The sequence below is a fragment of the Litorilinea aerophila genome (assembly GCF_006569185.2).
GTDB lineage: Bacteria > Chloroflexota > Anaerolineae > Caldilineales > Caldilineaceae > Litorilinea > Litorilinea aerophila.
In genome coordinates, this window is record NZ_VIGC02000007.1 from 57,672 (window position 1) to 115,342 (window position 57,671).

The 57,671-nt window shown below is 62.3% G+C and carries 44 protein-coding genes, 1 tRNA gene and 2 pseudogenes (2 of these 47 cut by a window edge); 33 read left to right on the forward strand and 14 right to left on the reverse strand.

Annotated elements, in window-relative coordinates; translation table 11 throughout:
* Positions 1 to 141 carry the 5' end (the start) of an HpcH/HpaI aldolase family protein gene (locus tag FKZ61_RS06660; protein ID WP_141609302.1) on the reverse strand. 648 nt of this gene lie to the left of the window's left edge, so only the first 141 of its 789 coding nucleotides appear in the window; it begins with the start codon at positions 139 to 141; its stop codon lies off the left edge, out of view.
* 435 nt (positions 142 to 576) lie between these two features.
* On the opposite strand from FKZ61_RS06660, the gene FKZ61_RS24420 reads away from it, so the two are divergent.
* Positions 577 to 891 carry a thioesterase family protein gene (locus FKZ61_RS24420; RefSeq protein WP_407659867.1) on the forward strand — a complete coding sequence of 105 codons (315 nt, stop codon included), beginning with the start codon at positions 577 to 579 and terminating at the stop codon, positions 889 to 891.
* Positions 892 to 914: 23 nt separating this feature from the next.
* Positions 915 to 2,117 carry a response regulator gene (locus tag FKZ61_RS06670; RefSeq protein ID WP_141609304.1) on the forward strand — a complete coding sequence of 401 codons (1,203 nt, stop codon included), beginning with the start codon at positions 915 to 917 and terminating at the stop codon, positions 2,115 to 2,117.
* On the opposite strand, the gene FKZ61_RS06675 is transcribed toward FKZ61_RS06670, so the two are convergent.
* On the reverse strand, positions 2,053 to 4,287 hold the full coding sequence (locus tag FKZ61_RS06675; protein WP_170199370.1) for an ATP-binding protein: 2,235 nt from the start codon (positions 4,285 to 4,287) through the stop codon (positions 2,053 to 2,055). The two genes, FKZ61_RS06670 and FKZ61_RS06675, sit on opposite strands and share 65 nt — an antisense overlap.
* Before the next feature lie 393 nt (positions 4,288 to 4,680).
* Here FKZ61_RS06675 and FKZ61_RS06680 point away from each other — a divergent pair, with 393 nt between their 5' ends.
* The 7 genes from FKZ61_RS06680 to FKZ61_RS06710 all read left to right on the forward strand — a co-directional run bounded on the left by FKZ61_RS06680 (position 4,681) and on the right by FKZ61_RS06710 (position 13,606).
* Complete coding sequence (locus tag FKZ61_RS06680; RefSeq protein WP_141609306.1) at positions 4,681 to 6,054, forward strand: ABC transporter substrate-binding protein; 1,374 nt, start codon at positions 4,681 to 4,683, stop codon at positions 6,052 to 6,054.
* A gap of 232 nt (positions 6,055 to 6,286) precedes the next feature.
* A complete protein-coding gene (locus tag FKZ61_RS06685; RefSeq protein WP_141609307.1) occupies positions 6,287 to 7,249 on the forward strand; it encodes a carbohydrate ABC transporter permease in 963 nt (320 codons plus the stop codon).
* Complete coding sequence (locus FKZ61_RS06690) at positions 7,246 to 8,139, forward strand: carbohydrate ABC transporter permease (RefSeq protein WP_141609308.1); 894 nt, start codon at positions 7,246 to 7,248, stop codon at positions 8,137 to 8,139. The genes FKZ61_RS06685 and FKZ61_RS06690 overlap by 4 nt, the downstream gene beginning before the upstream one ends.
* A gap of 642 nt (positions 8,140 to 8,781) precedes the next feature.
* Entirely contained in the window at positions 8,782 to 10,164 is a 1,383-nt protein-coding gene (locus FKZ61_RS06695) for an ABC transporter substrate-binding protein (protein ID WP_141609309.1), read from the forward strand.
* Positions 10,165 to 10,389: 225 nt separating this feature from the next.
* Positions 10,390 to 11,325 carry a carbohydrate ABC transporter permease gene (locus FKZ61_RS06700; RefSeq protein WP_170199372.1) on the forward strand — a complete coding sequence of 312 codons (936 nt, stop codon included), beginning with the start codon at positions 10,390 to 10,392 and terminating at the stop codon, positions 11,323 to 11,325.
* Positions 11,326 to 11,441: 116 nt separating this feature from the next.
* Positions 11,442 to 12,323 carry a carbohydrate ABC transporter permease gene (locus FKZ61_RS06705; RefSeq protein WP_141609311.1) on the forward strand — a complete coding sequence of 294 codons (882 nt, stop codon included), beginning with the start codon at positions 11,442 to 11,444 and terminating at the stop codon, positions 12,321 to 12,323.
* Positions 12,324 to 12,430: 107 nt separating this feature from the next.
* Positions 12,431 to 13,606, forward strand: coding sequence for a Gfo/Idh/MocA family protein (locus FKZ61_RS06710; RefSeq protein WP_141609312.1), 1,176 nt, complete (start codon positions 12,431 to 12,433; stop codon positions 13,604 to 13,606).
* Positions 13,607 to 13,643: 37 nt separating this feature from the next.
* Here FKZ61_RS06710 and FKZ61_RS06715 read toward each other — a convergent pair whose 3' ends face one another.
* Positions 13,644 to 14,831: a sensor histidine kinase gene (locus FKZ61_RS06715; protein ID WP_141609313.1), complete on the reverse strand. Its 1,188-nt coding sequence runs from the start codon at positions 14,829 to 14,831 to the stop codon at positions 13,644 to 13,646.
* Positions 14,832 to 15,320: 489 nt separating this feature from the next.
* Here FKZ61_RS06715 and FKZ61_RS06720 point away from each other — a divergent pair, with 489 nt between their 5' ends.
* From FKZ61_RS06720 to FKZ61_RS06760, 9 genes are all read left to right on the forward strand, one after another.
* Positions 15,321 to 16,367 (forward strand): Gfo/Idh/MocA family protein, encoded by a 1,047-nt coding sequence (locus tag FKZ61_RS06720; protein WP_141609314.1) that lies wholly within the window; start codon positions 15,321 to 15,323, stop codon positions 16,365 to 16,367.
* Positions 16,368 to 16,416: 49 nt separating this feature from the next.
* The gene (locus tag FKZ61_RS06725; RefSeq protein WP_141609315.1) at positions 16,417 to 18,795 is read left to right on the forward strand and encodes a GAF domain-containing sensor histidine kinase; all 2,379 of its coding nucleotides are present in this window, start codon (positions 16,417 to 16,419) and stop codon (positions 18,793 to 18,795) included.
* Between the two features lie 151 nt (positions 18,796 to 18,946).
* Complete coding sequence (locus FKZ61_RS06730; protein ID WP_141609316.1) at positions 18,947 to 19,705, forward strand: glycerophosphodiester phosphodiesterase; 759 nt, start codon at positions 18,947 to 18,949, stop codon at positions 19,703 to 19,705.
* A gap of 31 nt (positions 19,706 to 19,736) precedes the next feature.
* On the forward strand, positions 19,737 to 20,459 hold the full coding sequence (locus FKZ61_RS06735) for a class I SAM-dependent methyltransferase (RefSeq protein ID WP_141609317.1): 723 nt from the start codon (positions 19,737 to 19,739) through the stop codon (positions 20,457 to 20,459).
* Between the two features lie 23 nt (positions 20,460 to 20,482).
* Positions 20,483 to 21,283 (forward strand): class I SAM-dependent methyltransferase, encoded by an 801-nt coding sequence (locus FKZ61_RS06740; RefSeq protein WP_141609318.1) that lies wholly within the window; start codon positions 20,483 to 20,485, stop codon positions 21,281 to 21,283.
* Positions 21,284 to 21,352: 69 nt separating this feature from the next.
* The gene (locus tag FKZ61_RS06745) at positions 21,353 to 24,436 is read left to right on the forward strand and encodes a penicillin-binding protein (RefSeq protein ID WP_141609319.1); all 3,084 of its coding nucleotides are present in this window, start codon (positions 21,353 to 21,355) and stop codon (positions 24,434 to 24,436) included.
* Between the two features lie 92 nt (positions 24,437 to 24,528).
* A complete protein-coding gene (gene surE, locus FKZ61_RS06750; protein ID WP_141609320.1) occupies positions 24,529 to 25,365 on the forward strand; it encodes a 5'/3'-nucleotidase SurE in 837 nt (278 codons plus the stop codon).
* Between the two features lie 95 nt (positions 25,366 to 25,460).
* The gene (locus FKZ61_RS06755; RefSeq protein ID WP_141609321.1) at positions 25,461 to 26,369 is read left to right on the forward strand and encodes a DUF1648 domain-containing protein; all 909 of its coding nucleotides are present in this window, start codon (positions 25,461 to 25,463) and stop codon (positions 26,367 to 26,369) included.
* 83 nt (positions 26,370 to 26,452) lie between these two features.
* Complete coding sequence (locus FKZ61_RS06760; protein WP_229964169.1) at positions 26,453 to 27,250, forward strand: dolichyl-phosphate beta-glucosyltransferase; 798 nt, start codon at positions 26,453 to 26,455, stop codon at positions 27,248 to 27,250.
* A 58-nt stretch (positions 27,251 to 27,308) separates the two neighbouring features.
* Here FKZ61_RS06760 and FKZ61_RS06765 read toward each other — a convergent pair whose 3' ends face one another.
* Positions 27,309 to 28,001, reverse strand: a complete 693-nt coding sequence (locus FKZ61_RS06765; protein ID WP_141609322.1) for a CPBP family intramembrane glutamic endopeptidase — start codon at positions 27,999 to 28,001, stop codon at positions 27,309 to 27,311.
* A gap of 120 nt (positions 28,002 to 28,121) precedes the next feature.
* On the opposite strand from FKZ61_RS06765, the gene FKZ61_RS06770 reads away from it, so the two are divergent.
* The gene (locus FKZ61_RS06770; RefSeq protein ID WP_170199376.1) at positions 28,122 to 29,123 is read left to right on the forward strand and encodes a DinB family protein; all 1,002 of its coding nucleotides are present in this window, start codon (positions 28,122 to 28,124) and stop codon (positions 29,121 to 29,123) included.
* A 340-nt stretch (positions 29,124 to 29,463) separates the two neighbouring features.
* Here the strand turns inward: FKZ61_RS06770 and FKZ61_RS24425 are convergent.
* The 4 genes and pseudogenes from FKZ61_RS24425 to rpsF form a co-directional block, all read right to left on the reverse strand.
* Positions 29,464 to 30,325 (reverse strand): annotated as a pseudogene (locus FKZ61_RS24425) (peptidylprolyl isomerase); the annotation flags it as partial.
* 15 nt (positions 30,326 to 30,340) lie between these two features.
* Positions 30,341 to 30,820: pseudogene (locus FKZ61_RS24430) on the reverse strand (SurA N-terminal domain-containing protein); the annotation flags it as partial.
* Between the two features lie 3 nt (positions 30,821 to 30,823).
* Positions 30,824 to 31,075: a 30S ribosomal protein S18 gene (gene rpsR / locus FKZ61_RS24435; RefSeq protein ID WP_141609419.1), complete on the reverse strand. Its 252-nt coding sequence runs from the start codon at positions 31,073 to 31,075 to the stop codon at positions 30,824 to 30,826.
* 435 nt (positions 31,076 to 31,510) lie between these two features.
* Positions 31,511 to 31,813, reverse strand: coding sequence for a 30S ribosomal protein S6 (gene rpsF, locus FKZ61_RS06785; RefSeq protein WP_141609325.1), 303 nt, complete (start codon positions 31,811 to 31,813; stop codon positions 31,511 to 31,513).
* Positions 31,814 to 32,080: 267 nt separating this feature from the next.
* Here rpsF and FKZ61_RS06790 point away from each other — a divergent pair, with 267 nt between their 5' ends.
* Complete coding sequence (locus FKZ61_RS06790; protein ID WP_141609326.1) at positions 32,081 to 33,310, forward strand: tRNA-queuosine alpha-mannosyltransferase domain-containing protein; 1,230 nt, start codon at positions 32,081 to 32,083, stop codon at positions 33,308 to 33,310.
* On the opposite strand, the gene FKZ61_RS06795 is transcribed toward FKZ61_RS06790, so the two are convergent.
* Complete coding sequence (locus FKZ61_RS06795) at positions 33,289 to 33,657, reverse strand: cold-shock protein (protein WP_141609327.1); 369 nt, start codon at positions 33,655 to 33,657, stop codon at positions 33,289 to 33,291. The two genes, FKZ61_RS06790 and FKZ61_RS06795, sit on opposite strands and share 22 nt — an antisense overlap.
* Positions 33,658 to 33,747: 90 nt before the next feature.
* Here FKZ61_RS06795 and FKZ61_RS06800 point away from each other — a divergent pair.
* From FKZ61_RS06800 to FKZ61_RS06825, 6 genes are all read left to right on the forward strand, one after another.
* Positions 33,748 to 33,818: transfer RNA gene (locus tag FKZ61_RS06800), tRNA-Cys, on the forward strand.
* 329 nt (positions 33,819 to 34,147) lie between these two features.
* Positions 34,148 to 37,102, forward strand: a complete 2,955-nt coding sequence (locus tag FKZ61_RS06805; protein WP_141609328.1) for a transglycosylase domain-containing protein — start codon at positions 34,148 to 34,150, stop codon at positions 37,100 to 37,102.
* Positions 37,103 to 37,150: 48 nt separating this feature from the next.
* Positions 37,151 to 38,338 carry a hypothetical protein gene (locus FKZ61_RS06810; RefSeq protein ID WP_141609329.1) on the forward strand — a complete coding sequence of 396 codons (1,188 nt, stop codon included), beginning with the start codon at positions 37,151 to 37,153 and terminating at the stop codon, positions 38,336 to 38,338.
* 644 nt (positions 38,339 to 38,982) lie between these two features.
* On the forward strand, positions 38,983 to 40,962 hold the full coding sequence (locus FKZ61_RS06815) for a fasciclin domain-containing protein (RefSeq protein WP_141609330.1): 1,980 nt from the start codon (positions 38,983 to 38,985) through the stop codon (positions 40,960 to 40,962).
* 233 nt (positions 40,963 to 41,195) lie between these two features.
* Complete coding sequence (locus FKZ61_RS06820) at positions 41,196 to 43,730, forward strand: ATP-dependent DNA helicase (protein WP_141609331.1); 2,535 nt, start codon at positions 41,196 to 41,198, stop codon at positions 43,728 to 43,730.
* Positions 43,727 to 44,344, forward strand: a complete 618-nt coding sequence (locus FKZ61_RS06825) for an NUDIX hydrolase (RefSeq protein WP_141609332.1) — start codon at positions 43,727 to 43,729, stop codon at positions 44,342 to 44,344. The genes FKZ61_RS06820 and FKZ61_RS06825 overlap by 4 nt, the downstream gene beginning before the upstream one ends.
* A gap of 96 nt (positions 44,345 to 44,440) precedes the next feature.
* Here the strand turns inward: FKZ61_RS06825 and FKZ61_RS06830 are convergent, their stop codons facing one another.
* Positions 44,441 to 45,199, reverse strand: coding sequence for a histidine phosphatase family protein (locus FKZ61_RS06830; RefSeq protein WP_141609333.1), 759 nt, complete (start codon positions 45,197 to 45,199; stop codon positions 44,441 to 44,443).
* Positions 45,200 to 45,551: 352 nt separating this feature from the next.
* On the opposite strand from FKZ61_RS06830, the gene FKZ61_RS06835 reads away from it, so the two are divergent.
* Together FKZ61_RS06835 and FKZ61_RS06840 are read left to right on the forward strand one after the other, a co-directional pair.
* Positions 45,552 to 46,418 (forward strand): sulfurtransferase, encoded by an 867-nt coding sequence (locus FKZ61_RS06835; protein WP_141609334.1) that lies wholly within the window; start codon positions 45,552 to 45,554, stop codon positions 46,416 to 46,418.
* Positions 46,419 to 46,535: 117 nt separating this feature from the next.
* Entirely contained in the window at positions 46,536 to 46,907 is a 372-nt protein-coding gene (locus tag FKZ61_RS06840; protein ID WP_141609335.1) for a DUF423 domain-containing protein, read from the forward strand.
* Between the two features lie 58 nt (positions 46,908 to 46,965).
* Here the strand turns inward: FKZ61_RS06840 and FKZ61_RS06845 are convergent, their stop codons facing one another.
* Positions 46,966 to 48,114, reverse strand: a complete 1,149-nt coding sequence (locus FKZ61_RS06845) for a winged helix DNA-binding domain-containing protein (RefSeq protein ID WP_141609336.1) — start codon at positions 48,112 to 48,114, stop codon at positions 46,966 to 46,968.
* Positions 48,115 to 48,122: 8 nt separating this feature from the next.
* Positions 48,123 to 48,887: a CDP-alcohol phosphatidyltransferase family protein gene (locus tag FKZ61_RS06850; protein WP_141609337.1), complete on the reverse strand. Its 765-nt coding sequence runs from the start codon at positions 48,885 to 48,887 to the stop codon at positions 48,123 to 48,125.
* Between the two features lie 251 nt (positions 48,888 to 49,138).
* Here FKZ61_RS06850 and FKZ61_RS06855 point away from each other — a divergent pair, with 251 nt between their 5' ends.
* The 4 genes from FKZ61_RS06855 to FKZ61_RS06870 all read left to right on the forward strand — a co-directional run bounded on the left by FKZ61_RS06855 (position 49,139) and on the right by FKZ61_RS06870 (position 53,548).
* A complete protein-coding gene (locus tag FKZ61_RS06855) occupies positions 49,139 to 50,062 on the forward strand; it encodes a hypothetical protein (protein WP_141609338.1) in 924 nt (307 codons plus the stop codon).
* A gap of 57 nt (positions 50,063 to 50,119) precedes the next feature.
* Entirely contained in the window at positions 50,120 to 50,716 is a 597-nt protein-coding gene (locus tag FKZ61_RS06860; RefSeq protein WP_170199378.1) for a HEAT repeat domain-containing protein, read from the forward strand.
* Positions 50,717 to 51,482: 766 nt separating this feature from the next.
* Positions 51,483 to 52,442 carry an SH3 domain-containing protein gene (locus FKZ61_RS06865; protein WP_170199380.1) on the forward strand — a complete coding sequence of 320 codons (960 nt, stop codon included), beginning with the start codon at positions 51,483 to 51,485 and terminating at the stop codon, positions 52,440 to 52,442.
* Between the two features lie 155 nt (positions 52,443 to 52,597).
* The gene (locus tag FKZ61_RS06870) at positions 52,598 to 53,548 is read left to right on the forward strand and encodes a hypothetical protein (protein ID WP_141609341.1); all 951 of its coding nucleotides are present in this window, start codon (positions 52,598 to 52,600) and stop codon (positions 53,546 to 53,548) included.
* Positions 53,549 to 53,650: 102 nt separating this feature from the next.
* On the opposite strand, the gene trmFO is transcribed toward FKZ61_RS06870, so the two are convergent.
* On the reverse strand, positions 53,651 to 55,018 hold the full coding sequence (gene trmFO, locus FKZ61_RS06875; RefSeq protein ID WP_141609342.1) for a methylenetetrahydrofolate--tRNA-(uracil(54)-C(5))-methyltransferase (FADH(2)-oxidizing) TrmFO: 1,368 nt from the start codon (positions 55,016 to 55,018) through the stop codon (positions 53,651 to 53,653).
* Positions 55,019 to 55,773: 755 nt separating this feature from the next.
* On the opposite strand from trmFO, the gene FKZ61_RS06880 reads away from it, so the two are divergent.
* Entirely contained in the window at positions 55,774 to 57,114 is a 1,341-nt protein-coding gene (locus FKZ61_RS06880; RefSeq protein ID WP_141609343.1) for a thymidine phosphorylase, read from the forward strand.
* On the opposite strand, the gene FKZ61_RS06885 is transcribed toward FKZ61_RS06880, so the two are convergent.
* Positions 57,086 to 57,671: the 3' portion of a glycosyltransferase family 4 protein gene (locus FKZ61_RS06885; RefSeq protein ID WP_141609344.1), read on the reverse strand. The gene runs 674 nt beyond the window's last position; 586 of the gene's 1,260 nt are visible here — the last part of the coding sequence; its start codon lies off the right edge, out of view — the gene reads right to left on this strand; its stop codon occupies positions 57,086 to 57,088. The two genes, FKZ61_RS06880 and FKZ61_RS06885, sit on opposite strands and share 29 nt — an antisense overlap.

Genomic DNA, 57,671 nt, shown 5'->3' on the forward strand with positions numbered 1-57,671 from the left:
GTATTCGGCCACAAATTCCACGTAGTCGAACATTCCCGTGTGGCCGATGGCTTCGATGACGGAGGGCCAGGTGCTGTGGATGTGGGTGGCGATGGTGGGCTGGTTGTTATTCAGAAGTTCACGAAGTTTGTTTTTGCGCATGGCAGTTGTCCCTTCGGGATTGCTGTTCAGCGGTTGATGGAGATGAGGTATAATGGGGCCAGAACCGCCTCGGAAAAATCTGGGGTTCATTGTATGTGTGCTATTCTTGCCGCGCAAATTCCACACAGGGTAAGGTCTGTCTCAGATACGGGGCAATTTCCCGGCAGTGGTCACACGTCGCTCGTTGGCTGGCAGCTGCCAAGGTTCGGCCACACGGCGCGTCAGCCGTGTTGATTTTCGCTACGCGAGGAGTTCCTATTCATAGATATCGTTCTATACCCTGGGCTGGATGGCTAAGCCGAGCTCGAGGTTAATGCGACCAATACGGCCATTGCGTTGAGCAGCGGCGTCGTACCGGTTTTGAGCACGCCAGCGCTGGTCGCTCTGGTGGAACAGGCGTGGCAGTCAACGCGTTGACGTCCCAACTGGCGCCAGATGTCACGTTGGTTGGCGTCCACGTGTAGATTAGGTAAGCATGTGGCTGCCACGCCAGTGAGTCTGACGGTGCGGGCCCAGGCGACCCTCACCCAGGTGGAAGGTCGGATGTTGACCTTTCAAGTCATGGCGCATGGCGATGTCGAGCAGGTCGCCCAGGGAAATCACCGTCGTGTCCAGGTCCAGACCACCCGACTCGTGCAGAAAGCCATAACGAAACAGACGACATCGTCGCATCGAACGCGCTCTGGCCGCTGGCAAATCGCCGGGTATCTTTATCGGGCGGAAGCGGACGGAGTTTTGGGGTATTCCTGATACGAGTAGCTCGCGAGGGAAATATGGCCGCAAACCGCGATAATAAATTGATGCGTGAGGTTCGCGATGCCTTAACCCACCTATACGATTACGCCTACCTGGAAACCCATCCCCTGGCGGCGCGGCTGGTCGCCAGGAGCATGGCGGGAGGGCGCACTCGCGCGCAGGAAACGCGACGCATTCTGTTGGATGCCATTGAACTGCTCAATCCCGGCGACAATATTCCCTGGCGTGCGCCGCAACGCCGCGCCTACACGATTCTATTTGGGCTCTACGTTGAAGGACAGGATGCGCAGACCCTCGCTAATGCTTTGGGGATTGGCGGCCGTCAACTCCGCCGCGATCGGGCGAGTGCCCTCGCCGCCCTAGCCAATATCCTGCGCGATCGCTATCTGGCTGCACCGGCCACCGGGACCGCCTCCGCCGGCGCGGAGAGCCTCGACGCCGAGAGCCAGCGGCTGGCCCAGCAGCGGGAATCCATCAATGTAGCCCGATTTATCGCCAGGTTACTTCCAATCCTGGAAGAACTGGCCCGTGGCCGACAGGTCCAGCTGGCCTCCCGGATCGCACCACGATTCCCGGTCCTCCAGTTGAACGCCACGCTGCTACGCCAGATTCTCCTCAGCCTCGCCAGCCAGATCATCGTCCATCATCCCGTGACATCACTGACTTTCGTTGCGCGTCAGCAAGGAGACATCCCGCGCATCGGCCTTGTTCCTGGCTACCGGTCCCATGTATCCCTGTCGGCGGCGAAGGTGGCCGCTGGACTTCCGGAGCTGGAATCGGTGCAGACTATGATAGCCGCTGCCGGCGGTCAACTGCGTTGCGAGGCATCTGTACTTTGGGTGGTGCTGCCGCGTCCGCCGCGGCGTACCGTCCTGGTGGTAGACGATAAGCCGGAACTGTTTGAACTGTTCAAACGCTATCTGGCGGACCAGCCCTATCAGCTTCTCCATGCCGCGGGTGTAGATCAGGCGCTTTCATTGGTGCGCTCCGGGGCTCCGGATATCGTTGTGCTGGATCTGATGATGCCCGACCGTGATGGGTGGGAATTTTTGCAGGCCATGCGCCAGGATCCAGTACACGAGCACCTGCCGGTGATTATCTGTAGCGTGTTGCACGAACCGGAGCTGGCCTTCTCCCTGGGTGCCCAACTGGTGCTCAAGAAGCCGGTCGGGGCGTCTGATTTGCTGCGCGCATTGAAGGCAGTGGCGCCGCCGGCTTAGGTGGTGGCAACGCGTCCAGCAGCGCCTGAAGACAACGCAGCAGCTCACTCATCCTGAAGCCCTGCGGGTAGTCCACTCGCAGGGTCGATGGTTGGGCCCATTGAAGAATGTCTTCGCTGGGTAAATCGTGGGCTGTGATCATGACCACCGGCACGCTACACAAGCGCGCGTTCTCGCGCATGAAGCGGAGCACATCTAACCCGTTTACCCCCGGCATCAAGAAATCCAGCAAGACCAGATCGGGGATGCATGCCTGCATACGCGCCAGCCCTTCTTCGCCGCCACAGGCGATATCGATGGTGTAGGCTTGGGGGGCCGCGCGCACAATGCGCGCCAGCAATTCGCATAGGTGTACGTCATCGTCCACGATTAAGATATGGTGCACCTTCTCCTGGTATTCGGCCAGTAACTCCAGCAGCTGATCCCGGGCGATCGGTTTGATCAGGTAGTGGTCCACACCTAGGGCCCTGGCCAGGTGGTGGGCATCGGGCAGGGGACACGAGATGACAGGTACCGATGGGGGGGCGGTGTTTTTTGTGTCCTCATGCACCGGTGCGGGCATGTGGTTATTGGTGATAATGGCATGGGGCAAATACGAGGCCACGGCCTCTTCAAGGGTCTCTGGAGCGATTGCCTTGACCTGGTATCCCTGAAGATGGCGTTTGAGAAAGTTGGCCACCATGGGTTCTGCGGAGGTGATCAGGAGTAGCGGTCCGTGGCGTGCCTCCTGTTGGGAGGTAGGCGCCAATGGCTGGTGGGCATGGCGAACCACTTGGGGATGGGGCGGCGTCCTGGGCAGGGTGAAAACAAAGCGACTGCCGTGCCCTAATTCACTCTCCACCCACATCTGCCCGCCGTGCAACTCGACGAAGCGACGGCTGAGCGCCAGGCCCAGGCCGGTGCCGTCGAAGCGCTTGGTCAGTGCTGCATCAATCTGGTAAAACTCTTCAAACACCCGGTTTAAGTTCTCGGCTGGAATACCTGGCCCGGTATCGGTGACACTGACCTGCAGTTCACCGTCCTTCTGTTCGACGTGGACGGTCACACTGCCCGTTTCAGTAAAACGTATGGCATTGCTGAGCAAATTGAGCAGCACCTGGCGAATGCGCAGGCGATCCAGCAGGAGGGGAGGCAGATCCGCCGGTACTGCCACACGCATGTGAAGCCCCTTCTGGCGGGCCAGCGGTTCGAGCATGTCCGTCGTCTCGGCGATGATATCGGCCAGCGCCGTCCGTTCGACGAACAGGGGCAGATGTTGGGCGTCGATTTTGGAGAGATCTAGCACATCATCGATCAGGTTTTTCAGATGCTGGGCGCTGCGATAGATACGGTTGATGTCGCCCATAAAGGCGCGAGGGACCGAGCGCACACCATAGGATTCTGGCGACAGCACAATCGCCTCGCTAAAGCCGATGATAATGTTCAGTGGTGTGCGTAGCTCGTGGCTGACATTGGCAACGAACTGTTGTTTGGCCCGGCGCGCTTCTTCAGCGGCATTCCGGGCGTGGGCCAGCTGCACGCTAAAGCGTTCTAAACGATAGTAGGCGCTGTCCAACTCTTTAAGAGCCTGGGCCAGCTCCCCGCGATGGCGGCGGGCTTCTTCAGTAGAGACCTGGGCCTGGCAAAAGCTGTTCCAGGACCATGCCAACGCCACCAGGAGGTTACGATTGGACAGCCACGCCACCAGAGTAGTTAACCAGAGGGTTCCAAGGGGAACAAGCAGGTGGCTGGACAGAAGCTCACGTTTGGTCACTGCGTTCCAGGTAAGCAGGCTAATGGCCAGTGCCACGCCGAGGGTCGAGCGCGGGCCTAGTAAATTCATGCTGAGCAAAACGATCATCAAGGCCAGGGCCATTTCGATGGTGGTTGTGCCATGGAACCAGAGTAACAATCCGGTTGCTACGACCAGTCCGCCCATGTATAGATATATGGCCACTTGTAGATGGCGCCGGTGTAGAAACTGGGCCGCCAACGCACATGCCACAACCCAGCCCGTCACCCATGCAACCCAGCCCGGCTGGAGGCCATTGACACGATTGACCAGGAGAAAAGCATAGAAGGCTAGCCCGGCCGTCGGCCATGGCAGCCACTCGAAAAGATGGCGACGCAGATCGGCCAACATGCCCTGTACGTCTTTCGGCATATCCTCCGCGCGATTGACAGTGTTCATCGTCCTGATCTCCTGGTAAAATGTCCAAACTGTGTCCAAACCATGTCCAAAGGGAGGTTGTGTTCGCCTGGAGCCAATGTTACACTGGAAAAAATGCTGCATCACGATGCCAACGCTAGGCAGAAATCATCCACGTCGCACGCTGGCTGCTATTGTTACAAGGTTTCTGGTGGGATTTGCCACGCTTCCTAAGGCAGCCAATTTCGCGCCCATATATCTATCATACATATATGTAGTTATATACTCTTGCATCTTGTTCGCCTGTGACGTCCCAGGACGTCACAGGCTAGCGGCTAGTCCCTGCCTGATGTAGACCGATTTGTTCCCTCAGCTCTACTTTGCGTTATGTGAAGTGGATTTGTGTCCAAATCTATCTAAAGGAGGAAGCTCCCCATGATCCATCAAGCCCGTTTTACAGTATGGCTCGTCCTGGCAGCGTTGGTGTTATTGCTGCTGGGCAGCTGTGCGCCGGCTACGCCGACCCAGCCAGCGGCCAGTTATGGCGGCGAGGGTGCAGCTCCAGCCCAGGCTAGTGGTCAGTTGACGCTGCGCTTCTACACGTCCAGCGGCGACCATGCCACCAAAGCCAATGAGTTGATGATCAACAAGTTCCGAGAGACTCACCCTGATTTCACCGTGGAAGTCGAGTATGGGGCCAGCGACTATGCCGACAAGGTATTCACCATGGCCGCGGCCGGCAATCTGCCTGACATTCTTTACACAGCCGATATCTATACTGCTCCCTTTGTGGATGCCGGCGTTTTGCTGGATATGCAGCCCTTTGCCGATGCCGATAGCGAGGTAAATATCGACGATGTCTATGAAAGTATTCTGGGCCTGGGACGGGTCGAGGGCAACCCCGGTCTCTACATGATTCCCGTCTCGCTGGACAATGTGCAGGTCTATTATAACAAGACTATCTGGGAAGAGGCCGGCGCGCCCCTGCCGACCCCCGATTGGTCGTGGGACGATCTGATCGCCGACTGTAAAATCATTCAGGAAGCGAAACCAGACATCTATTGTATAGGGATCGGCGGTTCCAACGGCGGTGGCGGTTTCAATTGGTGGGCCTATGTGGTGCCCTGGATCCGGGGCTACGGCGGCGATGTGTTGAGCGCCGATGGTACCAGGTCAACCTTGAGCACGCCCGAAGCCATGGCTGGCCTGCAAGCCTACGCCAATCTGTGGGTTGTGCACAACGTCGCCATTCCGTTGGGCAACGATCTGGGCGGTAATTGTTTCATCAACCAAAAATGTGCCACCTGGCTCAGCATTCCCATCTTTGCCGGGATCTTCCGCGATAGCATTGAACCCGGCGCCTTTGAGTGGGACGTTCAGGTGATTCCCAGCCATCCCAAGGGTCGATTCACCGGCATGGGTACCTTCGGCTATGCGGTCAGCGCCAATACCCAGCATCCCCAAGAGGCGTGGGATTTCGTCAAGACGTTGATCACCAGGGAAGGTCAAGAAGAGCTGGGCCGCACCTATCGGGCCATGCCGCTGCTCAAATCCATGGCGGATAGCTCTCTTTTCGATGAACTGGAGCCCCCGCCGGCCAACTACCGGGCTTTCATCGACGGCCAGGCGTATGGCATCTTACCCCGCACCTACCCGGTTGAATGTGGCAGCCTTTATACAGGACAGGTCAACGCGGCCATGATGGCGGCACTGGAAACCATCATCCGTGGCGAAGGCACCGCCGAGACGGTCTTCCCCGGTGTCGATGCTGAGATCCAGGCCTGTCTGGATCGGGCTCTAGCGAAGTAGCTGGCGCCAGGGGTATGGAGTTAGCTCCTCCTTTCCCCGTTACTTATTCGAGTCGGGACCTGTCACTGTGCAATAACGGGGCGGTGTGGCTACACAGGCCACACCGCCGCCGGCCGTCTGGCACCCTCACCCAGGTTCCTGCTGATGAGCCACACATGGCTGAAGATGGGAGGGAGATATCTGGTGAAATTTTTGCCGCACAAATCTTATCCCATGATAAGGGGAAGTGTAAATGATAGAGGAGGCGGGAAAGGTGCAGTCAGAGACTAGAAAGTTCCTGATGTCATGGCGGCAACATAGACGACATAATCGTCTCTATTGGCGCGATACCATCGAAGGCTACCTCTTCATCATGCCGGTGGTCTTGGGCCTTTTGATCTGGACATTCGGCCCGATGATTGCATCCTTGTATCTGAGCTTGACCGACTATCCGTTGCTCAAATCGCCGGAATTTATCGGCTTTCGCAACTATGTTGATATGTTTACCGCGCCCTATTTACGGGTGTTACAGTCGCTCTGGATCACGCTGCTCTACGCGGCCATGTCGTTGCCCTTGACCCTGGTTGCCAGCTTGGCGACGGCCTTGCTCCTCAACCAGCGGCTGCGCGGCATTCGCTTTTTCCGTACTGCCCTCTACATGCCCACCATTGTCCCTGGCATTGCCATGGTCTTCATTTGGGGCTGGCTGCTCAATCCTGAATTTGGGCTGGTGAACGCCACCTTGCAATCGTTGGGACTGCCGACCTATCGCTGGCTGGCGGAACCCAATACGGCGCTGATCTCGCTGGCGGTGCTCAACTTGTGGAGTATTGGGCCGGCGATGGTCATCTTTCTGGCAGGTCTGCAGGGCATCTCCCAGGAACTATACGATGCGGCCAAGATCGACGGTGCCGGTGAATGGCGTGAATTCTGGAATATTACCATTCCCATGTTGTCGCCCACCATCTTTTTTAACTTGGTGACAGGGTTGATCTTTACGTTTCAGTATTTTTTGCCGCCTTTCGTACTCACCAAAGGTGGCCCACTTTTCTCCACCTATGTGTACAATCTGAACCTCTATGAAAAGGCATTTAAGTGGCTGCAGATGGGGTTGGCCGCGGCCATGGCCTGGCTGATGTTTACCATCATTCTCGCCCTGACTTTGGTTCTTTTCCGTGGTTCAGATGCCCTTGTGTATTACGAGGTAAAGCAATGACCCGGTCACTCAAATCCACGCGCCAGGTGGGCTCTGGTCAAATCAGCCTGGGCGTGGGACGCAAAGAGCTGCGTGCTGGCTTCTTGTACCTGCTTCTGATTGTGATCGCATTGATCTCCCTGGTCCCCTTATGGTGGATGGTTTCGACCTCCCTCAAGACCAAGCCAGAAGTCTACATTTTTCCGCCTCTACTTTGGCCGAAAGTGGCCCAGTGGCATAACTATCTGGACGCCTGGTACTATCCGAACATGAAATTTACCCGGTGGACCTTGAACACACTCTTTATCACAGTGACGGTGTTGGCTGGAGTCTTGACCACCTCGTCCCTATGTGCCTATGGTTTCGCTCGTATTCGTTTCCCGGGTCGGAATTTCTGGTTTATCCTGACACTCTCATCGGTGATGTTGCCGCCCCAGGTGACGTTGATCCCGTTGTATATCCTCTTCTACCGGATCGGCTGGCTAGATACCTTTTTGCCGTTGACGGTACCGGCCTGGTTCGGTGGTGGCGCCATCAATATTTTCCTGATTCGCCAGTTTTTCCTGGGCATTCCCATCGAGTTGGAAGACGCTGCCCGCATCGACGGCGCCAATCGGCTGCAGATCTGGTGGTACATTTTCTTACCGCTGTCGTTACCAGCTTTGACCACTGTGGCGATCTTTACCTTCCAACGGACGTGGGATGATTTCTACGGTCCTCTGATCTACCTGTCGTCCGCGGACAACTATACCCTGGCGTTGGGGATGAATCTGTTTCGGGGCAACTACACGGAAGAGACGCATTACATGATGGCCATTGCTTTCCTGATGACGATTCCCATGATCCTGCTTTTCTTCTTTGCCCAGCGCTACTATATCCGGGGCGTGGTATTGAGCGGCATGAAAGGATAGGAGGCCGAATCAGCCATTTGGGTGCGTTCCAAATTTTGGGGGAAAGCGGGCGCAGCACGCTGCGTCCGTCGGAGGGCCGACACCGGGGACCCTGGTGCCCCCGAGGCTGTAGGGCCCGTTTCCATCCGGGACCGCATTCGCGCGGTATGGAAACCGCACCTATCGGCCAAAAATCTGGGACACATCCTTTTTTTTGTTTGACAAACAAATCTCCTCCTGTTATAGTCTGGCGTATCATCGGTCATATCCACGCTGCTGTACTCGATTACACCGGCTCTGCTTCTCCCCTTTTTGACAAATCGGGTATGCGTGTTGAACACACTCAACCTGATTGATCTGTCAGACGGCGAGTCGGATAACAACGCCGACGTCGTTCAAGTCTTGCGTACGGTTTTGTAGAAGGCCGCATCCCCCCTGTCCATGGTTCTCATGGGATGTGAAACCTCTGAACAAATCGAATTCGCCCGTTGAGATTTGACTCTACGAACCGTTCTCTACGGCCTCAATGGCGTGGAAAACGGAGGATTCGGTTCGAGCTGAAGCGCGTATTGGTAAGGCAAGTGTCTGGTTGTTGACGGGCGATCGTCCGCGCGAAAGCCGGCAAGATGCCCATCATTCGATCATTTTTAGGAGGAAAAGATCATGAAGATGCTTGACAGGAAGCTCAGCCGGCGGCGATTTCTCGCGATCTCAGCGGCCAGCACGGGGGCCATCCTGGCCGCAGCCTGTGCACCAGCACAGGCACCATCTGCTGGCAGCGGAGAAGTTTCTGCACCGGCCAATGCCACTCAGACGGTCATCTACTGGGATTGGTGGGGACCGACCGGGAGTGCAGCCAATCAGGCGCTTTTTGAAAGGCTGCCCAATGCTCTCCAGGAACATCGTGCAGATCTAGAGCTCGACTACCAGAATGTGCCCTTTGGGGAATATTTCCGTAAATTTTTAGCCGCTCACGCAGCCGGGGATGTGCCCGACGTGATGCATTGTTCCGTCTATTGGGCACGGGACTTTTTTGACAGAGGTGCAATCCTTGATTTGATGCCGTTTATTGAAGTAACGCCAGATCTGGCACCTGAACAATTTATCCCCGGTTCATTGTTGCAGGCGACCAAGGGACCGGCTCAGTATGGCGTCCCCGGTGAAGGCCCCGACAGTAATCAGATTTTCTTCAACCTGGATCTCTTCGAAGAAGCGGGTGTAACCACCGATGCCGACGAGATCGCCACCTGGGACTGGAACGATTTCACAGATGCGGCTAAGGAACTCACCAAGATGGATGGTGATGAAGTAGTCCAGTCTGGTTTCTTAGTGGCAACTCCCACGGCGCAGACGTTGAGTGTCTGGGCCAGCTGCCATGGTGTCGACTTTTACAGCAAAAACGCCGATGGAATTGAGAACGGCGTTGGTTTCAATGAGAAGAATGCAGCGGTGAATGGGCTTCACTGGTTCCTGGACATGCTTTATGAATCCAGGGTTTCCCAGCCCATCGCTCCGGAACGACAGGATTGGAATCAATTTATGCAGGGCACGACGGCCATGGCCCAGTCAGGTCCCTGGAATTATGGCCGGCTACGTGCGGATGTCCCTGAATTGAATTGGTCCACCATGTTATGGCCTGCCGCTCCGGTAGACGGCGGGCATGCTGGAACTGCGGTGTGGAATAACATGCTGGTCATCCCCGCCAAAGCCAAGAGTCAGGAGGCAGGTTGGGGATTCTTGGAGTTCTGGTGTGGGCTTGATTGGATGTTGGAGCGCCTGGCCATTGGTGACTGGATGGCACCTCGTAAAGATTTCTACGAGACAGCAGAGTACAAAGCCAAGTTGGAGGAATTGCCCATTTTAGCCATGGTGCCTAAGGCGTCAGCTGTCGGTACGCCTCTTGTATATATTCAGCAGAGTGCATTGGACGCCGAGATTCAGCCTGTGTTAGAGGCTGTGATTCTGCGCCAGCGAGAACCGGAAGAAGCTGTACAGGAGCTGGTGGATAAGGGGAATGAGATTTTGGCCAAGGCTGGATATGCATAAGCGAGTTTCCCTCTCCCCGCATCCTGCAGGCTGGGCTCGCCATATTGTAATTGTACGAAATATTGCACGGAAAAGCTGGGCAGGGTGGGGGATCAGCGAGGTGAACATCGTGGAAGTCGACGATTTCAGGTGATGAAAAAGGCGTGTGGCACGCTCTTCCATCTGAAGTAGGAGATACGGGCGTGCCGCATGCCAAGATCAAGATGTAGCGTAGGAGTATGGCGCGTGGCTACCCTGACACGAGAAGTAAAGGCTACACCAGAACAGAAAGCTCGACGGCGGCGGATCTTCTGGAAGCGGTTGCGCAAAACTTGGCCCGGTTATCTATTCGTTAGCCCCGCCGTGTTACTCATTTCGATTTTCTCGTACATTTCCATTGCCTTCTCTCTATATATTTCTTTTTTTGAATATGACATCATAACCGAGAATCGCCCTTTTGTTGGATTGGAGAACTATGTCCGGGCGGTCGGCGACAGCCTGGTGCGCATTGGGTTTCGCAACACGTTGGTTTACGTCGTCGTGATCGTGCCGGCCATCACAGGTATTTCGCTAATATTGGCGGTTTTAGGAAATCAGGTCCGTCAGGGCAGGGCTATCTTTCGAACAATTTTCTTTATTCCCACCATTACCCCGGTGGTCGTCACATCCATGCTATGGGTATGGCTCTACGAGCCCAATGGTGGGGTCAATCAGCTCCTCAAGATGGTGGGAATCAAGGGCCCCAACTGGCTGTTTGATCCGCTGACGGCCTTGCCCGCGATCATCATCATGACAGTCTGGGGGGCAGTTGGCTATTATATGATCATTTTCTTGGCCGGCCTGGCCGAGATCCCTCAGGTCTACTATGAAGCAGCCAAGGTGGACGGCGCCACCTCCTGGCATACTTTCTGGCATATTACTATTCCTCTGCTGCGCAATTCTATGATCTTTGTCGTGGTAACCCTGACCATTGCTGCATTCCAGGTCTTTACCCAGGTCTATATCATGACTCGGGGTGGGCCGATGAACGCGACGCAAACTGTGCAGATGGTGGTCTATCGCTATGCCTTCGCCGACTTTGAAATGGGTTATGCTGCCGCCATTTCCTGGCTGCTTTTTGGTGTGATCTTCTTCTTCTCTGCGCTGCAGCTGAAACTTTTTATCTCACGCGAACTGTACTAACACTGGAATACGCATCCCTGGCCCTTGGGAAAATCGTCTCGCCCACAGTAGGGGCGATACGTGGTATCGAGTACCACCCGCTTGAACTGATTCACTCCAATACGAAGCTGGCTACCATGGAACGAGCAATGACTTCTGAACTTTCATCCAGCTCAAAAAGCCGAGCTGGCGCCTGGATCGCCCGGAGGAGCTTCTTATTGCTGATTTATCTGCTCTTGGTAATATTGGCGTTCAGCATGATCTTCCCCTATTTATGGATGCTGGCCAATTCATTTAAGAGTCGTACGGATTTTTTCACCAATCCATACTCCCTGATTCCCATGCCACCCACGTTGAGCACTTATCAGGATGCATTGAATATTGGCCGTATGAATGTGTATATGGTCAACAGTTTGTTGTATGCCGGTACAGTGCTGTTGGTTCAGCTCTTTATTAACTCCTTAGCTGCCTACGCCTTCGCACGGGTTGACTTTCCAGGTCGGGAGGCGCTTTTCCTCGCTGTATTGGCGACCCTGATGTTGCCAGGATCGGTAACGTTGATTCCAACCTTTTTGATCGCTCACGCTTTAGGGCTAACCAACACTTTCTGGGGGGTGGTCATACCAGGATTTGCTTCTGCTTTTGGTATCTTCTTGTTGCGTCAATTTTTCTTAAATATCCCACGTGAACTAGAAGATGCCGCCTGGATTGACGGGTCTGGTTTTTTTAGCACCTATTGGCGCATCATGGTGCCGTTGGCGAAGCCGGCTATGGTGACGTTGGGGGTTTTCATCTTTCTCAGTGAATGGAGTTCCTTTGTCTGGCCGTTGATTGTATTATCCGATTGGAAAAAATATCCGGTTACAGTGGGTATCGCCCTCTTCCGGGATGTGAATGCAATCGATTGGCCCTCTGTATTTGCAGGTTCCACGATAGTCTCTTTCCCCATCATCATCCTTTTCATTATTGCCCAGGAATACATCATCGGCGGCATCAGCCTTTCTGGACTGAAGGGTTGACGGCGGGACGCTCCCTATGTTGTTCAATCGTCGCTATCGGTTGTTGTCTTCCCCACAAGCATATAACCTGGCCCAACTGTTTTAGACCACATGAATAGGAGAACGTTATGTTGCAGGTCGGCATCATCGGCTATGGCCGGCGCATTGCTCATATGGCGAAGATGTTGGGGATCTATGGCATTCCTTATCGTATCGCTGCGATAGCCGATCCGCGTTGGCGGGAGATCCAGGCGCAAGAGGATGCTTTCCTCTCTGAGACTCGTTTTTATCCAGACGTCGAACAGCTTTTGGCGCACGAAAGCAACCTGGATGGAGTCATGATCGGCACTCGTTGCCATCTTCATACAGAGATGGCCTGTAAAATAGCCCCCCTCCAGCTTCCCCTGTTTATCGAGAAGCCAGTGGCAATTACATTCGAACAATTGAGACAGCTGGCAGAATGTTACAGCGCGTATCCAGCCCCGACGGTCGTCTCTTTCCCATTACGCCTGAGTCCCTTGTTACAGCGAGTTAAGGAGATCGTTGACTCCGGTCAGGTCGGAACAATCGAACATGTAGTTGCCTTCAATGATGTACCCTATGGCAGTGGCTATTTTCGCAGTTGGCATCGGAATTTTGCGCTGAATGGGGGGCTCTGGCTCCAGAAAGCTACCCACGATTTAGATTATATTAACTATTTGTTAAACCAGAAACCCCATTGGATCAGCGCCATGAACGCCCGCCGTGTCTATGGTGGTGATATGCCCTTTGATCTCCAATGTCAAGACTGCCATCTGCGCGAAACCTGCCCCGAGAGTCCTTTTACCCGGTTCCGGTTCGGCTTTGAGCAGGGCGAGGTTGAATATTTCGGCCAGCGTAATTACTGTGTTTTTTCCAAAGGGTTTGAATTGGAGGATATGGGGAGTTGTCTTTTGGAATATGCCAATGGGGTGCAGGTGAGCTATACCCAGAATTTCTTTGCCCGTTATAAGGCAGCCCGCCGGGGTGCCCGTCTATACGGCTACAAGGGCACCATCGAGTTTGACTGGTATCAAAATCGGATTCAGGTGTTCAGCCATACGTCACCGACGGTAGATACCATTGAATTCACGGGCAACATGCCCCATTTTGGTGGGGATCGGGAACTCTGCTACGATTTTCTTATGGCCATGCGTGATGGGCAACCTTCTCGAAGTCCTATGCAAGCCGGCATCGTCAGCGCTCTGACCTGCCTGTGGGCCCGGGAATCATCACGAACACGTCAGGCATGCGAAGTTCAGATGCCCATTGGGATTGCGGGCTGAGCATCTTTGATCTTCTTGATCTTGCCGTGTGCGCGACCTACCCCGGCGGCTGCACAGGCAGGGTAAAATAAAATGTCGACCCCCGGCCCGGCGTGGAGGTGGCCCAGATGCGCCCGCCGTGGCGTTCCACCACCTTCCGGCAGATGGCCAGGCCGACCCCGGTGCCCGGATAGGTCTCCCGGTCATGGAGCCGTTGAAAGATGGCAAAGATACGATCCAGGTGTTCGGCTGCTACACCGATGCCGTTGTCGGTCACTGAGAAGAGCCACTCGTCCCCCTGTCGCTGAACCCCAATGTGGATGCGCGGGGCATCTTCACCCCGGTACTGGATGGCATTGGCGATCAGATTTTCAAAGAGGACCAGGAGTTGGGAGATGTCGCCCGTGATGGTGGGCAGGGGGGCGTGGGTGATTACCGCTCCACTTTCGGCGATGGGCTCCTGCAGTTGATCCAAAACATGCCGGAGCAGTTCCTCGCCCTCAACAGGCTGGAACAGCATCCCCCAGGTTCCCTCTCGGGTGTAGATCATCAGGTCATTGCTGAGCTGGTGCGCTGTCTGGGCTGCCTCGGTGACCCGCGCCAACACTTCCTCGATCAGGAGATCATGCTGTGGGTCCAGCCGCGCTTCCAGATGGCGCAGCTCATCCACGATGGCCCGCAGCGGCTTCTGCATCTCATAGGAGACCATATAGGCAAATTGCTCCAGCTCCGCATTGGAACGGGCCAGCGCCTCCTCGGCCTTCTTCCGCTCGGTGATGTCCCGGCTGATCCCCACCAGGCCGATGATCTCGCCCCGTTCGTTGCGCAGGGGAACCTTGGTGGTGAGAAGCCACTGCTGCTCTCCCGAGGGGGTGATGGTCTGTTCCTCCCGATTGATGAGGGGCTGGCCGCTCTGGATGATCGCCTGCTCGTCGGCATAGTAGCGCTCGGCCAATTCCCGGGGAAAGATGTCAAAGTCGGTCTTGCCGGCCACCTCTTCCTGGCTTCGGCCGCCCAACACCTGGAGATGGGCCCGGTTATTGACCACAAAACGGCTTTCCCGGTCTTTAATAAAGATATAATCCGGCAGATGATCGATCAGGGTGCGCAGTTGGTGCCTCTCCCGGGCCAGTGCCTCCTGGGCCAGCTCAAGCTGCTGCTGGACCGCTTCCAGCTCTGCCACCCGCTGCCGGAGGGTCGCCACCTCAGCCCGCAGGGCGGCTTCGTCTGCTGAATGGTGTGCCATCGCTCCCTCTCACTCTGACTCGCTCTGAAAAATCGCCGATCAACCGGCCCCAGAGCCCTCCGCCCCCACTGGTCAGATACCCGATTTCCTGCCCAAAAAAGTTTAAAGATGGGCACAGGGTTTGGGTGTCCCTCGATCTTGTAATAAACTACTATGGCCTGGCGTAGATACCGCGGCAGAAATTCGACGGCCTTCCCTCTGGCGGAAACCCTCGGCGAATTCCTGCTGGGGTTTACTACTGTATCAGGCGCTCGTATGGTTGTCAACGCCTGAAAAAATGGTCGTTTTGTGCACCATTTTGTTTGTGCACTCTTGTTTGTGCACCATTTGGTCCAGGTATTGCCTCCAGCGCTATTCTGCCTCTGCCGGCACGGCGTCGCTTCTGTTTCTCCTTGCCATTTTGTCGACCGTTTTGATCGATTGTTGCGGTACAGGCGATAATCTTTCCCATTCAAGCCAGCACCATCCCAGTCAAGGAGTCAAAGGCTTATGGACGTGGTGAGAGTCGGTATCGTGGGTATGGGCATCGGCCGCCCCAACGCCCTGGGCATTGCCCGCAACCCTCGAGGTCGGGTGGTCGCCCTCTGCGATTTGTTGGAAGAGCGCATGCAGGAGTTCGCTCAAGAGCTGCCTGAGCCGGTGAAATTCTACACCGACTATGAGGCCATGTGCCGCGACCCGGAAATCGATGCCGTCTTCGTGGGCACGCCGAACCAGTACCACGTGCCGGTTGCCCTGGCCGCCATTCGCCACGGCAAGCATGTCCTGGTCACCAAACCCCTGGCCGACTCGGTGGAGGCCGCCAGGGAGCTGGTGGAGGCGGCGGAAGCCTCGGGCCTGGTCAACATGATGTCCCTCTCCACCCGCTTCTCCGAGGAGGTCCAATACCTGGGCGATCTGCAGCGCCAGGGGATGTTGGGGGAAGTCTACTATGCCCGGGCCCGCAGCGTACGCCGGCGGGGCATCCCGGCCTGGAGCCTGGGCTTCATCCAGGCCGGCGGGGGCGCCTTCCGCGACATGGGCGTGCACGTGCTGGATTCTGTCTGGTGGCTGCTGGGCATGCCCCGGCCCATCTCGGTGAGTGGCGTGGCGGGCGCCCGCTTTGGCCCCCGAGGGCAGGGCTACTTCGGCCGCTTCATCCAGCCGCCCGAGGAGCTGGCCCGCCAATACGCGGCCGACGACTACGCCGGCGGGTTCATCCGCTTCGAGAACGACATCGGCCTGCAGGTGGAGAGCTTCTGGGCCTCCCACCAGCCTGGGGACCTCCAGATCGAGCTTTTCGGCACCGAGGCCGGCGCCCGGCTGCGTCCCCTGACCCTCTATCGCACGGTCAACGGCGTCGACCAGGATATCGCCGTCACCCTCTCTGGCAAGCCCCGGGAAGCCGTCTGGGAGGTCATTGCCGATCACTTTATCCGTTGCATCCTGGATGGGACGCCCTGTGCCGCTCCCCTGCGCCACGGGCTTGTGGTCCAGGAAATGATGGAGGCACTGCTGGAAAGTGCCCGAACTGGTGCGGAGGTACGCCTGGCCTGATGTGCAGGAGCCAGAGGTACCTCCGCTGTTGAAGGCCATTGCCGGACCCATGGGTAGAACTTCTTTCACCGACTTCTGGCGCTGGTTCACATCGCCGTTTCAATGGATCCAGGGGGTTGGGCAGCGACACCAGGCCCGCTTTTTCACAGAACTTTCCCTGGGCATGATCGTGTTCGGGCTGTTGTTCCTCCTGATCCAGGCGATGGTCGCTCCGCCGCCGCCGTGGCACGCGACCCAGGTCCGGCTGATGTTGGGGGCCCTTGTGATCAACCTCTTCCTCTATCTCTTCAGCAGTACCCGCCATCAGAATTTGGCGGCGGGTGCGGCGATTGCCCTGGCTTCGGCGGTGCCCTTCCTGGTCGCCTGGCCCCTCAGCCAGCCCTATCAGGTGGCTGCCCTCTACTTCCTGGTTCTGCCGGTGGTCTTCAGCAGCATCTTCTACCGTAGCCTGGTGGCCATCGCCGTGGCCAGCGCCAACATGGCCGGTGTGCTGGCCCTGGCCTGGCTGCTGCCGGGCGCCCTCCGGGCTCAGGTTCTGACAGGACCGTTGCTCTTTCTGGCGCTCTCCGTCCCCTTTGTGCTGGTGGCCGCCCGCTACTACCGCCACATGGAGCTGTACCATGTGCGACAGATCGAGGGGCATGAGGCCCATCTGCGCCGGGCCGTGGCCGACACCCGCTCTCGCCTCAAGGAGCAGACCATCCTGCGCCGGGCCAGCACCATCGTCTCCACCACCCTGGAGCTGGAGGAGGTACTCCGGCTGATTGCGGAGCAGATGGGCTTCGCCATGGATGCCTCCAGCGTGCGCCTCTATCCCCTGCAGCCCGGTCCCACCGGCGACGCCCCACCGGCCGACTATTTCAGCGACCGGGCCACGCCAGCAGAGCGGACCGTGCCGGCCGACGCTGCCACCCTGGAGCCGCTGCTGGCCGAGGCCGCCGGGCTGCTGGAAACCCAGGAAGTCCTCACCCTGGCCAGGGAGCAGTCCGGGCTCACCGACCTGCAACGAGCCTATCTTCAGCACCACGATCTGGCCGTGGCCATGGTCCTGCCCATCCGTTTGGATGGAACCCTCATCGCCCTGGCCATTATCGGAGACAGCCGCCCCCGGCGGGATTTTAGTCGGGAGGATCTGGGGCTGGGCCTGAGCCTGGCCCAACTGGCCGCAGTGGCCATCCGCAACGCCCGCCTTTATCGCCAGGCCCAGCAGGAAATCGCAGAGCGAAAGCAGGCAGAATCTCAGCTGCGCAAGGTGGCCAGCGAGTTGGAGCAGCAGACCCGCATGTTGGATACGGTCTTCGCCTCCACGCCCGACCACTACTACGTGCTGGATCGGTCCGGTCACTTCCTGTACGTCAACCCACCTGTGCTGCGTTTTTTGCGACGCCAGGCCGAGGAGGTGTTGGGCAAGAGCTGGCGGGACCTGGGGTTCCCGGCCGCGGCCTGCGAGGTGTTTGAGCGCCAGATGGCCCAGGCCCTGGCCCAGGAGACGGCCATCGCCGGCGAGCTCCAGTACGACTTTCGGGACCGGGCGTACTGGGTGGAGTCGATTTTCATCCCCGTGCAGGGGGAGCAAGGAACGGCCCAGACGGTGGTGGCGGCCATGCGGGACATCAGCGAGCGCAAGCGGAGCGAAGAGCTCCTCCGCCAGGCCCACAAGATGGAGAGCCTGGGCATCATGGCCAGTGGCATCGCCCACGACTTCAACAACCTGCTGGCGGCCGTCCTGGGCCAGAACAGCCTGGCCCTGATGAAGCTCTCCCAGGAGGAGCCGGCCCGCGCCCATGTGGAGAAAGCCAACCGCGCCGCCGAACAGGCCGCCCGGCTGACCCAGCAGATGCTGGCCTACTCCGGTCGTGGCTCCTTCTCCCTCAGCGTGTTGGACCTGAACGGGTTGATCCGCCAGCACAGCAGTACCTTTCAGGCCGCCCTGCCCCCCCAGGCAAAGCTGGAGATGGACCTGGCCCCCGATCTGCCGCCCATCCACGCCGATGCCACCCAGATTCAACAGCTCCTCATGAACCTGATCCTGAACGCCGGCGAGGCCATCGGCCAGGAGCACGGCCGGGTGGCCGTGCGGACCCGCACGGTGGCCCTCCAGGCCGGCGAATTGCCCCATCCACTCTACGCGGGGGAAAATCTGGCCCCGGGCCAGTATGTGCGGCTCACCGTGGAGGACGACGGCTGTGGCATGGACGCCGAAACCCTGACCCGCATCTTCGACCCCTTTTTCACCACCAAGTTCACCGGCCGTGGGCTGGGCCTGGCCGTGGTCCTGGGCATCGTCCAGGGGCACCAGGCCGGCATCCAGGTCCACAGCGAGGTCGGGGTGGGCACCACGTTCCACATCTACTTCACGGTGGCGGACGAAATACCCGGATACCTGCGCAGCTTCCTGGATCCGGAAGACCACCGGGGAGACACATAAGAACGCCCGTCTCTCCAGCCTGGATGCCGCCACGGCTTGTCCCCAATTCCTGCAGATCCTGGATCTTGTGCTAGATTGGAGGAAGTCTCCTCCCGTTCCTCGGGTGGGTGCGCCCCCAGGAGCGGAGGATGGAGTTTGCGTTAGGGACATCATGAACTGGCAGAATTTTCATCAGGTGCGGCAAGCGTTGGGTCGCCCCCTGATCATTGCCCATCGAGGGGTGCCCCACCGGGACCCAGAAAACTCTCTGCGGGGCTTTGCCCGGGCTCTGGCCGAAGGGGCGGACGTGCTGGAGACCGACCTGCGCGTCACCCGGGACGGCGCCATTGTGCTGATCCATGACGCCACCCTGGAGCGCACCACCGACGGCCGCGGCCAGGTGAGCATGCATACCCTGGCCGAGCTCAAGCGCCTGCGCCTGCGGGAACGGGATGGTCGCCCCGGCGATCAGACCATCCCCACGCTGCTGGAATTGCTGGCCATGACCCAGGCCCAGACGCCCCTGCTGCTGGAGCTCAAGGCGCCCCTCTTCCTGGCCCGGACCTTTGCCCGGAAGCTGGTGGAGATCCTGGCTGCCTACCGCGCCCTGGATCGGGTGGCCCTGGTCTCCTTTCGGCCAGAGCTGGTCCGTAGCGTCAAGGCCGTCTGCCCGTCCATCCCAGCCGGCCACATCACCCTGACCGACTGGCGCCCTCGGGGAGGGGCCGAGCTCTATGGTCCCTACTGGCCACTGCTTTATGTCAATCCCTGGTACGTGGCGCAGGCCCATCGCCGGGGGGCCCTGGTTGCGCCCCTGGATCCTGCCCCTCTGCCCAGGCTGGGCCACTACCTGCGCCTGGGGGTGGACGCCCTGCTGGCCGATGATCCGGCGGCTGTGCGCCAGGCCCTGGGGCGCTGTCTGTCGGCGTGATGATGCGATCACCAAGTTGTTTGAGGAGCACATGAAGAAGCCATCCGTTGAGCCGATTTTGCCGCCGCCGGCCGAGAAGCCGCGCTACGTCAACCGGATGTTCGCCCGCATCGCCCACAGCTATGACCTGATGAACCGGCTCATGTCGGCCGGCCAGGATCAGCGCTGGCGCCGGAAGTTGGTGGAGCTCTGCGATCTGCCCCCCCGGGGCCGCCTGTTGGATGTGGGAACCGGAACCGGCGACATTGCCTACACGGCCCTGGCGCGCATGCCGGGCATCCAGGCCGTGGGCACCGATTTCACCTATGAGATGATGGCCGTGGGCCAGGCCAAGGCGCACGGCCGCTCCCTGCCCTTTGTGCAGGCCGACACCCTGGCCCTGCCCTTCCCCGACAACACCTTCGACGCAGTGGTCAGCGGTTTCCTGCTGCGCAACGTGGTGGACCGGGTGGGGGCGCTGCGGGAGCAGGCGCGGGTTACCCGGCCGGGCGGCCGGGTGGTCTGCCTGGAGACCACGCCGCCTTCCCATACCATCCTGGGGCCGTTGTTTCAGTTTTACTTTTTCAAGGTGGTGCCCGTGATCGGCGGCCTGGTCAGCGGCGATCGGGATGCCTACGCCTACCTGCCCCATAGCACCCTGGAATTCCCAGAGCCTTCTGTGCTGGCCCACCTGATGGAAAAGGCCGGCCTGCGGCACGTCTTTTACGAGGAGCTCATGTTCGGTACGGTGGCGATCCATGTGGGAACCAAGTAGCCTGGGGAGGCGTTGAGACGTACATGATACAGGACTTTCCGGAGACGTCCGGGCGCGCCGATGATCTGGCTGCCCTGCGGGGCAACCCCAGCTTCGTCTGGCGGGCCGGCCAGGAGCGGCGGTTGGCCATGATCCGCCGCTGGGGCCGGCTGGAGGAAGGCCAGGTCGCGCGCATCCTGGTGGATGGCTGTGGCGTGGGGATGTATGTCCGGGCCCTGCTGCCCTATGCCCGGGAGGTTCACGGGGTGGACATCGAGCCGAACTACCTGCGCCAGGCTGCACAGGCGGTTCCCCAGGCCCATCTGCAGCTGGCTGCCTGTGAACACCTGCCCTACGCCGACGCCAGTTTCGACCTGGTGCTGAGCCATGAGGTATTGGAACACGTGCAGGACGACCGCCAGGCCGTCGCCGAGATGGTGCGGGTCCTGCGTCCAGGTGGCCGGGCCCTTATCTTTGTGCCCAACCGTCTCTACCCCTTCGAGACCCATGGCCACTACTGGCGGGGGCGCTACCACTTCGGCAACACCCCCTTGATCAACTACCTGCCCGACCTCCTGCGCAATCGTCTGGCGCCCCATGTACGGGCCTATACGCCTTGGGGGCTGCGCATGCTCTTCATCGGCCAGCCGGTTCGGATCCTGCATCACACCCAGATCTTCCCGGGCTATGATAACATAGTGGCCCGGCGACCCGCCCTGGGTCGCTGGCTGCGCAGGCTGACCTACGCCCTGGAGCAGACGCGCCTGACCCTGCTGGGGTTGAGCCATTTTTTGGTGGTGGAGCGGTGTAGAGACGCACAGCCTGTCGAGATGTACAGTCTGTAGAGATGTACAGCCTGTGAGACGCACAGCCGCGCGTCCCTACCCGGATTCGGAATTGGATGAGGTTCGTCTATGAGCCATCTTGATCGTCACGATCAAATTTTGATTTTGCGCCGCAAACGGTATCGGGCCCGAGCCAATCGGCCCCGCCCCTGGCTGTGGGCCGGCCAGGGGATGCTGGCCGTGGTGGGCTCCTTCCTGCTGATGGTGGGGGCGTTCACCGGCGTGGGAGTTGCCACGGTGGTGGGCATCTACAACACCTACGCCGCCCAACTGCCCGATGCCAGCGTCATCGAATCCCAACAGGAAGAGTTCCAGACCGTCCGCATCTACGACCGGACGGGCCGGCATCTGCTGTACGAGAGCGTGGATCCCCGGCCCTTCCGGGGCGACCGCACCTACATTCCCCTGGCGGAAATGTCGCCGTGGGTGCCCAAGGCTGCCGTCGCGCTGGAAGACCGCAATTTTTGGGAAAACCCGGGCATCAACGTCCGGGGTCTCCTCCGGGCCTTTGTCTCCATGGCCCAGGGCGGCGCGGTACAGGGTGGCTCATCCATCACCCAGCAGCTCATCAAAAACGTGGTGATCCCGGTGGAGGAGCGGGCCCAGCGCAGCTACGCCCGCAAGCTGAAGGAAGTCATCCTGGCCATGGAGGTCACCCGGCGCTATCCCAAGGAAAAGATCCTGGAATGGTATCTGAACTATAATTTCTACGGCAATTTGGCCTATGGCGTGGAAGCCGCCAGCCAGGTCTACTTTGGCAAGAGCAGCGCAGAGCTCAACCTGGCCGAGGCCGCCATGCTGGCCCCCATCCCCCAGTACCCGGCCCTGAATCCCATCGACAATCCGGAGGAAGCCAAGCGCCGCCAGGGGATCACCCTCCAGGCCATGGTGGACGCCGGCTACATTACCCAGGCTGAGGCCGATGCTGCCTTCCAGCAGCCCCTCTCCCTGCGTACATCGGTCGCGGAGCGCTTTGACATCCTGACCGCGCCCCACTTCGCCCTGTACGTGCTGGACCAGGTCAAAAAGGAGTTCAACACCGCCGAGGATCCCTTCTTCATCTGGAAGAAGGGGCTCACCATCTACACCACCCTGGACGTGGAGCTCCAGCGCTATGCAGAGCAGGTGGCCCGGGAGCAGGTGGCCCAGTTGATGGCCCAGGGCAAAAACGCCAGCAACGCCGCCGTGGTGGCCATCAAGAACGACACCGGCGAGATCCTGGCCATGGTGGGCTCCCTGGACTACAACAACGAGGAGATCGACGGCCAGGTGAACATGGCCCTGGCCGAGCGCCAGCCCGGCTCCAGCTTCAAGCCCTACGTCTACCTGACCGCGCTCCAGCAGGGCATGACCGCGGCCACCATGATCCTGGATGTGGCCACCGCCTTCCCCATGGCCGACGGCACCTACTACCGGCCGGAAAACTACGACCGCACGTATCACGGCCCCGTCTCCCTGCGCAACGCGCTGGCCCGCTCTTACAACATCCCCGCCATCCGGGTCATGGACCAGGTGGGGGTGGCCAATGCCCTGCGCACCGCCCATCGCATGGGCATCAACGGCCTCAACCGGGGCCTGAACTTCTACGGCCTCAGCCTGGTGCTGGGCGGCGGTGAGGTCTCCCTGCTGGACCACACCTACGCCTACAGCGTCCTGGGCAACCTGGGCGTCATGGTGGGCGAGCCGGTGCCCCCGGCAGAACGGCGCTCCGGCTATCGGGAGCTGAACCCCGTCTCCATCCTCCAGGTGCGGGACAGCGAGGGCAACATCCTGAAGAAGTACGAGCAGCCGGTGGCCCAGCGCATCGTGAGCGCGGCGGTGGCCTACGTCATGAACGACATCCTCTCGGACGACAACGCACGCGCGCCGGCCTTTGGCGCCAACACGGACCTCACCCTGCCGGACCGCCGGGTGGCGGCCAAGACCGGCACTACCAACGGCTGGAAGGACAACTGGACCATGGGCTTCACGCCCCAACTGACCGTGGGCGTGTGGGTGGGCAACACCGACAACGAGCCCATGGAAAATGTCACCGGCCTTTCCGGCGCGGCTCCTATCTGGAACGCGGTCATGCGCAAGTACCACGAGGGCCTGCCGCCCACCTGGTACGATCGGCCGCCCGATGTCACCACCCGTACCGTCTGCATGCCCAGCGGCCTTCTGCCCAGCCCCACCTGCCCGCCCTCCAGCCAGCGGAGCGAAATCTTCGTGGCCGGGACAGAGCCCACCCTGACCGACTACATCTGGCAGGCCTTTGAAATCGACACCGAGACCGGCAAGTTGGCTTCCCCCCTGACGCCGCCAGAACGCCGGGAAACCCGGGTCTACCAGATCCTGCCTCAAGAGGCGGCCGACTGGGTGCGGGAGAACGGCATCGAACAGCCGCCCCAGGAGCAGAGCCTGGTCAGCCTGGAAGATGTGGACCCGGACGCGGCCATCATCTCCCCCACCCTCAACGGCTACATCGGCGGGGTGGTGGAGATCCGGGGCAATGCCCGGGGTGGGCCGTACCAGCTGGAATTCGGCCGGGGGGCCGATCCCCAGGAGTGGACGCCCATCGGCCCCGAACACAACGGCGACGTGGTCAACGACGTCCTGGAACGCTTCGACACCACCGGCCTGGAGGAGGGCCTTTACACCCTGCGCCTCACCGTCAAACGGGGGGACGGGGTCCGGGTCTGGACTACGCCGGTGACCGTGGACAACACGCCGCCCAGCGTGGTCATCAGCGAACCCAAGCCCAACCAGCTCTACGTGATGGAGGACGACGAGCAGGTCAATATCAACGTCCTGATCAACGACACGTGGGCGGTGGATCGGGTAGAGTTCATGATTGACGGCAGCACCTTTGTCACCACGACGGTGGCGCCGTACAATGAGCGCTGGAAGATCACCATGCGGGACATCGCCCAGATCGAGGCGCCCGAGACCCAGAACTGGCTGGGCTTCGAGAGCGACGATCCCGACGTCAAGCCGGGGCGCATGCGCCCCTTCGAGGATGGCTTCCAGGCCATCCGCACGGCGGAAGGGGTCTACTTCGAGAGCCACCTGATCAAGGTGGTCGGCTACGACCGGGCCGGCAACAAGGCGGAGAGCGACGAGGTACGCATCTACGTGCGCCACCGGCCCCCACGCACGGACCGCTCGCCGTGATCCAGGCGGCCACCCCGGCCCCAACCGTAGGGGCGGAGCTTGCTCCACCCGGGGCCATCGACAGCGTGGAAAAAGAATGAAGGAAACAGAGGATGCCCACGATCCTGGTAACCAATGACGATGGGGTACAAAGCCCCGGGCTGCTGGCCCTGAAACAGGCCCTGGAAGCCATCGCCGACGTGGTGGTCCTGGCCCCAGAGCGCAACTGGAGCGCCTCCAGCCACGCCAAGACCATGCACAAGCCCTTGCGGGTGAATCCGGTCACCCTGGCCGATGGTAGCCCGGCCTTTGCCAGCAGCGGCAGCCCAACGGACTGCGTGGCCCTGGCCGCCGGCGGCGTGTTGGGCGTCCAGCCGGACCTGGTGGTCAGCGGCGTGAACAACGGCCATAACCTGGGTATCGACATCACCTACAGCGGCACCGTGGCCTGTGCCATGGAGGCGACCATCAAGGGCATCCCCGGCATCGCCGTGAGCACAGCGGTGCCGGAGGAGGCCGCCATGGCCGATGGGGAGCCTTTCCAGGTGGCGGCCCTGGCCGCGGCACGGGTGGCCCGGGCCGTCCTGGCCCATGGCCTTCCCCCCAAAACCCTGCTGAACGTCAACGTGCCAGCCCTCCCCTGGGACCGCCTGCGGGGAATCCACATCACCCGCATGGGCAGCCGCCACTACCCCGCGACGGAGCTGATTGCCCGGGAAGATCCCTGGGGCCGGCCCTACTACTGGCTGGGCGGCTCCGGCCCGGTGGACGTGGCCGACGACGGCACGGACGTGGGCGCGGTCAAACATGGCTACATCAGCATCACGCCCATCACCCTGGACATGACCGACTACACTTTCCTGGCGGAGTTGACCCGCTGGGATCTGGGCGTTTGGGACGGCAACATCCGGGCAGAAGAGGTGCAACGTGATGGTGGCCGTCCTGGATAGCAGCGTGCATCGCCAATTTTCGGTAGGGCCAGGGATTGCCCTGGCCGGTGGGCGCAGCCAGCAGCGCCCCTACCTGATTCTCAAGGGGGCGGCCTATGGTCTTTAAGGCTCGGCCCTGCAAGAGCCGCTGGGAAGGGCTCCTGGTCACAGGCTGGATCCTCCTGGTGGATCTGCTCCTGATTATCTGGATGGCGCGGCGCTCGGTGGATTGGCTGCAGTTTCTGCTTCTGCTGCTGGTGCTGATCAGCCTGCCGGTGCTGGTGCACCTGGCCTGGCGCACCTGGGCCGCGTGGACGCTGGAGTACTGGGTGGATCGGAATGCCGTCACCGTGCGGTGGGGGTTGGTTCGCCAGATCGTTCCCCTGCACCGCATCCGTCGGGTGATCGAAGGGGGCATCCTGGAGTTGGGGCAGGGCGGGCGCCTGGAGTGGCCCGCGCCCTACCTGCGTCGGGCGCGCGGGCTGGGCTTACTGACGGTGGACATGTTCGCCACCGTCCCCCTCTCCCAGTGCCTGCTCCTGGAGACGGACGAAGCCATCTTTGCCCTTTCCCCGGCCGAGCCCGCCCGCTTTCTGGACGCCCTGCAAGAACACTACCGGCTGGGGCCGGTGCGGGATCTGCCCATCTCCCGGCAGGAGGATGCCTGGTGGCTCCGGCTGCTGAGTCAGGAGGGGGTGGGGGTGTGGCTGCTGCTGGGCGGCTTTGTGGGGACTATCCTGCTGTTCGGATATCTCATGATCCATTTCCCCAATTTGCCCGATGCCCTGGCTTTTCACTACAATAGCGAAGGCCTGCCGGATGTGATCCGGGCTAAGACGGCCCTGTTTCTGTTGCCGGCCATCGGCCTGCTCACCTGGCTGGTCAACGGGCTCTGGGGCCTCTGGATGATTTTTCGTCGGCAGCGGACGGGTGCATACATGTTGTGGGGAGGCACGCTCATTGTGCAGATCTGTTCCCTGTTGGCCCTGCACAGCCTCATCCTCAACAGTCTCAACCCGGGGTGACATCTGCCCGGCCCGACGGCAACCGGCCTTGAGCCCTGCCGGTCTGGTTGCGGATGGACGCTGGATAAACAGGAAGACGATTCGTGAGTGAGTTGAAGCAGACGCCGTTCCTAAGCGTCATCATTCCAGCCTACAACGAAGAAAAGCGTCTGCCGCCGGCCTTGATGCGGATTGCCCATTTCCTCCGCACCCAGCCGTACCCGGCCGAGGTGTTGGTGGTGGAGAATGGCTCCACCGACGGTACGGCCCAGGTGGTCCGACACTTCTGTGCCCAGGAGTTGCGGCCGGAGGATCCCTTCACGGTCCAGCTTCTCCACAGCGAGAAGGGCAAGGGCAATGCGGTGAAGACGGGCGTGATGGCCGCTCGTGGGGAGTATCTGCTGATTTCCGACACGGATCTGGCGGTGCCCATCGAAGAGGTATCCAAATTTCTCCCGCCTGCGCTCCCGGCCCGCAACTACGGCATCGCCATCGCCAGCCGGGAGATCCCGGGCGCGGTACGCCACGGAGAGCCGGTCTACCGCCATGTCATGGGGCGTGTTTTCAACCTGTTGGTGCGCCTGCTGGCCGTGCCCGGCATCCAGGATACCCAGTGTGGGTTCAAGTGTTTCAGCCGGGAGGCGGCTCGCCAGATCTTCCCCCTGCAGCGCATCTCCGGCTGGGGCTTCGACGTGGAGCTCCTCTACATCGCCCTGCATCACGGCATCCCCATTGTGGAAATCCCGGTGAACTGGCACTACGGCGAGGACAGCCGGGTCAGTCCCATTCGGGATACCATCAACATGCTTTCCGAGCTGCTGGAAATTCGCCGCAACGGCCGGGCCGGCCTCTACGATCGGGCGCCGGTGCCCCCGGTGACGGACGAGCTGCCCGCTGCCTAGCCCCGTGGGTGCGGCCCATGGAGGCGAAGTAGATCGTCATCCACGGGCAGTCTACCCATTACTGGACCGACTCGGGGCGCTCCGCGCCCATGGCCAGCCAGATCTGGACAGCGTTGGCCACGTAGTGGGTGACCAGGGGCGTTAGAAGGCTTCCCTGCTCCAGGAAGAGGACGCCCAGGAAGATGCCCGCCAGGCTGGCGCCGGTCATCCCCCACAACCCCTGGGGGCTGTGCATCAGCCCAAACAAAATTCCCCAGCCGACCACCAGCAGCGGCGCGGGCAGGATGGGTAACAGGCCACCCACCAGCAGGCTGCGGAAGAGCAGCTCTTCCAGGAGCACCACCGGGATCAGGGCCAGCAGCACCCCCAATAGCTCCCAGGCCGTGCGGGGCACGATGATTTCCAGCAGCAGGGGCGAGTAGTAGCGATGGCCGGTTCGGGCCGTCAGCCAGCGGGTGGCGCCGTAGAAAAAGAGAGCCAGCATCACCCCGAGGCTGATCCCCAAAACGACCTGGTCCCCCGCGCGGGGAAAGGTCCATCCCAACTGGGTGTGGGGCAGGCCGCTCAATTGACCCAGCCCCCCGCACACCAGAATGAGGAGCAGGCGGAACAGGTTCTCGGCCGGCAACAGGAGCACATTGCGGTTTGGGCGCCAGGTGCGCAGGAGCCGGGCGGTCGAATAGGTCCCATAGCCGATGAACGCGGTCAGGCCCAGCGTGACGGCCACAAACAACCAGTAACGTAGCGGCATGGTTCCTTTTCCCCAGATCCCCCTGTTGTTTCATCAGCCACCCATGGATCGGGTGGACATGCCATGCGCCCCGCCCCCGTCGGGCGCTTCCTTTATTCTGGAGAGAGACGAGTGAACGCCATGCATCCATCCCCACCCAGCGCGCCCCAGGTCCTGGCCACCCGGCTCCAGGCCAGCTATGAGCGGCTGTGGCAGGTCTTGAGCCTGTTGGAGCCCCAGGAACTGGATAAGGCAGTTTTGCCGGGCGGCTGGACCCCCAAGGCGCTCCTGGCGCACATCGCTTTTTGGGATGATTACCAGACCCGGCGGATGCAGGCGGCCCTGGCCGGTACCGCGGCCCGACGGGGCCGGGAACCCATCCAAATGGACAACGATCAACGGGCTCAGGTAGATGCCCATCGCCCGTGGACGGCCATCGTCGCCGAGGCCGACGGCGCCCGAGCCCGGATGGTCCAGTTTGTGCAACAGTTGTCGCCAGAGGCGCTTCAGGGCACCTATTCCGAAGGCGAGGAGACCCTGAACCTGGAGCGGCTGATCCGGCACATGGTTCACCACACCCAGAGCCATACCCAGGAGCTGTTGCACTACTGCGGCTCCCTCCAGCGCTGGACGCGGCCCGGGCTGCGCCATTTCTTTCAGGAGCAGTACGAAACCCTGATGGCGGCCATCGGTGGGTTCCATGAGGACACGCTGCTGTCCGCCCGGGTCTGCGGTTCCTGGAGCATCCGCGATGTGCTGGCCCATGTGCTGGCCTGGAATGAGTACGGCTACCACCTGGCAAAAGGGTGGCCGGAGCCTGCGCCTGCCTCCCTGGCCCCGTGGCAACGAGAACCGGGAGAAAGCCTGGATGCACTCAACCGTCGGCTCTTGGATGCCCGATCCAGCCTGGATCCCATCCAGATCGCCGATGGCCTGATCACCTGGCACCGACGGCTCTTGCGCCTCTTCGACCAGGCCACGGATGAGGCTTTGAACACCCAGGGCCAGACCTGGATGGGCCCCCTGCCCCTCTCGGGGGTATTTTTTGAAATAGCCCGCCATGAGGCGGAGCATGCAGCCCAGATCTGGCAATTCCGGGCCGATTCTGGACTCCCCCGGGGAAACCCCAGCTTGCCCAGATGAACGCAGATTTTCCAGAGAGCCGGTCTCTGTTACCTGGGTAATCCGGGGCTATTTGCAGGAGAGCCTTCTGCTGTCTGACAAAAGTCGTGGTTCGCAAGAAGGCCGGCCCACCATTGGAGGGCCGGCCTTCTTGCTGCTTCATCTGGGAATGGACGAGGCTACCCCTACGGCGTCAGGCCCGAGAGGGAGGCCGACTGCAGGTCCCGGGGCAGCTTGGAGACCAGGTCGTCTGGCCGCTGGATGGGTGTGGCGGCCACCTGTTCCTGGAGCCATTCCTGGAAAGCCTGGCGTCGCTCATTGGCCAGGGTGGACTCATCCTTGGGATGGTTGGGATCTTTTTCCAGCACTTCGATCAGGTGGTAGCCGAAGTCCGTCTTGATGGGCTCGCTTACCTCGCCCACCGCCAGGGAGAAGGCCGCTTCTTCAAAGGCGGGTACCATCACCCCCCGGCCGAACCACCCCAGGTCGCCGCCGTTGGCTGCGCTCCCCGGGTCGTCGCTGTACTCCTGGGCCAGGGTGGCGAAGTCTTCGCCGTCCAGGATGCGCTGGCGCAGTTCCTGGGCCAGCGCCAGGGCTTCGGCCTCGGTGCGCAGGGATGGATCCACCGGTTCGCCCTGAACGGTCTCACTCAGGTTGGCCGTGGCCGTAATCCCGGCAGTGGCACTCACAGCGCCGGTGGCGGTGATGGTGCTGGCTGCCGTCGCGTCCGCGGCGGTGTCGCTCAGCACGCCCTCGGCCGTGATGGCCGCCGAGGCGGTCAGGGGGACCGTGCTGGTCAGCGTTGGGCTGACCTCCAGGCTGGTTTCAGGTGAGGGTGGCGTCTCTGTGAAGCGGATCAGGATGTGGCGGGCGTGGACCGCCTCTTCTGTCTCTGCCACCCGCTCCTTGCCGATGACCTCCGCCAGTTTGTCGGAAAGCAGGCGGATCCGGATCACCTCCCGGTATTCGTCCAGGCTCATGCCCGCGATCTCCTGCAGGGACTGTTCCAGCTGGGCCAGCCCTTCCTGGTACTGGCTGTCGGTCAGGATGGGACGGGTGGGCGCCGGCGCGGGTGTGGGAAGCGGGGTGGCGGTGGCTGTCACGGCCACGCTCACATCGATGGTGGGGGTGGGCGTGGGTGTCCAGCTGGCCGCGGTGGCGGTGGCTGCGGTGGCTGCCTCCGCCGTGGCTGTGGCCTGGGGCACCGTGATGGCCCCTTGCATGGCCGCCACTTCCTCCCGCAGGGCCGCTTCCACCTCTTCATCGCTGACGGTGATGCCCCGGGCTGCAGCTTCCTTGCGGATGATGACCTCGTTGATCATCTGGTCCAACACCTGGACGCCCAGGGCAAAGGGGCTGCTCAGGGTCGCCTGGATCTGGTTGATCTGGGCGGTGAAGAAGCCCTGGCCGCCGAACTGCTGTTCCAGTTGCTGCATCTGGATCAGTTGGTTCTGCAGCCGGCTCCGCTGGAGGTAGACGCGCTTCCAGAAATCCCGGGTGACGATGGTCTCATCGCCCACCCGGGCCAGCGTGCTGTTGGGCTTGATGGCGAATTCAGCGATGGCGCCAAAGATGATCACCAGCAGGGCAAGGCCGACGGCGATGCCCGTGCCGATGATCAACTTTTGATTGCGCTCCCGGGTGCGGGCATTCAGGCGAACCTCTTTGCGTGTCAGTTCGCGCGGTTGCTCTTCGGCACGCTTCTTTCGCCTGGCCATGGATCACCTGCGCTTCCGCACGATGCGCGTCTGGTCGGCCGTGTAGGGCAGCAGGGCCAGGTGTCGTGCGTGCTTGATCGCCTTGACGATCCGGCGTTGAACTTTGGCCGAAACCCGGGTCTTGCGCCGGGAGAGGATCCGCCCCCGGCGATCCAGGAAGCGGGACAGGAGGGGAATGTTCTTGTAGTCGATGTCCTCCAGACGCACGTCGGAGCCGATGCGCCGACTGCGGCGGCCGCCCCGTTCCCGCTCCACATACTCGGCGGGACCCTCGACGTAGAGGTCTTCCTCTTCGTCTTCGTCGTAGTCCTCGTCGTCCTCGTCCTCGTCGTAATCGTCGTCGTAGTCTTCGTCGTCGTCCAGATCATCGGCTGCCCGGTCCCGCAGGCTGACCTGGGTGGGGCGGGCTGCCTGGGCGGGCGACGAGGCGGGCGTCGCCTGTTGGGCGGTGCTCTCTTCGGCCGCCTGGGTTTCGTTGGTTTCGTTCTCTTCCGCCTGGGGTTCCTCGGCGGTGGGGTTCACTTGCTCGGTCATGGTGATTCCTTATTTCTCTCCAGTACAGTCTGGCGTAAATACCACGGCGAAAAGCTGGCTGCGTCTGTTCGCGTAGCCCCTGCGGGTGAATGGCCGCCGGGATCTACCGGAAACGCGCATCGCGCCTGGTCTTCGTGTAGCAGGGATGCTCCGACGTTATTTGTCCAGGCGGAGCATCAGGTGGCGCAGCACATTCTCGTTCAGGCGGAGAAATCGGTCGATCTCCCCGGTGGCTTCCGGCGGCAGCAGGAAGCGATGGAGCACATAGTGCCCTTCGAAGTGCTTCTGGATGGGGTATGCCAGGGTGCGCCGCCCCCACAGCTCGGTTGTGGTAACTTCACCCTGCTGTTCCTGGACGATCTGGCCCAGGCGCTCGTTCAGAGCCAGGATTCCTTCTTCATCCATATCTGGATGTAGAATGTACACCAATTCGTATTCGTGACGTCCATTCTCGGCCATGCGTACGCATTTCTCCTTAATTTTTGAACTGCGTCTTTCTCTGGAGATGTCCACAGGACCGCCCTGTGGACAGAAAGAACGAGGGACTGATTCAAAATCAGCTCCCCCGTTGCAGACCGTCACAGATAAGTCCCGGCAGCGGGGGGCGAGAGACCCTTGCCGTTTGACCGGCACCCGCTCTGCCGTGGTACTTGCGGCGGACTGACGACATAGTGTAGCACGAGCGGCTGAAAAGTGCCAAAATTACCACAATTTGGTCTGATAACCATGCCCAATGTCCGGGATACTGCCCAAACCGATGCCGCCCAGGACCCTGCTGCCCAAACCGATGTGGCGGCTGGCCCCCGCCGGCGGGTGTGGCTGCTCTCCCCCTACCACACAGGCAGCCACCGCTCCTGGGCGGAAGGCTATCTCCGCCATAGTCGCCATCAGGTCAGCCTGTTGACCATGGCCGGCCGTTTTTGGAAATGGCGCATGCAGGGCGGGGCGCTGGAGCTGGCCGCCCAGGCCCGGGAGCGGCTGGCCACCGCGCCCCAGCCGGATTGCATCGTGGCCACCGACATGGTCAACCTGCCCACCTGGCTGGGGCTGCTGCGCCGCCACCTGCCTTCGTCCGTGCCGGTACTTCTCTACATGCACGAGAACCAGCTCACCTACCCCTGGCGACCGGGCGAACGCAAGGACCTGACCTACGCCATGATCAACTGGCAGAGCCAGGTGGCTGCCGACGCCGTGGCTTTCAACTCCCACTTTCATCTGGAGAGCTGGTTCTCCGAGTGTCCCCGCCTGCTGAAACATTTTCCGGACTACAACCACCTGGAGCTGGTGGAGGAGGTCCGCCAGAAGAGTCACGTGCTGCCGGTAGGCATCGACGCTCGCCGCATTGTGCAGGTGGCCCAGGAGGCGCGCCCCCGGCCCCAGGCAGGTGCCGCTCCTCTGATCCTCTGGAATCAACGCTGGGAGTACGACAAGCGGCCCGACCGCTTCTTCCGCCTGCTCTACCGCCTGGCCGAGACGGGCCATGCCTTCCGCCTGGCGGTGGCGGGTGAAAACTTTCGCCAGGTGCCCGAGGAATTTGAAGAAGCCCGGCAGCGGCTGGCGTCGTCCATTGTCCATTGGGGCTACGTGCCCTCCTACCAGGCCTACCTGCAGCTTCTGGCCCAGGCCGACCTGGTCATCAGCACGGCCGACCACGAGTTTTTCGGCATCAGTGTCCTGGAGGCGGTGACGGCCGGCGCCTTTCCGCTCCTGCCCCGACGCCTGAGCTACCCCGAGCTGATCCCGGCGGCTTTGCACCCGGCCTGCCTCTACGAGGATGACGAAGATCTCTTCCAGAAGACTGCCCAGCGCCTGCGTCTTCCCCGGCCTGCCCCGCCGTCCCTGGTGGAACACGTCCTGACCCGCTACGATTGGGGCGCGGTGGCGCCCCGGTACGATGCCCTGGTGGAACGGCTGGCCGCGGAGGCCATGGCGCGTCACTCGTCCCAGTCCGGGTAATGGGCCAGCACCCGACACGACGTGGCCATGGGGCCCTGGTCTCCCATCACCACCTGGAATTCCACCAGGTCGCCCGGCCGCAGGTGCCGGCTCTCCTCCAGGTGGGAGCCGTGTACAAAGACGTCTGGCTGGCCGGGCCGCACGATGAAGCCATAGCGCCGGCGGCGGTTGTACCATTTGACCACCCCGCGCTCCCGGCCCGGCGGCGGCAAAAGCCGGCGGCATCCAGGGCACAGGGTGGGTGCCGGCTCTCCCTGCTGGCGTTTTTGGGCCTCCACCTCCCAGAGAAAGGAGATGCCGCACCGTTCGCAATAGCGAATTTCATCCTGTAAGGTTTGAAGGGCCATCCTTGCTGCTTCCTTCTCGATTTGACAATCTCGGTGCCAGTTGATAGACTGGTACATAACAAGGTTTTGGTGCGCCAACCATCTTAGCACGGCGACGTAGCCAAGCGGTAAGGCAGGGGTCTGCAAAACCCCGATCGCCGGTTCGAATCCGGCCGTCGCCTCTCCACAACTTCTCGCCATTTCTGTTCTTCAGGATCTGCTTTCCCTGTCGAGTCTCTTGCATAGGGCCTTCTGATAGGATTTCACTATAGGATAAGGTCGGCCAGGCGTCAAAACAGGCGCCATCGGGCCGGCCGTTTTTTATGTCCTGATTTTATGCCCTGATTTCAGACGGCCCTTGCAAAGAGGGAAACTATTTCCTCCCTTCGGACGTTTTTGTGGCAGGATGCAGGGCGAAGCCCCTTCCCCTGTACAGGCGGGGTAACCTGAAGGGTTCTCGGACCGTATCCATTGGGGTGGTCGATTGGGCCGTGAAGGGGAGTGAGGTCCGGTGAAGTGGCGATGTGATTTCCATCCAGGCGAGGAAGACAGGCAGGGCCAGGCGGATGTCCCGGCGACCCGGAGGCGCATCCTCTGGCGCTTCTTGAGCTGGCTGCTGGTGGCCGGGCTGCTGGCGGCCTGTAGCGGGACGAATTCCCTCCTTCCCCGCACCTCCATCATTGGATCCCGGGCGGCGGCCGACCCCCTGGCCGCGGCGGAAACTTACCTGCGCCAGTACCAGCCGGGGCCGTTGCCCCGGGTCTTCCAGACTACCCGCATCTACGACCGCCACGGCAACCTCATCGGCGAGACCTTTGACGAGGGGCGTCGCATCTGGGTGGGGTTGAACCGTATTTCGCCCTACCTGATCCAGGCCACCATCGCCACCGAAGACGCCTCGTTCTACGTCAATCCCGGCATCGACCCTGCCCGCATTGCCGGCGCCGCCATCCAAAATCTGCAGGAAGGCGAGATCGTCTCCGGTGCCAGCACCATCACCATGCAGCTGGCCCGTAACCTCTTCCTGGGACCAGAGCAGCGCTACGACCAGTCGGTGGACCGCAAGGTGCTGGAGGCCGGCCTGGCCCAGGAGCTGACCGAGCTCTACACCAAGGACGAGATCCTGGAGATGTACCTGAACCTGCTCAACTACGGTCAGCTCGCCTATGGCCCCGAGGCCGCCGCCCAGGTCTATTTCGGCAAGTCTGCCGCCGATTTGACCCTGGCAGAGGCCACCCTTCTGGCGGGCATTCCCCAGCAGCCGGCCAACCTGAACCCCTACCAAAACTTCGACGGGGCCAAAAACCGTCAGCGTACCGTGCTGGATCTCATGGTGCGCCACGGCTACCTCAGCCCGGCAGAAGCGGACCAGGTCTACGCGGAGCCCATCCATCTGGCCGGGGATCCCGGGCTGGCGCCCAACCGGGCACCCCACTTCGTCCAGTATGTGCTGGAAGAGCTGGATGCCCGCTTTGGTCCTGGCTTTGCCCGCCGGGCTGGTTTCAACGTCTATACCTCGCTGGACCTGGAGATGCAGGAGCTGGCGCAGCAGATCGTGGCCGAAAAGGTGGCCGCCCTGGCGCCCCAGTACGATCTCAGCAACGGGGCCCTGGTGGCCCTCAAGCCTGGCAGCGCCGAAATCCTGGCCATGGTGGGCAGCGCCGACTTCTACAACGAAGCCATCGCCGGCCAGGTCAACGTGACCATCAGCCTGCGTCAGCCGGGCAGCGCCATCAAACCCCTGCTCTACGCGGCTGCGCTGGAGGAGAACCTGATCAGCCCGGCCAGCGTGCTGTGGGATGTGCCTGTCACCTACACCGTGGGCCTGCCGACTGCCCTGGCCGGCAGCGGCGCCTTCGCCGTGACAGATCCCATCTATCGTCCTCGCAACTACGACAACCGCTTCCACGGGCCGGTGACGGCGCGCATGGCCCTGGCCAACAGCTACAACGTGCCCACGGTCAAATTGCTGGACCGGCTGGGCGTGCCCAATCTGCTGGAGTGGGCCCGGGCCATGGGGGTCCACAGCCTGAATCGGGACAGTAGCTGGTACGGGCTGAGTCTGACCCTGGGCGGCGGTGAAGTGACCCTGCTGGATCTGACCACGGCCTTCCATACCCTGGCCAACGGCGGCTTCTACCAGCCCCCCCAGGCCATCCTCACCGTGACCGACAGCCGGGGCCGGGTGGTGGAGGATCTGGCCCCGCCAGCGCCTCAGCCGGTCCTCTCGCCAGCCACGGCTTTCCTGGTGACCGACATCCTGAGCGACAACGCAGCCCGCACGCCCATGTTCGGCGCCAACAGCCCCCTGCGCCTGAGCCGGCCGGCCGCCGCCAAAACCGGCACCACCAGCGACTGGCGGGATAACTGGACGGTGGGCTATACTCGGTATCTGGTGGCCGGCGTTTGGGCCGGCAACAGCGATGGCCGACCCATGCGCAACGCCAGCGGCATCACCGGCGCGGCCCCCATCTGGCATGAGTTCATGGAGGCAGTCCTGGCCCGCCCTGAGCTGTGGGATACCCTGGAGGCGCCACCCGATCCGGCGGCCTGGACCTTCCAGCCGCCTCCCGACGTGGTCCAATTGCCAGATTGTCCGCCCGGCATGGCCTGCCGGCAGGGCGGTGAATATTTCAGCCGGGCCTGGCTGGAGCTGGTGGGCGAGGAGGGTCCCCTGGCCGACAGTGTGGAGCGGGTGCCCGCCGCGCCCATCTACGTCCAGCAAGGCGGGGAGACCCGGCTGGCGGCCTTCTGCCGCCTGGAAGGTGCCCTGGAACGGACGCTCCTGCGCATGCCGGGCACGTTGCCAGGCCAGGATGCCGAGGACGGGTCCGGGTGGCTGGCTGTTGAAGGCCAGGAGGGCAGCGGGGCGGCCAGCATGAGGCAGGAGCAACTGCAGGTGGTGGCCTGGGCCCTGCGGCAGGGCGCGCCGGTCAACCTGGGGCCGTGCGACCGGCTGCAGGAGCTGGTCCCGGCTGCGCTGGCCTTAGACCGGGAGACCGAGGATGCCGGCATGCGGGTGCTGGTGGATCTGGCCGGCGCCACGGAAGCAGATCCCGGCGCACCCGACCTGGCTACAGCGGTGGAGCTGGCGGCCATTGGTCAGCTCGCGGGGGGAGCGAGCCCCGGCGGCCCCTACAACCTGGTGGGGCCGGTGGTCCACAACTGGGCCTGTCCGGGCCAGTATGTGATGGGGCAGGTGGTGGATGCCAACGGCGCGCCGGTGGCCGGCGTGCGCATCCGCATGGAAGATCCGTGGGGCAACATCGCCGAAACGACGAGTAAGAGCGGCCCGGGGGATTACGGCCAGTTTGACTTTCCCATCTATGGCGCCGGGCCCCAGGATCTCATCCTGACGGTGCTGGACGCCGCGGGGAATCCGGTCAGCCCACCCATTGTCATTCCCCACAAGAAGGATGCGGAGTCGGACACGCCCTGTCATCACGTGGTACTGCGAGGTGGTTAAATCAAGGGCCTTCGGAAGGAACTGGCGGAAAAGCTGAGGCGTTGGAATATGGGCAGACCCGGTGGGTGGCCTTCGACCAGACATGTTCTGCTGTTGCTGGCGCTGTTGATCCTGGTGGGCTCCCTGTGGCTGGACCGGCAGGGGGCGGGGCATCTCTGGGCCCAGGCCAGTCCCCTGACCCAGACGCCGCTGATAACGCCCACCAAGAGCAACCGGGTGGTGAATGAGATTACCCATCCCCAGCCCGGCGATGCAGTGGCCGGCGTGGTGGAGATCTGGGGGACGGCGCTGGTGCCCTCCTACCACCGCTACGATGTCCATATTTCGCCGGCGAATCTGGACAACTGGCAGTGGCTGACCACCAGCTATCAGGTTGTGCGGGAGGATGTGCTCTACCGGTTGGACACCACCCAATTCCCCGACGGCTTCTACGACCTGCGGGTGCGTGCCATCCGGGATGATGGCAACTACACTGAGGCCTTCCTGCGGGGCCTGGAGATCCGCAATGCCAATCCTCCCACGCCCACGCCTGTGCCTGGTGCACCGCCCCAGCCGCCTTCGGTGCTCCCCACGCCTACACCCACCGTGGATGTAAGCAGCCGGGTTCCGGGCGGCCAGGGCTTCTACGCCCCGGACAATGGCGCGGTGTTGCGAGGTGCCGTGCCCATCGTGGCCACGGTCAATGGCCTGCCCAATCAGCCCTTTGCCCGCTACGAACTGGCCTTCTCCCGGGCCGGCTGGGAACAATGGCAGTGGCTGGCCGGCAGTGAGGAACAGTTCTGGCAGGCGCCCATCGCTGTGTGGGACACCACCCAGGTACCCGATGGGCTCTACGATCTCCGGCTGCGCATCATCTACCGGGATGGCAACTACAACGAGTATTTCTTGCGCAACCTGAGTGTGGCCAACCAGGGCCCGCCCACCCTGGCCTTCGCACCGCCTGTGGGCATTGTCTCCCCCCGGAGCGGCTGGACTGTGGGGCCGCTGGTGGATGTGGTCGGCACCGTGCCGGCCGAGGGCACGCTCCGCTGGGAGCTCTCCTGGTCGCTGGCCGGAAAGGAGGAGTGGCGGCTGTTGACCGTGAGCGATCGCCTTGTCCAGGATGGCCTCCTGGCTCGTTTGGATTTAAGCCAGCTTCAGGGACATCGGATCGACCTGCGGCTGCGCATTGTGCACCCGGACCAGAACTATCACGACCACGTGGTGCGGGATCTGACCATCCGGGTCGCTGAGTAAATCCTGGCAGAAATTCGCCGATGGTTTCCACCAGAGGTAGTGCCGCCCAATTTCTGCCGTGGTATTTACGCCAGACTGTACTGAGCCGGATCCATAGGATGCAGGGCCGTTGAATTTGGTCAGGATTTTTGGGTAAGGGTATAATGAGCGAATTGTGTTGCCCGTCCAACCGGCCTTTCGGGGCTGGGACCAGGAGGCGGGCCGGGCGGGCGCCCTCTGGCTGGCATCGCCAACGCCGGACGGCACCTAAGGCAGCCCCCGAACCCGGTTTCGCCTGGGACGTGCTGACACCCGTGGCTGCAGGCCTCATCAGGCAGCAGCCAACCGGTTTGTAGATATGGGTTTGTGGCTATCGCCGAGCATCTTTCGTCTGTTTGATTCACAGACATTGATTCACAGGGAGAAGGAGTGGTTGGTTATCGCTTCATAGAACGGTTGACGGCACTTTATTGACGGCTTATTGATGGCTTGTCTCACCCACATCCCATGGCCCGTCGTCCACCGCAGGCGTGGACGCTTTCTGAGCGCTTCACCGGTTTAAACCGGTTGGGCGAAGGGCCAAACAAAGCAGGACTTCGGTCTGATCCCCGATCGGCCGAAGAACAGAGATGGACTTCACAGTCAAGTTGGAGGTATTTCAAACAATGTTTAAATCGAAATTGACGCATATCGTCGGCGTCTTCCTGATTGCGGCTCTGCTGCTGGGGGCCCTGCCCCTGGGGTCGGCGGCGACGGTCCAAGGGGCACCCGTTGCCCAGGTGCGTTCCCAGCAGGTGGGCGGCACCATCCCCGGCGGCCAGTTCGCCAAGATCTGGCTGGGGCTGACCCCGACCACCCAAGGTGCCACCGTGACGGTCATCAGCGAGTGGGACCGCAACAATCCCGGCTCCCAGGGCCTGGGCTTCTACATCCTGGATCAGGACGGCCTGAACCAGGTCCTCTCTGGTAGCGCCAGGCTGCAGGACGTGAACCTGGCCGCCGGCTCTCAGTTCGGCGTGGATGCCCCGGCCAACCAGCTGGGCGCGCAGTTCCAGGCCACGGGCAGCTCCTACACCATCGTGGTCTACAACGACTCCAATAGCGATGCCAACTTTACCCTGACGGCCACCAACGCCGTCATCACCGACGACTCCGACCAGGTGCAGGATCTGTCGGCCCCCACCCCCGCCGCCACCGAGGAAGCGGAAGCCGAGGAGGCAGCGACGGCCGAGGCCACCCCTGCCCCTGCGACGGCCACCCCTGTTCCTGCGGCCACGGCTGTGACCACGGCCACCGCCACGGCTACCCCGGTGGCCGCCGTGAGCAGCACGCCCGGCGTGGTGCGGGCCACCCAGCTGCGGGGTGAGCTGCCCAACCAGAACGACCAGCACTACCTGGGGCTGGAACCCAGCGAACGGGATGGTAACATCACCCTGCTGCTCAGCTTTGAGCCCCAGGACAGCAGCGAGCTGGCCCGGCGCCTGAACTTCTGGGTGCTGGACCAGAATGGCCTCAACCGCTACCTGGATCCCAACGAAAATGTGATCCTGAGCAACGTGGCCATCGCCGCCGGCAGCGCGGACCCGCAGCTGGCCCCCAACCAGCGGCAGGCCAGCTTCAAGGCCTCTGGCTTTGGCCCCTACACGGTCATCGTCTACAACAACTCCACGGTCCCGGCCACCTACGAGCTTTCCATCGAAGGCGGCGTGCTGGTGGACGATTCCGGCCAGACCCTGACCGCTCAGCAGGCCCTCACCACGACCACCACCACGGCCCCGGCTGCTGAGGGCACCGCTACGCCCGCTGCCCAGGCCGCCACGTCCGGCACGGCAGCGACCAGCACCACCGGTACCCGCCAGGGCCAGCCGGGCGGCACCTACACTGTGCAGGCCGGCGACACCCTGAGCCTCATCGCCCGGGACATCTACGGCGATGTGAACCTGTGGGATGAGCTGTGCAGCTTCAACCAGCTCGCCGACTGCAACCGGATTGAGGTGGGCGACGTGATCCAGCTGCCCACCCGGGATCAACTTGCCTCTGGCGCGCAGGCGGCGCCCGCTGCCACCGCCACGCCGGCGCCTGCCGTCCAGGCCACGCCGACGGCCACCCCTGCCGCGACCACGGCTGTGACCAGCACCACGGCCATCACCGCCACGGAGAGCATGACCGAAACCGGCGCGGTGACCACCACCACGACGGCCACCACGACCACGAGCGCGGCCCCGTCGGCCAGCCTGAACATTGTGGATACCCTGGTGGCTTCGGGTGGCTTCACCACCCTGGTGGAGGCGCTCCAGGCGGCTGGCTTGGATGCAGCCCTGGAGGGCGCAGGTCCGTTCACCGTCTTCGCCCCCACCGATGCCGCCTTTGCCGCCCTGCCTGCCGGCGCCATGGATCAGTTGCTGGCCAATCCCACGGGCCAGTTGACCCAAATCCTGCTCTTCCACATCCTGCCCGGGCGGGTGACCTCGGCCGATATCACCAACGGCATGCAGGCCACCACCCAGCAGGGCAAGCCGGTCAACTTTGAAGTGAGCGGCGACAGCATCAAGATCAACGGCGCCAACCTGGTGGTCAAGGACATCCCCGCCACCAACGGCGTGATCCACGTGATCGACGCGGTCATCCTGCCTCCGCCGGACTAAACCTGGCCTCCTGAGCGCGATGCCGCTTTTATGCGCATGAACCAGGGGCGTTCGACTTCCCGCCGGGAAGCCGAACGCCCCTTTTTTGCGCCTTTGCGTTCAAAAATGCCCTTTTGCAGCAGGGGAGTCATACCCTTTTTTCTGTCGCGTTTGCCGGTGTCGCACAGATGTGCTACACTGGCGGCCATGAAAACTCGCCGCCTTTCCCCCAGGACGACCACGCGGGTGCAGCCATGAACGATTCTTTCCCTTCCCGGCAGGAAAACCGCAGCCCGGCGGCCCAAACTGCCGATGTCACCGCCCAGACCGAGCTGGCCTCCTTTGATCTGGCCGCGTTTTTCGGCCCCACGGGCCCCCTGGCCGCCCACCTGGAGGGCTATGAGCCCCGTCCCAGTCAACTCCAGATGGCCCAGGCCGTGCAGCGGGCCCTGCTGAATCGGCAACATGCCCTGATCGAAGCCCCCACGGGCACAGGCAAGTCCCTGGCCTATCTGGTGCCGGCCATCCTCAGCGGACGGACGGTGGTGGTGGCCACGGCCAACAAGTCCCTCCAATACCAGCTGTATACCAAGGATTTGCCCCTCCTGGAACAGGTCCTGGAGCGGCCCATCCGGGCGGTGGTGGTCAAAGGCCGCAGCAACTTCGTCTGCAACCTGAAATGGGAAAAGGAGCAGGCCACCCAGCAATATTTCTCCCTCTATGATCGGGCGGATGAGCAGGTGGCCCAGCTTCGGGCCTGGTTGGAGACCACCGAGACGGGCGATGTGGACGAGCTGCCTTTCCTCCTCACCGGCGAGTTGAAAAGCCGGGTGGTCAGCTTCCCAGACGACTGCCTCCACAGCGACTGTCGCTACTATCACGACAACTGCTGGGTCAACTTCATGCGGGACAAGGCCCAGGAGGCCCAGCTCATCATCACCAATCACCACTTGCTCCTCAACGCCCTGGAACTGGGCGCGGCAGGCGAACGGATCCTGCCGCCGGCCTCGGTCTACATCATCGACGAGGCGCATCACCTGGAGCAGACGGCCACGGCCGTCTACGAGACCAGCCTCACCGACTACACCGTGCCCCAGCTACTGAATCGCCACATCTACCGGGAGCATATTGGCGAAGAACGGCTGGACGAGCTCCGATTTTTGAACACCCTGGCCTTCCAGGAGGTGGCCAACCTGAGCCGGGAGAATGCCTTCCGCATCGAGGGGGAGCTGGAGACATGCCGCCGGCTGGGGCGGGCCCTGCGTGCGTTGGCCCAGGAGATGACCCAGAAAAACCCCTACGGAGGCGACCAGGACGACCTGGATCGCCCCATGGAAACGTCCGACTCGGCAGGCGCCCGCGGCGTCGGTTCGCCGGACGAGGAGGCTGAAGCCCGGCGCAGCTACGAGCTGGCCATCACGGCGCTCAACAGCACCGCAGACAAGCTGATCACCGTGGCCGGGGCAGGGCGGGACGACGCCATGGTCCGGTATGCCGTGCGGGTCTACGATCGCCGCCAGGTCAGCCTGGAGGTCCACGCTGCGCCCATTGACCCGGCCAACCTGCTCAGCCGCTTCCTTTTTCACCCTGAAGACGAGGAAGGCCAGGCCAGGCGGACCGTCATCTGCACCAGCGCTACCCTGGCCACCAACGGCCACTTCGAACACTTCAAGCGCCGCTGCGGTCTGCTGACCGTGGGCGAAGAGTGGATCCTCCCCCCGGTCTTCGATTATCCCCGTCGCGCCCTCCTCTATCAACCGGCGTTGCCTTCGTACAACTGGAACCGTGCGGACGCCTTCTACGACGCGGTCGCGGCGGAGATCGAGCGCCTCCTGGAGGTGAGCCGGGGGCGGGCCCTCTGCCTCTTCACCAGCTGGAGCGGGCTACAACAGGTGAGCGCCCGCCTCCAGCGGCTGGACAGCCCCGGGATCTGGCCCATCCGCGCCCAGGGGGATGCCCCGCGAGACGCCCTCCTGGCTTGGTTTCAGCAGACGCCCCACAGTGTCCTCCTGGCGACCCGCTCCTTCTGGGAAGGGATCGACATTCCCGGCGATGCCCTCAGCCTGGTGGTGCTGGACAAGATGCCCTTTCCCACGCCGGGAGATCCCCTGCACAGCGCCCGCATGCAGGCCATCGAAGCCAGCGGCTCCAGCAGCTTCAGCGACTACATGCTCCCCCTGATGACGTTGACGCTGAAGCAGGGCTTCGGCCGCCTGATCCGCCGGGGCGATGACCAGGGGGTGGTGGCCATCCTGGACGAGCGGCTGAGCAGCAAAGGGTACGGGCGTCAGGCGCTCCAGGACCTTCCGCCGGCCCGCTTCAGCCGCCACTTCCGGGACGTCCACCGCTTTTTCCAGCAGGCCCTGGATTGTCCGGCCGAGTTCGCGCTGAACGTCTGGGCCCAGAACGACCAGGGTGGGCAGGGCCGCTGGCGCTGGCAGCTGTTGCGACTCCAGGACGGCAAGGCGGACACGGCAGATGGGGTGCTGCCCGGGGCGTCGGACCGGGTGGCGGGGGAGCTCCACGCCATGGCCCTGGGCCTCCAGGACCTGCGGCGGCGTATCACCCAGGCCGGCCGACGCCCGAGTCATTTCGCAGTGGAAATTCGCTGTAGCCCGGAGGCCGCCCAGGCACTTCAAGAGTCGGACCGCGCTCCTGCGCCCCTCCGGCGGATGTTGGCCGAAGTCCAGCGGGAACTGCCCCTGTGGCAGGCAATCCGAACGGTGGCCGTGCCCCGGCAGGAGGACGCCGTCCTGCCGCCGTCCCTTTCACTCGAGGGCGAGCCATGAATCCTCGCTGGTTGACCTGGGCCCGGGCTCTGCAGGCCATTGCCCAAAATGGCCTGACGTATGCCCGGGACCCCTTCGATGTGGAGCGCTATCAGGCGGTCCGGGAAGTCGCGGCGGAGATGTTCGCCTACCATACCGGGGAGCCGGTGGAGCGCCTGCGGGCGCTCTTTGAGCAGGAGGTGGGACACGCCACGCCGAAGTTAGATGTGCGCGGCGTCGTCTTTCAGGAGGGGCGGGTGCTGCTGGTGCGGGAGCGTTCGGACGGCGGCTGGACCCTGCCGGGCGGCTGGGTGGATATCCACGAATCCCCGCGCGCGGCGGTGGAACGGGAGGTGCGGGAGGAGTCGGGCTATGAGACCCGGGCCGTGAAGCTGCTGGCCCTCTACGACCGGGATCGCCACGGGCATCCGCCCCACCCGTTTCACATTTACAAGCTCTTCTTCCGCTGTGAGATTGTGGGCGGGGCGCCGGCGTCCAGTGTGGAGACCGATGGGGTCGGTTTCTTTTCCCTGGAGCGTTTACCGCCCCTCTCCCTTTCCCGGGTGACGGCTGCGCAGCTCGAGCGGTTCTTCCAGCATGAGCAGCACCCGGATTGGCCGACGGATTTTGATTGACGCCCCCGTCCCATCACAATCCCCATCACAGGCGCAACGGGCGGGCACGGAGGCCCGCCCCTACGAAACATGGGTGCTCCGGCCGGTGGGTGCGGTTTAACGGGAGACCATGTCCGGCGGCAGATGTTGGATGCGGTTGATGTAGCGGATGAGCAGGACGCCATCGGGCATGAAATCGATGCGGGTGATGGCGGTGTTGTAGTGTTGATAGTAGAATTCCCGGGCCGGGATCTGGTTGAACAGAGCCTTGATCAAGCTGTCGATAAAGGTCCCGTGGGAGACCAGGGCCACGCTTTCTTCCACCTCGTTGTTGCTGAGCTCCTGCGCCCGGCGTCGCAGGTCCCGGGCCACCCGGGTGGCCCGACCATAGCAGGCGGGCATGTCCTCGTAGCCCTGGAACCACCACCCTTCGTCGGTCACCTCGTCGGGAATGAGGACGTCCGGAAACTGTTCCTGGATCTGGCGACGGTTTAGCCCCGGCGCCACTTCGAGACCCTCCCCGGTGCGAGGATTGCCCCGAAACATTCCCCCATGCTCGTGAATATCGATCCAGATCGCCGGCCGCAGCCCCAACGCCTGGCCGATAGGGGCAGCTGTCTCCAGGGAACGTAGCATGGCGCTGCAGTAGAGATGGGTGATGCCGTAGCCGCTCCGCTCTGGAGCGGCGCTCTGCTCGCTGGGGCGTTCCGGGTGTTGGTTGTCCGCCAGGTGTTGGGCTACCATCTGGGCCTGGCGGCGTCCCAGTTCGGTCAGTGGGGGATCGATGTATCGCTGGGCCATGTATTCATCGTAGCCCAGGTCCAGGGCCAGCCGATTGTTGGCCGATTCGGCATGGCGAATGAGGAAAAGCTTCATGGTCGTATGCTACCCTTCCAGGCTGTCGTTTCCAGGTTGTTGTCATCCATCTGGACCGCTCTCGTAAATCCTGGCAGAAATTCGCCGATGATTGCCACCGGCGGTCGTGCCGCCGAACTTCTGCCAGAACCGCTCCGCCAGACTGTATCAGGGCCAAGATACCATGGCTTGAAGGCGAGTCCAAATCGGCCCCTGGACGGCCAGGCGGTTGGCGTTCCCCTGTGATAAAATGGTTAGCCGCAGAGGGCGCAGCGGAAGTCCAGAGAGAACTCAGAGAAAACCCGGCGTGCTCTGTGCCTCTGCGGTCTTCTTGCGATAGAGCCAGATATTGGTTGAAGGAGTAGAGAACGGGATGCCGTACACCACACTGATTTCAACGGAGGAGCTGGCCCGGCACATCGGCGATCCAGACTGGGCCATCGTGGACTGCCGCTTCTCCCTGCAGGACACCGAGCAGGGGCGGCGGCACTACCTGGCAGCGCATATTCCTGGGGCTGTCTACGCCCATTTGGATGAGGACCTCTCCGGCCCCATCATTCCAGGCCAGACGGGGCGCCATCCCCTGCCCGCCCAGGCCACTTTCGTCGAAACCCTGTCCCGCTGGGGCATCGACGAGGGGGTGCAGGTGGTGGCATACGATGACGCCGGCGGCATGGTGGCCAGCCGCCTCTGGTGGATGCTGCGCTGGCTGGGTCACGAGGCAGTGGCAGTCCTGGATGGCGGCTGGCTCCGCTGGCAGCGGGAAGGCAGACCTGTGGGGCGGGGAAGCGAGTCCCGGCCAGCGCGAACCTTTGTGCCGGCGCCCCGGCCAGAGCTCCTGGCCGATGTCCACGAAGTGCTCGCCGCGCTGGAAAATCCCCACGTTCGGCTGTTGGACGCCCGTAGCGCCGACCGCTATCGGGGCGAAAATGAGACCCTGGATGCCCGGGCCGGCCATATCCCCGGGGCCATCAGCGCCCCCTATGCCGAGAATCTGGACGCCGAGGGCTGTTTCCAGAGCCCGGAGGCGCTGCGGGAGCGATTCACCCGGTTGCTGGCGGGCACGCCCCCCGAGCAGGCCATCTTTTACTGCGGTTCTGGCGTGAGCGCAGCCCACAACCTGCTGGCCCTGGCCCACGCCGGCCTGGGGGACGCCCGCCTGTACGTGGGCTCCTGGAGCGATTGGATCAACGATCCCAACCGGCCCATCGCGACGGGTGAGGAGCCTTCCCAGGCATAACGCCCGGCGGGCCACTTCCGGTATTTGTCGTCGCCGGGGCGTCTACTCTTCGGCTTCGGCCCGGCAAGAGACACATTCGACACACATCCATTGGACAGGTGCATTGGACAGGTGATCATGGAAAAGCTTTTCGTGGTTCTGGGGGCCCTGTTAGGAGGCCTGGCGGTGGCGCTGGGCGCCTTTGGGGCCCATGGATTGCAGGGACGTCTGACCCCGGATCTGTTGCAGGTGTACGAGACAGGGGTACGCTATCATTTTTACCATGCCCTGGCCCTCTTCGCGGTGGTGATGGCCATGGGGCGCTGGCCCAATACGGCCTGGCTGGCGGCGGCTGGCTGGCTCTTCGTGGTGGGGATCTTGATCTTTTCGGGAAGCCTCTATGCGCTGGCCCTGTCCGGTGTGCGCTGGCTGGGAGCCATCACTCCCCTGGGCGGGGTGGCCTTTATTGCGGGCTGGATCTGCCTGGCCTGGGGCGTCTGGCGCGGGTAGTAGCCGGAGGTATAAAGAGGTATGAGGTAGAAAGTCGTCTGAAGCTGGCCTGTTGGCGTTAGCCTGGCGTACCTCGATGGGAAGGCGCGAGGGTCAGCTCTGCCAGGGGCAGGTCGAAAAAGTCGGCCACGGCCTGGGCCAGGCGAGGAATTGCCCCGGAGACATGGCGGGGCAGGGGGTGGAAGGGTTCCACCCGAATGTGGAGGCCGGCGGCCTTTCGGTCGTAGCGCCAGGTGGCCTGCGCCCGGCCGTGGGCCAGGACGATCCCCTCGATGTGGCCCGCGGGCCGCCAGATTTTCTTGTAGTCCTGGGCCGCGGTGACCCAACCCTTGTCCCGGTGGGCCAGCAGCAGGGGATCGAAGCGGTAGAGCATGGCCACGGGCCAGGCTTCCGCTTCCGGCGGTGACGAGGCCAGCGCCTCCAGGTCCGAGGCCAGGGCCAACAGCTCCGCGCCGCCTACCTGCACCGATGCCAGTTCTGGCTCCAGGGCGTTCAGCCAGCGGCGAGCCTGGCCCATGGGCGCTCCTCGCCAGTAGGCGAAGTCCTGGGCTGTGGCAGGGCCGTAGGTGGCCAGGTAGCGTCGGGCGATCTCCTGGTTGGCTTCATGCGCGGGGGGCGGATTCCAGGCCAGGTCTGGCAGCCAGCGTTCCCGGTGGGCGAAGTGTCCCTCGTTGCCCACCCGCCCGGCGTGGCAGGCATGGCCCAGCCGCACCAGGTCGGCAAAGATGCCGCCCCAGGCGGAATAGAGATCCTCGTGCAGGTCCAGGTCCGCTGCGCGCAGGTCGCTGCGCCCCATACTCTCCCGGCTGCGCAAGAGCCCGGCCACCTGCTCCACCAGCGTGGCGTAGTCGGTGCCATCGGGTGCGTAGTGGGCCCTGCGGCGTTCCCACCAGGTGCGGTTGATGGAGCGGGCTCCGTGGAGCAGGGGCCATTCCCGGCTGGGGTAGAGGTGCAGGGTGCCCCGCTGCCCCCAGAGCTTTACCAGGGTGCGGGTATGGTAGAGGCGTTCTTCCAGGGCCGTGTAGGTCAGCCCCGCTGTCCGATTCCAGAGAGACAGGCCGGCCGCGGAGAGGATTTGGGCCTGGACGCCCACCAGCGCGGAGGCCGCTTCTTCGGGCGAGGCGTAGGGGTGGACCAGCCCCGACCGCTGGAGTCGAAACCAACGTACCTGTTCGGGGGTCAGTCGCAAAGGGGTGGCGGAAGGCATGGACGCCGTCACCGTTGCCGGGCTCGGCCCGGCTGTGTGGGGCGCTGGAAGCGCATGGCGTAGAGGCTCATGCCGCAGTAGTAGACCACGTAGAGGAGGGAAATCCACACCAGCCAGGGGGCGTGGGAGGGGTACTGGGTCAGGATGATCACATTGACAATCCCCCAGATGCCGGCCAGGGCCAGGGTCAGGTTGCGGTGCATGGTGGTGCGGGAGGGGTAGATGTATTTGACGGGCACGAAGACCAGGGCGCTCAGCAACACGATGATGGCCAGGTTGATCCAGCCGTTGAGGCTGAGGATGAACATGTAGAAGACCATGATGTTCCAATAGGAGGGGAAGCCCTTGAAGTAGTGGTCTTCGGTCTTGGCGTCGCTCTGGCAGAACTGGTAGGCCGAAGCCAGGAGGATCAGGACGGCCCCGATAAAGGCTGCCTGCCGGGGGAGGAAGTCGGCTGTGTAGAGGAAAAAGGCGGGCACGAAGACGTAGTTGAGAAAGTCGATCATGTTGTCTAACAGCGCGCCGTCAAATTCCGGCAGCACTTCCTTGACCCGTACCCGCCGGGCCAGCAGGCCATCGAACGAATCGACGAAGACGGCGGCACCCATCCAGGCGAAAGCAAGCACCCATTGGCGGTTGGTGATGGCCAGCAACGCCAGGAGCCCCCAGATGGCGCCGGAAGCCGTGAACAGGTGGGCACCCCAGGCGACCAGCTTCTGTTTTGTCGAAGGGGTCCACTGGGTGTCTTGCGAGTCGATGTAGATCTGGTCCATATCCTCAAAACTTCGATCGGCGACTGGGGATGACATCTGGAAATGACATAAGGTCGCGTGCATTGTACCACAGCTGCTGGGATTTGGGGAGAACCGGTGGCAGCCCCACACCCCGAATTTGGGCCCTCCATTTGCCATCACCTTACTGAATGTTATAATAAATCGCCGTCTGCTACCTATTTCCCATGGAACTCCTCCAGAAGGGAGTGGCTGTTTTGTTGGATACGCGACATTCGGAGGGTGCTGGATCCATGCCGAAGGCTTCGGCCCTGCCTGAAGGCCATGATGCGCTGCCGGGTGACGACCGGCTCGATGGCCTCCCCGTGGATGAGGAGCGGGCACGCAAGCGGATGGCCGTGGGGCTGGCACCCTATCGCCCTACCGCCAAGGCTCGACCTCAGCGTCCCCCCGATAGCTCCTCCCTGGCAGACTGGGCCTGGTTTCCCCCTGTCCTCCTGGTGGGGGCGGTGCTGGCCATCAGTCTGCTGCTTGGTGCCCGGCTTCTCCAGCGTTCACCTGGGGACTGGCTGCAGAACCGTTCGTCCGGTGCGGCGCTGGTCGTCCCCGCTCCATCCTACCGCCTGGTGGTCGCCGAGGATTTCAGCCGAGCCCCTGCCCGGCTGGCCGATGGGGTGATGCCCGACCAGTGGGAGATGGCGCTGCTGCCGGATGAAGCCCGCTACCGCCTGCGGGTCTGGCCGGGACATCTGGCCTGGAGCCTGGTGGGCTATCGGCCGGATGTGCCCTATCGAGTACAGGCCAGCATGACGGTCGATCCGACCACCCCCTGGGGCATGGCCGGGCTTCTGGTGCGCCATCAGTCGGAGGAGGATTTCTACCTGTTTGTGGTGGATGGACAGGGGCGCTTTCAGGTGCAGCGACAGCAGGAAGGCGTACTGGCCACAGTGGCTGCCTGGGAGACGGCCCCCAGCCTGAACCGGGCAGGCACAGCCAACACCCTGATGGTCGAGGACGATGGACAGGCGTTGCGTTTTTATGGCAACATGATCCTGCTCAGCGAGATTCGGGAGATGGACCTCCCGCCCGGTGGGGTAGGCCTGGTGGCCGGTGTTGGGGAAACGCAGCCGGGCGATCAGCCAGAGCCTCCCTACGCAGCGGTTTCGGTGGACTGGTTCCAGCTCTATCAGGCGGTAGAATCCGGCCAGCCACAGTAGCTTGCCTGTTGGGCGACGTTGGCCGGCTGGCCCGTGGACGGACTGGAGGTGAGTCCTGTGGCCCGAGAATCTGTGGCAAGTCAGTTTTGGCAGGCCGTTTCGGAGGGGGATGACAGCCGGGCCGAAGCCCTGGTGGCCCAATTGGGCGCTGAAGATGTGCCTTCCCTGACGGAACAGCTCCGTTCAACTCAACCGGATATCCGGTGGTGGGCGGCCCGGGCCCTGGCCCAGGTGGGGGATGCCCGGGCCGTGTCCGGCCTGGCCGGGGCCCTGGCTGATCCGGAGGTAGCGGTCCGGGCTGTTGCTGTGCGAGCCCTGGCCCAGCTATCCTCCCGCTGTCCGGATCCGGTGCGGACCTGCCTGCCGGCCATGGCAGCCCTCTTGCGGGATCCGGATGGGCTGGTACGGCAGGCGGCAGCCGATGCCCTGGCCCTCTGCGGCGAGGACGCTGTTCCGTTGCTGGCGGAGATACTGGCCCGGGGTAGCGCCCCAGAGCGTAGCCGGGCTGCCTATGCCCTGCGCAAGATGGCCTGTCTACCGGCGGCCGTGGTCCTGTATCGCTACCTGGATGATGAGAATCTGCTGGTTCGGACTCACGCCTACGAAGGGTTAGACGATCTGGGCTACCTGGAGAACACCTTGCTCCTGCCGTAAGGTTTTGAGCCGCACCGAGAGGTAGCATTTTCAACTGACTTGATATCCGCCAAAAGATGCGCTATAATCCCATTGTGGCCGTCGTCGATTGGGTTGTTTTGGCTTTTTCTATCCTGTTCATACGAAGTTGGCACTCATTTTTCTCCTCTGGACGGCGGCCCGTCAGCGGTGGTGAATCCCGGCAGTACCCCTTCTCTGGAGGGCTGGGGTATGTCCACCGATAGTGATGGCAGTACAACTCGTCACAAGCTGTTTGACCTGCCTGTTCCACGTGGCCGATTTTATATGGCGACATTCACAGGTAGCAGCAGGAAACATCGCAGCGAGAAACGAGGAAATGGCTGGCCCGGCCGGACTCCTTCTAGTAAATCCCGGCAGAAATTCGCCGATGGTTTCCACCAGAGGTAGTACCGCCGAATTTCTGCCGTGGTATTTACGCCAGACTGTACTAGGTGCTGACAGGCCCGTCCCTTCGCCCCTAACCCGTCCTGGCCCATGAGCGGCAGTCGGTTGCCGGCATCTCGCCAGACCAGCACTTCAACACCAACATTGATTTCACTAGCGGACTCTTTTGTCCGCGCCATGAGCGGTTGATTGATCCAGGGAACGTATGGTTCAAATTCATTTCAGTCGTTTTATCGGTCGGCTCAGGGATGCGATGCCTCGACATCAGCAACCGTTCCCTGACAGGGTTTTGGCATTTCATTCGAGGATGCATTCAGGGACAGAGGCCCTGGGCTGGCAGGTGGTCCGTTGGACCCCTTTGTTGTTACTGGTCCTTCTTTTAGGGGGCTGTGTAACGGCCGTGCCGGTGCAGCAGGCCAACACCGGCGTGGGACAGATGACAGCCCAGCGCCTGTCAGAGATTGCCGGCTATGAGCTTCCCGCATCCACCCCGGAAGCACTGCCAGAAGTTAGCGCCGTGGTCATCACAGAAGGGTCCCGGGCCAATGTGCGCAGCGGCCCGGGTCTGGACTTTCCCATCGTCGCCAAAGCGAACCCCGGCGACACTTTTACCGTGGTCGGCAAGAGCCAGGATGGGGAATGGTGGCAGGTCTGCTGCGTGAATGGCTCCGATGAGGCACAAGGAGACACAGCCTGGCTGGCCAGCGTGGTGGTGGAGATAGACGGGGACGGCGATGCAGTGCCCGTGGTTACCCCACTCTTTGACGAAAACCTGGAGGCTACCTGGCGGGTGGACTGGCAATGTGGCTCAGAGCGGTGTGATGTGAAACACTGTACTGCCACGGTTCATGCCACGGCCGGTGAGTCGGGTAACCAGCAGTGGCTTCAGGTGGCCCACGAAGCCCAGTGGGCCGATGACTGCTTCCCGCCGGATTCCTGGGTTTTCCAGGTAGATCGATATACGGGCCGGGAACGCAGTGGCCAGTTCATCGATAACTTCCTGTACAACTACTGGTTGGGTATGGAGCCAGGGCCGGCCACCAACGTCTTCACCCTGGATGACGGGCGCAAGGTGGTGGTCTGGTGCAGTGGCCCCCATGAACTGGAGATTGCCGAAGGTGATGGCTGGGACACGGTGTATCAGGGGGAAACCTGCCACGACGTACGCACTGGCACCCTGGTCTCCCTGTCCTACACCAAGCGCTGGCTCTTCACCGGTGAATACCAGGGCCAGCAATATGAACGGGCCTATTTTGGCGATTACGAGACGCTGGAACAATATCTGGTAGACGCCAATTATAGCCTGTACTACGTGGACTGATTGACGCAGGCTGAACCGGGCGACCCAACATCTGGGTCCTCTTCCGCTTCGGGTTCAATCGGCGAGGGCCGATTAACCATAGATTTTGTCATCGGCGAAGTTCATTCCCATCTATCCATTTATTTATTTCGGAGTCACAGAAGGAGCTCTCAACTATGACTCGAAGCAGACGTATTCGTATCCTCTTTGCACTGATCATGGCGGTGGCCTTGATCTTGCCGGGGACGGTGGCCTACGCCGCGACCGGCCCGGCCACGCCGCCGCCGGTGGCCATCAAGGGCCCGCGCCTGAGCCCGCCGGCCATCCCCCACAGCAGCGTCCTGAATCCCTACACCATCTACAACAACCTGCTGGTACCGCCGGGTCTGCCTCAGGCCTCTGTGGAAGCCAACGCAGCCGATGGTGGCCGCACCCAGGAGAAGCCTGGCCGGGGTATCCGCCAGACGTCCACCGGCATTGGTTTTGGCCTGCTGCTCTATGAATCGCCCAATGTCTGCAATGACTTCAACCCGGGCGACCAATGGGCGGCCAAGAACGCTGTGAGCGATGTGTGGACCGACTGGTTCGCCGGCTGGGCCCCCTTCGCCATCGACAATGGCCTCTACCAGGCCAAGAACGTGACCTTCTCCATGGAGCGCTCCGTGGGCCCCGGCAACCGCTACGGCGCCAATGAGCACTCTGCCAAGATCGCCAGCAACCAGCCCTATGCGGCCGGCTTCGGCAGCCCCCTGATCAAGGTGCCTGCCGGTTACGCGGGTGGTAAGGTGATGGTCAGCGTCAAGTACCTCATCTGGGACCATGACACCGGCGGCAAGCAAGGCGGCCCCGATGGCTTCGACTATGACTGGGCCTCCCTGGGTGTCAAGCCCGATGCCTACGGCGACAGCGCCTACTACGTCAACGGCTATGTTCGGGGTGAATGGGCCGAGCTGACCAACACCGTGGACCTGGGTGACAGCGAGTACATCATGGTCCTGCTCCAGGGTCAGTCGCCTGGCGCCTTCAACTCCAACATCTACTTCGACGATGTCAAGATCGCCTTCATCGATGCCAACGGCAATGGCAAGTACCTCAAGGACTGCAAGCTGGAAGAGTCCGTGAAGTAAGCCATTCCTGGCTCCACGTCGATGAACGAACAGAGACTCGCCCCGGCCGGGGCGAGTCTCTGTGTTTTCTTGATAGTCAGTGTGATATCGCGGACGGAGCGGCTATCCCACAGGGACGCCTGGGGCCTCCACGGGCTGGAATCCTGTTTCCTGCAGATACTGCTCCAGATCCCGGCGGGCCCGCTCGGCGTAGCGGGCATATCGTTCCGTTTTTTTGCGCACCCGCCGGGGCAACTCGGGCAGCAGCCCCATGTTCGCCTTCATGGGCTGAAAATTGTCCGGCTCGGCATGGGTGATGTAGTAGAGCAGGGCCCCCATCATGGTGGTTCGGGGGGGCGTCAACAGAGGTTCTCCTTGCACCAGCCGGACCACATTGATGCCGGCAATTAGGCCGCCCATGGTGCTACCCACATACCCCTCCGTCCCGGTGATCTGGCCGGCAAAGAAGAGATCGTCCCGCCGGCGGAACTGCAGGGTGGGGTGCAGCAAGGTGGGGCTATTGATAAAGGTGTTGCGGTGCATCTGCCCCAGCCGCACGAACTCCGCCTCTTCCAACCCGGGGATCATGCGCAGGATCTGCTCCTGGGCCCCCCAGCGGATGTTGGTCTGGAAGCCCACCATGTTGTAGAGGGTGCCGGCCACGTTGTCCTGGCGTAGCTGGACCACGGCGTAGGGGCGCTGACCGGTACGAGGGTCGATCAGCCCCACCGGCCGCATGGGGCCAAAGGCCAGGGCGTTGATGTCCCGGCTGGCCAGTACCTCGATGGGCATGCACCCTTCGAAATAGCGTTCCAACTCCTTTTCGAATTCCTTCAGGGGAATGCGAGGAGCCTCCAACAGGGCCCGAACAAAAGCCTCGTATTCTTCCTGGTTCAGGGGACAGTTGATGTAATCCCCTTCGGCGTCGCCCAACTCGCTCTCCCGGTCGTAGCGGCTCTGGCGGAAGGCAACCTCCATGTTGATGCTCTCGGCGGTGACGATGGGCGCCATGGCATCGTAGAAGTAGAGGTATTTCTGTCCGGTGAGCGCCTGGATCTGTTGGGTCAGGGCATCGCTGGTGAGGGGCCCGGTGGCAATGATGGTGGGGCCTTCGGGAATCTCCTGCACCTCTTCCCGGATGACTTCGATGTTGGGGTGCCCTGTGATGGCCTCTGTCACCTCGGCTGCGAAATCCTCCCGGCTGACGGCCAGGGCACTGCCGGCGGGCAGGGCGTGTTTGAATGCCGTGCGGATGATGAAACTGCCCATGCGCAACATCTCGTTTTTCAACATGCCCAGGGCCCGGTCGGGCAGGGTACTGCCCATGGAGTTGCTGCAGACCAGCTCGGCCAGCCGATCCGTGACATGGGCCGGGGTGGATCGGGCGGGGCGCATTTCGTATAGCCGCACTTTCAAGCCCCGATTGGCGATCTGCCAGGCCGCCTCCGAGCCGGCCAGGCCCCCGCCGATGATGGTGATGGTCTCACTCATGGACATCTCCCCTCCATACAGGGCAGGCTGGGATACCGGCAGCCTGCAATCTGCTCCGCGCTTCTCTCCGGGGACGCCTCCCGCCGGGGGACCGGGGACGTGCCCGCCACTTCCAGCCTGGGATACGTACCCAGGATCTGCACAAATGGATGTACCAAACGATTTATTTTAACAAAGGGGACAGCCCTGTGCCAAACAGGATCCCACCTGCACCTCATCCACTCCTCATCTACATCCACTCTTCATCTACTCCTGGTACGTCTTGGGCGTCGGTGCTATACTTGAATCACGATGATTCAAGTATAGCACTATCTTTGCACTTTATGTTCAGCTGTGACTCCATGTTCAGCCGTGACTCTGCTGCAAAAAGCCACAGATGACACGGATGACATCGCCTCTGAGGATGTTCCCTCCGCACATGGGCTACCATCATGACGCGGAGTCGGCATCCTCAGAGGCGTCCTTAGGGGAAAGCTATCGGCGAATTTCTGCCAGGGTTTATTACAGAGACGCGGAGCACGCTGAGTTTTCTCTGAGATCTCTCTGGACTTCCGCTGCGCCCTCTGCGTCTCAGCGGTGATAGAACTTTTTTGCAGGAGAGCCATCCTTGACTTCCCTGCAAAAAGGGCATTTTTGAACGCAAAGGCGCAAGGGCGCAAAGAAACTCAGGGGAGAGTAACTCGAATCAGCGTTCATCTGCGTGAGTCAGCGTCTTCATTTGACCTTTGTGCAGTAGAGCCAAGGATGGAAAATCCATGAACGCGGTGGACATCATTGTAAAAAAGCGAGACGGGGAAGAGCTCACCGCCGAGGAGATCCAGTTTTTTGTGGACGGCTTCGTTCGGGGGGAAATCCCCGACTACCAGGTGGCGGCCTGGGCCATGGCCGTCTACTTCCAGGGCATGACCGAGGCAGAGACCACTGCCCTCACTCTGGCCATGGCGGCCAGCGGCGATCAGCTTGACCTCCATACCAGCCTGCCGCCGGGAACCGTCATCGTAGACAAGCACTCCAGCGGCGGGGTCGGCGACAAGACGACCCTGGCCGTGGCGCCCATCGTGGCGGCCTGTGGCCTGCCGGTGGCCAAAATGAGCGGCCGGGGGCTGAGCTACACAGGCGGGACCATCGACAAGCTGGAAAGCTTCCACGGCTGGACGCCGGACCTGGATGAGGAGCGCTTTCGGCGACAGCTCCAGGAGATAGGGCTGGTCATCGCCGGCCAGACGGCCAACCTGGCGCCGGCCGACAAAATCCTCTACGCCCTGCGGGATGTCACCGGGACCGTGCCCAGCCTTCCCCTCATTGCCAGCAGCATCATGAGCAAGAAGCTGGCCGCCGGCGCCGACGCCATTGTCCTGGATGTGAAATGCGGCCGGGGCGCCTTCATGGAAACGGTGGAGGACGCCTCCCGGCTGGCCGAGCTCATGGTCGCCATCGGCACCCGGGCCGGCCGCCGCATGACGGCCCTGATCACCCAGATGGACCAACCCCTGGGGCGGGCCGTGGGCAATGCCCTGGAGGTCAAAGAGGCCATCGCCACCCTGCAGGGGCAAGGCCCCGCCGATTTCGCGGAGCTGGTGGAACAGGTCGCCGTGGAGATGCTCCGGCTGGCGAGGCCCACCGCGGCACCGGCGGACTTGCAGGCCCAGGTCCGCCAGACGGTAGAATCCGGCGCCGCCCTGGCAAAGTTTCGCGCCTTTGTGGCGGCCCAGGGCGGCGATCCGGCCCAGGTGGACGAGCCGGATCGCCTGCCCCAGGCCCCTGTGGTGCAGCCTGTGCCAGCGTCGGCCTCCGGGTATGTCCAGGCCATCGATCCCCGGGCCATCGGGCTGACGGTGGTGGATCTGGGCGGCGGACGCCATCGCAAGGGCGATCCCATCGACCATCGGGTCGGCGTGGTGTTGCAGGTCAAGGTGGGGGATTCGGTGGAGGCCGGCCAGCCCCTGGCCCTGGTCCATGCCGCCGATGCCGAGGCTGCCAGCCAGGCCGTCCAGCGGGTACTGGCCGCCTTTGAGGTGGGCCAGGAGGCTGTCGCTCCCCTGCCCCTGATCCACGGGCGGATCGGCCCTACCAGTCCGTCTGACGACGTTCGGTGACCACCGTTTCGAAAACTCGGCTGGTCTGGCGGGCGATGTTGGACCAGTTGTAGTGGTGGCGTACCATGCTCAGGGCGCGTGCCCGTCGCTGCTGGGCCGTCGTCGGGTTGGAGAAGAGTTGATCCACGGCCCAGGCGATGCTATCAGGGTCGTTGGGGTAGACGGTCAGCCCGTTGACCAGGTGTTGTACCACCTCACCCAGACCGCCCACGTCGCTGGCGATCACATTGCAGCCCAGGGCCATGGCCTCCAGCGCCACGATGCCGAAGGGCTCGTAGAGGCTGGGGAAGATGGCGGCGTCGGCAATCTGGTAGAACATGTCCCGCTCCTGGTCGCTGATGAAATCCAGGAAGACCACGGAGCGTTCCACCCCCAGCTCGTGGGCCAGGGGCCACATCTTGCGGCTGTTCTTGCCGCCCACCAGCAGGCGCACGTCGGGATAGCGGCTCAGGATCTTGGGCATGGCCTGGAGCAGCACATGGAGGCCCTTTTCGTGGACGATCCGGCCCACGTAGAAGAGGAGCCGTTCGCCGTTGGGCGCATAGCGGGTCCGCAGG

What these genes read in the sequence shown, in the direction of transcription:
- FKZ61_RS24420 (WP_407659867.1), top strand. Translation starts at nt 577, where the DNA reads ATGTCACGTTGGTTGGCGTCCACGTGTAGATTAGGTAAGCATGTGGCT.
- FKZ61_RS06670 (WP_141609304.1), top strand. Translation starts at nt 915, where the DNA reads ATGGCCGCAAACCGCGATAATAAATTGATGCGTGAGGTTCGCGATGCC.
- FKZ61_RS06675 (WP_170199370.1), bottom strand. Translation starts at nt 4,287, where the DNA reads ATGAACACTGTCAATCGCGCGGAGGATATGCCGAAAGACGTACAGGGC.
- FKZ61_RS06680 (WP_141609306.1), top strand. Translation starts at nt 4,681, where the DNA reads ATGATCCATCAAGCCCGTTTTACAGTATGGCTCGTCCTGGCAGCGTTG.
- FKZ61_RS06685 (WP_141609307.1), top strand. Translation starts at nt 6,287, where the DNA reads ATGATAGAGGAGGCGGGAAAGGTGCAGTCAGAGACTAGAAAGTTCCTG.
- FKZ61_RS06690 (WP_141609308.1), top strand. Translation starts at nt 7,246, where the DNA reads ATGACCCGGTCACTCAAATCCACGCGCCAGGTGGGCTCTGGTCAAATC.
- FKZ61_RS06695 (WP_141609309.1), top strand. Translation starts at nt 8,782, where the DNA reads ATGAAGATGCTTGACAGGAAGCTCAGCCGGCGGCGATTTCTCGCGATC.
- FKZ61_RS06705 (WP_141609311.1), top strand. Translation starts at nt 11,442, where the DNA reads ATGGAACGAGCAATGACTTCTGAACTTTCATCCAGCTCAAAAAGCCGA.
- FKZ61_RS06710 (WP_141609312.1), top strand. Translation starts at nt 12,431, where the DNA reads ATGTTGCAGGTCGGCATCATCGGCTATGGCCGGCGCATTGCTCATATG.
- FKZ61_RS06715 (WP_141609313.1), bottom strand. Translation starts at nt 14,831, where the DNA reads ATGGCACACCATTCAGCAGACGAAGCCGCCCTGCGGGCTGAGGTGGCG.
- FKZ61_RS06720 (WP_141609314.1), top strand. Translation starts at nt 15,321, where the DNA reads ATGGACGTGGTGAGAGTCGGTATCGTGGGTATGGGCATCGGCCGCCCC.
- FKZ61_RS06725 (WP_141609315.1), top strand. Translation starts at nt 16,417, where the DNA reads ATGGGTAGAACTTCTTTCACCGACTTCTGGCGCTGGTTCACATCGCCG.
- FKZ61_RS06730 (WP_141609316.1), top strand. Translation starts at nt 18,947, where the DNA reads ATGAACTGGCAGAATTTTCATCAGGTGCGGCAAGCGTTGGGTCGCCCC.
- FKZ61_RS06735 (WP_141609317.1), top strand. Translation starts at nt 19,737, where the DNA reads ATGAAGAAGCCATCCGTTGAGCCGATTTTGCCGCCGCCGGCCGAGAAG.
- FKZ61_RS06740 (WP_141609318.1), top strand. Translation starts at nt 20,483, where the DNA reads ATGATACAGGACTTTCCGGAGACGTCCGGGCGCGCCGATGATCTGGCT.
- FKZ61_RS06745 (WP_141609319.1), top strand. Translation starts at nt 21,353, where the DNA reads ATGAGCCATCTTGATCGTCACGATCAAATTTTGATTTTGCGCCGCAAA.
- surE (WP_141609320.1), top strand. Translation starts at nt 24,529, where the DNA reads ATGCCCACGATCCTGGTAACCAATGACGATGGGGTACAAAGCCCCGGG.
- FKZ61_RS06755 (WP_141609321.1), top strand. Translation starts at nt 25,461, where the DNA reads ATGGTCTTTAAGGCTCGGCCCTGCAAGAGCCGCTGGGAAGGGCTCCTG.
- FKZ61_RS06765 (WP_141609322.1), bottom strand. Translation starts at nt 28,001, where the DNA reads ATGCCGCTACGTTACTGGTTGTTTGTGGCCGTCACGCTGGGCCTGACC.
- FKZ61_RS06770 (WP_170199376.1), top strand. Translation starts at nt 28,122, where the DNA reads ATGCATCCATCCCCACCCAGCGCGCCCCAGGTCCTGGCCACCCGGCTC.
- rpsF (WP_141609325.1), bottom strand. Translation starts at nt 31,813, where the DNA reads ATGGCCGAGAATGGACGTCACGAATACGAATTGGTGTACATTCTACAT.
- FKZ61_RS06790 (WP_141609326.1), top strand. Translation starts at nt 32,081, where the DNA reads ATGCCCAATGTCCGGGATACTGCCCAAACCGATGCCGCCCAGGACCCT.
- FKZ61_RS06795 (WP_141609327.1), bottom strand. Translation starts at nt 33,657, where the DNA reads ATGGCCCTTCAAACCTTACAGGATGAAATTCGCTATTGCGAACGGTGC.
- FKZ61_RS06810 (WP_141609329.1), top strand. Translation starts at nt 37,151, where the DNA reads ATGGGCAGACCCGGTGGGTGGCCTTCGACCAGACATGTTCTGCTGTTG.
- FKZ61_RS06815 (WP_141609330.1), top strand. Translation starts at nt 38,983, where the DNA reads ATGTTTAAATCGAAATTGACGCATATCGTCGGCGTCTTCCTGATTGCG.
- FKZ61_RS06820 (WP_141609331.1), top strand. Translation starts at nt 41,196, where the DNA reads ATGAACGATTCTTTCCCTTCCCGGCAGGAAAACCGCAGCCCGGCGGCC.
- FKZ61_RS06825 (WP_141609332.1), top strand. Translation starts at nt 43,727, where the DNA reads ATGAATCCTCGCTGGTTGACCTGGGCCCGGGCTCTGCAGGCCATTGCC.
- FKZ61_RS06830 (WP_141609333.1), bottom strand. Translation starts at nt 45,199, where the DNA reads ATGAAGCTTTTCCTCATTCGCCATGCCGAATCGGCCAACAATCGGCTG.
- FKZ61_RS06835 (WP_141609334.1), top strand. Translation starts at nt 45,552, where the DNA reads ATGCCGTACACCACACTGATTTCAACGGAGGAGCTGGCCCGGCACATC.
- FKZ61_RS06840 (WP_141609335.1), top strand. Translation starts at nt 46,536, where the DNA reads ATGGAAAAGCTTTTCGTGGTTCTGGGGGCCCTGTTAGGAGGCCTGGCG.
- FKZ61_RS06845 (WP_141609336.1), bottom strand. Translation starts at nt 48,114, where the DNA reads ATGCCTTCCGCCACCCCTTTGCGACTGACCCCCGAACAGGTACGTTGG.
- FKZ61_RS06850 (WP_141609337.1), bottom strand. Translation starts at nt 48,887, where the DNA reads ATGGACCAGATCTACATCGACTCGCAAGACACCCAGTGGACCCCTTCG.
- FKZ61_RS06855 (WP_141609338.1), top strand. Translation starts at nt 49,139, where the DNA reads ATGCCGAAGGCTTCGGCCCTGCCTGAAGGCCATGATGCGCTGCCGGGT.
- FKZ61_RS06870 (WP_141609341.1), top strand. Translation starts at nt 52,598, where the DNA reads ATGACTCGAAGCAGACGTATTCGTATCCTCTTTGCACTGATCATGGCG.
- trmFO (WP_141609342.1), bottom strand. Translation starts at nt 55,018, where the DNA reads ATGAGTGAGACCATCACCATCATCGGCGGGGGCCTGGCCGGCTCGGAG.
- FKZ61_RS06880 (WP_141609343.1), top strand. Translation starts at nt 55,774, where the DNA reads ATGAACGCGGTGGACATCATTGTAAAAAAGCGAGACGGGGAAGAGCTC.